62 protein-coding genes and 1 pseudogene (2 of these 63 only partly in view) are annotated in these 55,292 nt (G+C 66.0%); 29 read left to right on the plus strand and 34 right to left on the minus strand.

Annotation, left to right across the window (positions count from 1 at the left end):
• From LH407_RS11295 to LH407_RS11305, 4 genes and pseudogenes are all read left to right on the plus strand, one after another.
• Nucleotides 1-784, plus strand: the 3' portion of a protein-coding gene (locus LH407_RS11295) for a hypothetical protein (RefSeq protein ID WP_322133887.1). 290 nt of this gene lie to the left of the window's left edge; 784 of the gene's 1,074 nt are visible here — the last part of the coding sequence; its start codon lies off the left edge, out of view; its stop codon occupies nt 782-784.
• A gap of 86 nt (nt 785-870) precedes the next feature.
• On the plus strand, nt 871-1,047 hold the full coding sequence (locus LH407_RS11300) for a hypothetical protein (protein WP_322135018.1): 177 nt from the start codon (nt 871-873) through the stop codon (nt 1,045-1,047).
• Between the two features lie 210 nt (nt 1,048-1,257).
• Nucleotides 1,258-1,599: pseudogene (locus LH407_RS14220) on the plus strand (cell wall-binding repeat-containing protein); the annotation flags it as partial.
• 42 nt (nt 1,600-1,641) lie between these two features.
• Entirely contained in the window at nt 1,642-4,152 is a 2,511-nt protein-coding gene (locus tag LH407_RS11305; RefSeq protein WP_322135019.1) for a cell wall-binding repeat-containing protein, read from the plus strand.
• A gap of 4 nt (nt 4,153-4,156) precedes the next feature.
• On the opposite strand, the gene LH407_RS11310 is transcribed toward LH407_RS11305, so the two are convergent.
• Complete coding sequence (locus tag LH407_RS11310; protein ID WP_322133885.1) at nt 4,157-4,642, minus strand: nucleoside deaminase; 486 nt, start codon at nt 4,640-4,642, stop codon at nt 4,157-4,159.
• Complete coding sequence (pucL, locus tag LH407_RS11315; protein WP_322133884.1) at nt 4,639-5,532, minus strand: factor-independent urate hydroxylase; 894 nt, start codon at nt 5,530-5,532, stop codon at nt 4,639-4,641. Before pucL ends, LH407_RS11310 begins: the two co-directional genes overlap by 4 nt.
• Before the next feature lie 161 nt (nt 5,533-5,693).
• On the opposite strand from pucL, the gene LH407_RS11320 reads away from it, so the two are divergent.
• The gene (locus LH407_RS11320; RefSeq protein ID WP_322133883.1) at nt 5,694-6,404 is read left to right on the plus strand and encodes a hypothetical protein; all 711 of its coding nucleotides are present in this window, start codon (nt 5,694-5,696) and stop codon (nt 6,402-6,404) included.
• Here LH407_RS11320 and LH407_RS14235 read toward each other — a convergent pair.
• A complete protein-coding gene (locus tag LH407_RS14235) occupies nt 6,325-6,876 on the minus strand; it encodes a hypothetical protein (protein WP_456061976.1) in 552 nt (183 codons plus the stop codon). The genes LH407_RS11320 and LH407_RS14235 overlap by 80 nt on opposite strands.
• A gap of 14 nt (nt 6,877-6,890) precedes the next feature.
• Here LH407_RS14235 and LH407_RS14240 point away from each other — a divergent pair, with 14 nt between their 5' ends.
• The 7 genes from LH407_RS14240 to LH407_RS11355 all read left to right on the plus strand — a co-directional run bounded on the left by LH407_RS14240 (nt 6,891) and on the right by LH407_RS11355 (nt 12,111).
• On the plus strand, nt 6,891-7,280 hold the full coding sequence (locus LH407_RS14240) for a polymorphic toxin type 37 domain-containing protein (protein WP_456061977.1): 390 nt from the start codon (nt 6,891-6,893) through the stop codon (nt 7,278-7,280).
• A gap of 158 nt (nt 7,281-7,438) precedes the next feature.
• Complete coding sequence (locus LH407_RS11330; RefSeq protein WP_322133881.1) at nt 7,439-7,813, plus strand: hypothetical protein; 375 nt, start codon at nt 7,439-7,441, stop codon at nt 7,811-7,813.
• 399 nt (nt 7,814-8,212) lie between these two features.
• Nucleotides 8,213-8,731, plus strand: coding sequence for a hypothetical protein (locus LH407_RS11335; RefSeq protein WP_322133880.1), 519 nt, complete (start codon nt 8,213-8,215; stop codon nt 8,729-8,731).
• Between the two features lie 97 nt (nt 8,732-8,828).
• Nucleotides 8,829-8,990 (plus strand): hypothetical protein, encoded by a 162-nt coding sequence (locus LH407_RS11340; RefSeq protein WP_322133879.1) that lies wholly within the window; start codon nt 8,829-8,831, stop codon nt 8,988-8,990.
• A gap of 307 nt (nt 8,991-9,297) precedes the next feature.
• The gene (locus tag LH407_RS11345) at nt 9,298-9,837 is read left to right on the plus strand and encodes a hypothetical protein (RefSeq protein WP_322133878.1); all 540 of its coding nucleotides are present in this window, start codon (nt 9,298-9,300) and stop codon (nt 9,835-9,837) included.
• Between the two features lie 432 nt (nt 9,838-10,269).
• On the plus strand, nt 10,270-11,307 hold the full coding sequence (locus LH407_RS11350) for an isopenicillin N synthase family dioxygenase (RefSeq protein ID WP_322133877.1): 1,038 nt from the start codon (nt 10,270-10,272) through the stop codon (nt 11,305-11,307).
• Between the two features lie 72 nt (nt 11,308-11,379).
• Nucleotides 11,380-12,111 (plus strand): hypothetical protein, encoded by a 732-nt coding sequence (locus tag LH407_RS11355; RefSeq protein WP_322133876.1) that lies wholly within the window; start codon nt 11,380-11,382, stop codon nt 12,109-12,111.
• 81 nt (nt 12,112-12,192) lie between these two features.
• Here LH407_RS11355 and allB read toward each other — a convergent pair whose 3' ends face one another.
• Nucleotides 12,193-13,515 (minus strand): allantoinase AllB, encoded by a 1,323-nt coding sequence (gene allB / locus LH407_RS11360; RefSeq protein WP_322133875.1) that lies wholly within the window; start codon nt 13,513-13,515, stop codon nt 12,193-12,195.
• Between the two features lie 71 nt (nt 13,516-13,586).
• On the opposite strand from allB, the gene LH407_RS11365 reads away from it, so the two are divergent.
• A complete protein-coding gene (locus tag LH407_RS11365) occupies nt 13,587-14,657 on the plus strand; it encodes a methylenetetrahydrofolate reductase C-terminal domain-containing protein (RefSeq protein WP_322133874.1) in 1,071 nt (356 codons plus the stop codon).
• Nucleotide 14,658: 1 nt separating this feature from the next.
• Here LH407_RS11365 and LH407_RS11370 read toward each other — a convergent pair whose 3' ends face one another.
• The 10 genes from LH407_RS11370 to LH407_RS11415 form a co-directional block, all read right to left on the minus strand.
• Nucleotides 14,659-15,834 carry a substrate-binding domain-containing protein gene (locus tag LH407_RS11370; RefSeq protein WP_322133873.1) on the minus strand — a complete coding sequence of 392 codons (1,176 nt, stop codon included), beginning with the start codon at nt 15,832-15,834 and terminating at the stop codon, nt 14,659-14,661.
• 84 nt (nt 15,835-15,918) lie between these two features.
• A complete protein-coding gene (locus LH407_RS11375; protein WP_322133872.1) occupies nt 15,919-17,511 on the minus strand; it encodes an ABC-F family ATP-binding cassette domain-containing protein in 1,593 nt (530 codons plus the stop codon).
• Between the two features lie 213 nt (nt 17,512-17,724).
• Nucleotides 17,725-18,273: a pyridoxamine 5'-phosphate oxidase family protein gene (locus tag LH407_RS11380; RefSeq protein WP_322133871.1), complete on the minus strand. Its 549-nt coding sequence runs from the start codon at nt 18,271-18,273 to the stop codon at nt 17,725-17,727.
• A complete protein-coding gene (locus LH407_RS11385) occupies nt 18,270-19,031 on the minus strand; it encodes a creatininase family protein (RefSeq protein ID WP_322133870.1) in 762 nt (253 codons plus the stop codon). The genes LH407_RS11380 and LH407_RS11385 overlap by 4 nt, the downstream gene beginning before the upstream one ends.
• Nucleotides 19,028-20,338, minus strand: a complete 1,311-nt coding sequence (locus LH407_RS11390; RefSeq protein WP_322133869.1) for an FAD-binding oxidoreductase — start codon at nt 20,336-20,338, stop codon at nt 19,028-19,030. Before LH407_RS11390 ends, LH407_RS11385 begins: the two co-directional genes overlap by 4 nt.
• Before the next feature lie 22 nt (nt 20,339-20,360).
• A complete protein-coding gene (locus LH407_RS11395; protein ID WP_322133868.1) occupies nt 20,361-21,119 on the minus strand; it encodes an SDR family NAD(P)-dependent oxidoreductase in 759 nt (252 codons plus the stop codon).
• Between the two features lie 27 nt (nt 21,120-21,146).
• A complete protein-coding gene (locus LH407_RS11400) occupies nt 21,147-22,319 on the minus strand; it encodes an ABC transporter substrate-binding protein (RefSeq protein ID WP_322133867.1) in 1,173 nt (390 codons plus the stop codon).
• A 62-nt stretch (nt 22,320-22,381) separates the two neighbouring features.
• Nucleotides 22,382-23,242 (minus strand): ABC transporter permease, encoded by an 861-nt coding sequence (locus LH407_RS11405; RefSeq protein WP_322133866.1) that lies wholly within the window; start codon nt 23,240-23,242, stop codon nt 22,382-22,384.
• The gene (locus tag LH407_RS11410) at nt 23,242-23,994 is read right to left on the minus strand and encodes an ABC transporter ATP-binding protein (protein ID WP_322133865.1); all 753 of its coding nucleotides are present in this window, start codon (nt 23,992-23,994) and stop codon (nt 23,242-23,244) included. The genes LH407_RS11405 and LH407_RS11410 overlap by 1 nt, the downstream gene beginning before the upstream one ends.
• An 8-nt stretch (nt 23,995-24,002) precedes the next feature.
• A complete protein-coding gene (locus tag LH407_RS11415) occupies nt 24,003-25,247 on the minus strand; it encodes an amidohydrolase family protein (RefSeq protein ID WP_322133864.1) in 1,245 nt (414 codons plus the stop codon).
• A gap of 259 nt (nt 25,248-25,506) precedes the next feature.
• Here LH407_RS11415 and LH407_RS11420 point away from each other — a divergent pair, with 259 nt between their 5' ends.
• Both LH407_RS11420 and LH407_RS11425 read left to right on the plus strand, forming a co-directional pair.
• Nucleotides 25,507-26,052 (plus strand): helix-turn-helix domain-containing protein, encoded by a 546-nt coding sequence (locus tag LH407_RS11420; RefSeq protein WP_322135042.1) that lies wholly within the window; start codon nt 25,507-25,509, stop codon nt 26,050-26,052.
• Nucleotides 26,049-26,999 (plus strand): PDR/VanB family oxidoreductase, encoded by a 951-nt coding sequence (locus tag LH407_RS11425; RefSeq protein ID WP_322133863.1) that lies wholly within the window; start codon nt 26,049-26,051, stop codon nt 26,997-26,999. The genes LH407_RS11420 and LH407_RS11425 overlap by 4 nt, the downstream gene beginning before the upstream one ends.
• Nucleotides 27,000-27,107: 108 nt before the next feature.
• On the opposite strand, the gene LH407_RS11430 is transcribed toward LH407_RS11425, so the two are convergent.
• Genes LH407_RS11430 through LH407_RS11440 form a run of 3 tightly spaced genes read right to left on the minus strand, consistent with a single transcriptional unit; the run spans nt 27,108 to nt 28,930 of the window.
• Nucleotides 27,108-28,379 carry an amidohydrolase family protein gene (locus tag LH407_RS11430; protein WP_322133862.1) on the minus strand — a complete coding sequence of 424 codons (1,272 nt, stop codon included), beginning with the start codon at nt 28,377-28,379 and terminating at the stop codon, nt 27,108-27,110.
• Between the two features lie 42 nt (nt 28,380-28,421).
• Nucleotides 28,422-28,682: a Txe/YoeB family addiction module toxin gene (locus tag LH407_RS11435; RefSeq protein WP_322133861.1), complete on the minus strand. Its 261-nt coding sequence runs from the start codon at nt 28,680-28,682 to the stop codon at nt 28,422-28,424.
• Entirely contained in the window at nt 28,679-28,930 is a 252-nt protein-coding gene (locus tag LH407_RS11440) for a type II toxin-antitoxin system Phd/YefM family antitoxin (RefSeq protein ID WP_322133860.1), read from the minus strand. Before LH407_RS11440 ends, LH407_RS11435 begins: the two co-directional genes overlap by 4 nt.
• A gap of 68 nt (nt 28,931-28,998) precedes the next feature.
• On the opposite strand from LH407_RS11440, the gene LH407_RS11445 reads away from it, so the two are divergent.
• Nucleotides 28,999-29,916, plus strand: a complete 918-nt coding sequence (locus LH407_RS11445) for an XdhC family protein (protein ID WP_322133859.1) — start codon at nt 28,999-29,001, stop codon at nt 29,914-29,916.
• A gap of 65 nt (nt 29,917-29,981) precedes the next feature.
• Here the strand turns inward: LH407_RS11445 and LH407_RS11450 are convergent, their stop codons facing one another.
• Together LH407_RS11450 and LH407_RS11455 are read right to left on the minus strand one after the other, a co-directional pair.
• A complete protein-coding gene (locus LH407_RS11450; protein ID WP_322133858.1) occupies nt 29,982-32,591 on the minus strand; it encodes a molybdopterin-dependent oxidoreductase in 2,610 nt (869 codons plus the stop codon).
• Nucleotides 32,588-33,334: an FAD binding domain-containing protein gene (locus LH407_RS11455; RefSeq protein WP_322133857.1), complete on the minus strand. Its 747-nt coding sequence runs from the start codon at nt 33,332-33,334 to the stop codon at nt 32,588-32,590. Before LH407_RS11455 ends, LH407_RS11450 begins: the two co-directional genes overlap by 4 nt.
• A 115-nt stretch (nt 33,335-33,449) precedes the next feature.
• Between LH407_RS11455 and LH407_RS11460 the strand changes: the two genes are divergently transcribed.
• Complete coding sequence (locus tag LH407_RS11460; RefSeq protein WP_322133856.1) at nt 33,450-33,959, plus strand: hypothetical protein; 510 nt, start codon at nt 33,450-33,452, stop codon at nt 33,957-33,959.
• Here LH407_RS11460 and LH407_RS11465 read toward each other — a convergent pair.
• Genes LH407_RS11465 through LH407_RS11475 form a run of 3 tightly spaced genes read right to left on the minus strand, consistent with a single transcriptional unit; the run spans nt 33,937 to nt 35,476 of the window.
• Nucleotides 33,937-34,188 (minus strand): DUF6510 family protein, encoded by a 252-nt coding sequence (locus LH407_RS11465; RefSeq protein ID WP_322133855.1) that lies wholly within the window; start codon nt 34,186-34,188, stop codon nt 33,937-33,939. The two genes, LH407_RS11460 and LH407_RS11465, sit on opposite strands and share 23 nt — an antisense overlap.
• The gene (locus LH407_RS11470) at nt 34,185-34,874 is read right to left on the minus strand and encodes a ferredoxin reductase (RefSeq protein WP_322133854.1); all 690 of its coding nucleotides are present in this window, start codon (nt 34,872-34,874) and stop codon (nt 34,185-34,187) included. The genes LH407_RS11465 and LH407_RS11470 overlap by 4 nt, the downstream gene beginning before the upstream one ends.
• A gap of 11 nt (nt 34,875-34,885) precedes the next feature.
• Nucleotides 34,886-35,476 (minus strand): sulfite oxidase-like oxidoreductase, encoded by a 591-nt coding sequence (locus tag LH407_RS11475; protein WP_322133853.1) that lies wholly within the window; start codon nt 35,474-35,476, stop codon nt 34,886-34,888.
• Between the two features lie 37 nt (nt 35,477-35,513).
• On the opposite strand from LH407_RS11475, the gene moaA reads away from it, so the two are divergent.
• Together moaA and LH407_RS11485 are read left to right on the plus strand one after the other, a co-directional pair.
• The gene (moaA, locus tag LH407_RS11480) at nt 35,514-36,581 is read left to right on the plus strand and encodes a GTP 3',8-cyclase MoaA (protein ID WP_322133852.1); all 1,068 of its coding nucleotides are present in this window, start codon (nt 35,514-35,516) and stop codon (nt 36,579-36,581) included.
• Nucleotides 36,574-36,810, plus strand: coding sequence for a MoaD/ThiS family protein (locus LH407_RS11485; RefSeq protein WP_322133851.1), 237 nt, complete (start codon nt 36,574-36,576; stop codon nt 36,808-36,810). The genes moaA and LH407_RS11485 overlap by 8 nt, the downstream gene beginning before the upstream one ends.
• 6 nt (nt 36,811-36,816) lie before the next feature.
• Here LH407_RS11485 and LH407_RS11490 read toward each other — a convergent pair whose 3' ends face one another.
• The 5 genes from LH407_RS11490 to LH407_RS11510 form a co-directional block, all read right to left on the minus strand.
• On the minus strand, nt 36,817-37,230 hold the full coding sequence (locus LH407_RS11490) for a molybdenum cofactor biosynthesis protein MoaE (RefSeq protein WP_322133850.1): 414 nt from the start codon (nt 37,228-37,230) through the stop codon (nt 36,817-36,819).
• Nucleotides 37,223-38,158: a bifunctional molybdenum cofactor biosynthesis protein MoaC/MoaB gene (gene moaCB, locus LH407_RS11495; protein WP_322133849.1), complete on the minus strand. Its 936-nt coding sequence runs from the start codon at nt 38,156-38,158 to the stop codon at nt 37,223-37,225. The genes LH407_RS11490 and moaCB overlap by 8 nt, the downstream gene beginning before the upstream one ends.
• Nucleotides 38,155-39,336, minus strand: coding sequence for a molybdopterin molybdotransferase MoeA (locus tag LH407_RS11500; protein WP_322133848.1), 1,182 nt, complete (start codon nt 39,334-39,336; stop codon nt 38,155-38,157). The genes moaCB and LH407_RS11500 overlap by 4 nt, the downstream gene beginning before the upstream one ends.
• Nucleotides 39,336-40,394, minus strand: coding sequence for a ThiF family adenylyltransferase (locus LH407_RS11505; protein WP_322133847.1), 1,059 nt, complete (start codon nt 40,392-40,394; stop codon nt 39,336-39,338). The genes LH407_RS11500 and LH407_RS11505 overlap by 1 nt, the downstream gene beginning before the upstream one ends.
• Before the next feature lie 283 nt (nt 40,395-40,677).
• On the minus strand, nt 40,678-41,295 hold the full coding sequence (locus tag LH407_RS11510; RefSeq protein WP_322133846.1) for a hypothetical protein: 618 nt from the start codon (nt 41,293-41,295) through the stop codon (nt 40,678-40,680).
• Nucleotides 41,296-41,390: 95 nt separating this feature from the next.
• Between LH407_RS11510 and LH407_RS11515 the strand changes: the two genes are divergently transcribed.
• The 4 genes from LH407_RS11515 (at nt 41,391) to LH407_RS11530 (ending at nt 44,740) form a co-directional block, all read left to right on the plus strand.
• Nucleotides 41,391-42,413 (plus strand): type 1 periplasmic-binding domain-containing protein, encoded by a 1,023-nt coding sequence (locus tag LH407_RS11515; RefSeq protein ID WP_322133845.1) that lies wholly within the window; start codon nt 41,391-41,393, stop codon nt 42,411-42,413.
• A 97-nt stretch (nt 42,414-42,510) separates the two neighbouring features.
• Entirely contained in the window at nt 42,511-42,846 is a 336-nt protein-coding gene (locus tag LH407_RS11520; RefSeq protein ID WP_322134936.1) for a PadR family transcriptional regulator, read from the plus strand.
• Nucleotides 42,843-43,796: a permease prefix domain 1-containing protein gene (locus tag LH407_RS11525; RefSeq protein ID WP_322133844.1), complete on the plus strand. Its 954-nt coding sequence runs from the start codon at nt 42,843-42,845 to the stop codon at nt 43,794-43,796. The genes LH407_RS11520 and LH407_RS11525 overlap by 4 nt, the downstream gene beginning before the upstream one ends.
• Nucleotides 43,793-44,740, plus strand: a complete 948-nt coding sequence (locus tag LH407_RS11530) for an NAD(P)-dependent alcohol dehydrogenase (protein ID WP_322133843.1) — start codon at nt 43,793-43,795, stop codon at nt 44,738-44,740. The genes LH407_RS11525 and LH407_RS11530 overlap by 4 nt, the downstream gene beginning before the upstream one ends.
• Here LH407_RS11530 and LH407_RS11535 read toward each other — a convergent pair.
• The gene (locus tag LH407_RS11535) at nt 44,737-45,114 is read right to left on the minus strand and encodes a DoxX family protein (protein ID WP_322133842.1); all 378 of its coding nucleotides are present in this window, start codon (nt 45,112-45,114) and stop codon (nt 44,737-44,739) included. The genes LH407_RS11530 and LH407_RS11535 overlap by 4 nt on opposite strands.
• Before the next feature lie 139 nt (nt 45,115-45,253).
• On the opposite strand from LH407_RS11535, the gene serA reads away from it, so the two are divergent.
• Complete coding sequence (serA, locus tag LH407_RS11540) at nt 45,254-46,846, plus strand: phosphoglycerate dehydrogenase (RefSeq protein ID WP_322133841.1); 1,593 nt, start codon at nt 45,254-45,256, stop codon at nt 46,844-46,846.
• Between the two features lie 103 nt (nt 46,847-46,949).
• Here the strand turns inward: serA and LH407_RS11545 are convergent, their stop codons facing one another.
• Nucleotides 46,950-47,213 (minus strand): DUF6458 family protein, encoded by a 264-nt coding sequence (locus LH407_RS11545; RefSeq protein ID WP_322133840.1) that lies wholly within the window; start codon nt 47,211-47,213, stop codon nt 46,950-46,952.
• A gap of 86 nt (nt 47,214-47,299) precedes the next feature.
• On the opposite strand from LH407_RS11545, the gene LH407_RS11550 reads away from it, so the two are divergent.
• Complete coding sequence (locus tag LH407_RS11550; protein WP_322133839.1) at nt 47,300-48,346, plus strand: 3-isopropylmalate dehydrogenase; 1,047 nt, start codon at nt 47,300-47,302, stop codon at nt 48,344-48,346.
• 59 nt (nt 48,347-48,405) lie between these two features.
• Nucleotides 48,406-49,512 (plus strand): branched-chain amino acid aminotransferase, encoded by a 1,107-nt coding sequence (locus LH407_RS11555; protein WP_322133838.1) that lies wholly within the window; start codon nt 48,406-48,408, stop codon nt 49,510-49,512.
• A gap of 11 nt (nt 49,513-49,523) precedes the next feature.
• On the opposite strand, the gene LH407_RS11560 is transcribed toward LH407_RS11555, so the two are convergent.
• Nucleotides 49,524-50,159 (minus strand): alpha/beta hydrolase family protein, encoded by a 636-nt coding sequence (locus LH407_RS11560; RefSeq protein WP_322133837.1) that lies wholly within the window; start codon nt 50,157-50,159, stop codon nt 49,524-49,526.
• A gap of 146 nt (nt 50,160-50,305) precedes the next feature.
• Between LH407_RS11560 and LH407_RS11565 the strand changes: the two genes are divergently transcribed.
• On the plus strand, nt 50,306-51,064 hold the full coding sequence (locus tag LH407_RS11565; protein WP_322133836.1) for a fumarylacetoacetate hydrolase family protein: 759 nt from the start codon (nt 50,306-50,308) through the stop codon (nt 51,062-51,064).
• On the opposite strand, the gene LH407_RS11570 is transcribed toward LH407_RS11565, so the two are convergent.
• The 4 genes from LH407_RS11570 to LH407_RS11585 form a co-directional block, all read right to left on the minus strand.
• Nucleotides 51,061-51,915 (minus strand): hypothetical protein, encoded by an 855-nt coding sequence (locus tag LH407_RS11570; RefSeq protein WP_322133835.1) that lies wholly within the window; start codon nt 51,913-51,915, stop codon nt 51,061-51,063. The genes LH407_RS11565 and LH407_RS11570 overlap by 4 nt on opposite strands.
• Entirely contained in the window at nt 51,915-52,835 is a 921-nt protein-coding gene (locus tag LH407_RS11575; RefSeq protein ID WP_322135020.1) for an META domain-containing protein, read from the minus strand. The genes LH407_RS11570 and LH407_RS11575 overlap by 1 nt, the downstream gene beginning before the upstream one ends.
• A 214-nt stretch (nt 52,836-53,049) precedes the next feature.
• Entirely contained in the window at nt 53,050-53,934 is an 885-nt protein-coding gene (locus LH407_RS11580) for a hypothetical protein (protein WP_322133833.1), read from the minus strand.
• Nucleotides 53,931-54,527: an RNA polymerase sigma factor gene (locus LH407_RS11585; RefSeq protein ID WP_322133832.1), complete on the minus strand. Its 597-nt coding sequence runs from the start codon at nt 54,525-54,527 to the stop codon at nt 53,931-53,933. The genes LH407_RS11580 and LH407_RS11585 overlap by 4 nt, the downstream gene beginning before the upstream one ends.
• A gap of 149 nt (nt 54,528-54,676) precedes the next feature.
• Between LH407_RS11585 and LH407_RS11590 the strand changes: the two genes are divergently transcribed.
• Together LH407_RS11590 and LH407_RS11595 are read left to right on the plus strand one after the other, a co-directional pair.
• Nucleotides 54,677-54,898, plus strand: coding sequence for a ribbon-helix-helix domain-containing protein (locus LH407_RS11590; RefSeq protein WP_322133831.1), 222 nt, complete (start codon nt 54,677-54,679; stop codon nt 54,896-54,898).
• Nucleotides 54,895-55,292 carry the 5' portion of a PIN domain-containing protein gene (locus LH407_RS11595; protein WP_322133830.1) on the plus strand. It continues 13 nt past the right edge of the window, so the window shows 398 of its 411 coding nt (coding positions 1-398); its start codon is at nt 54,895-54,897; its stop codon lies off the right edge, out of view. Before LH407_RS11590 ends, LH407_RS11595 begins: the two co-directional genes overlap by 4 nt.

Genomic DNA, 55,292 nt, shown 5'->3' on the forward strand with positions numbered 1-55,292 from the left:
GCCTGAGGACTCCGCAGTTGTGCACGACTCCGGGGACGGTTCCGAGATCATCCCGCTCGTGCGGGAAGACGGAACTCTGCAGATTCTCTCAGTGCTCGACGACGAGCGTTCTCCGACCGCATTCAGCTACCCGATCTCGGCCACCGCCGCAGTTGCTCTTGTCGAGATTCCTGGTGGCGGTGTGGCGGCAATCGACGATGCTGGCGACGCCGTGATTGAGATCGAAGCTCCGTGGGCGCTGGATTCGCGCGGCCGTGACGTCCCTACCAGATTCGCCATCGACGGAATGACCTTGACGCAGACGATCGACACCTCGTCGCTCACGCCGGACGACTTCCCTGTGGTCGCCGATCCCGCAATTACAGTGACCACGTACCAGTACTCGTACATCAACGTGAGCCGCACCTACAACTGGGCGAACAAGTCCAAGCAATTGGGAATCTGTAAAGTCCTCTCCGGTGCTGGCGGCGGAACGTGCAAGATCTCCACGAGCTACAGCGTGACGGGCAGCGCGAATGTCGACTTCGGCCTCACGGCATCGGCAGTGTCGGCAGGCATCGGGATCAGCGCGTCTCGTACTGTGACGGGAACGGTCAGCTGGACTTCGCCCAAGGCACCAGTCGGAAGCGCCTTCAAAGCCTGGTCCGTAGGCACGAGAGTTACGTACCAGATTCAGAAATGGAAGGTGACGAAGGCCGGTGGAATCACGACTCGCAAGCTCGTAGCCACGTCCTCCACTCTGAGCGCGTTCGAACCGGTGAAGGGCTTCGCGGTGGGGCAATGATGTGCGATAGCGTTCGAAGACTAACCGCCAAAGTCGCTGCCTGGACGCTCGCAATCGGCACATTGGGATCCGGTATCCGGTTTGTTGTGAGTCCGATCGTGGGTGTCTGGGTGCCGGACGATTTCGGCGAGTGGGGGGTAGTCGATCGCGACGTCACGAGCCTTGGTGTGGCCCTACTCATCACTGGCTTAGCCTTGCTTGCTGGCCTTCTGGTGTTGGAGGCATATTTCGGCATCCGCTCGACGCCACCAGACGACAGCTGAGGCCGTCGCCCAAGTGCATACCTTCCAAATGAGCAGGGGGGAGCTATGTGTGGACAGGCGGCCGATGTGACCGGACGTGATTGGTCATCGCATAGTGCGGTAGCGTGTCTCACGTGAGGGTCGCTCGTTCTTTCGGCACTCGTTGATCGTGATGTCGAGGGAGTCGCCGTGACCTTAGCCGTGATGCACGTATCTGCTCGCGTCATTTGGATGGTTGCCGCCATTTCACTCGCGCTTGGCGTAGCGGTTCCTGCCGCGTCGGCAGCGGCGGTGCCGGATGTCACACCCGGGGTGACCCGAATCTCAGGAGCCGACCGCTACGAAGTATCCGCCCGCGTCGCCCAGGAGACCTATGACCCAGGGGTTCCTGTGGTCTTCATTGCTACGGGCGTCACCTTCCCCGATGCCCTCTCGGGTGCTGCCGCGGCCGGCGCCGAAGGCGGGCCGGTCCTCCTCGTGAAGCAGAGCGCAATTCCGGCGTCGATCGCTACAGAACTCAACCGTCTAGACCCGGAGCGCATCGTCGTTCTGGGCGGCACCAACTCGGTCTCCGCGAGCGTTCAGGCCCAGCTCGCCGCCTACACCGACGGCGACGTGACGAGAATCGGCGGTGCGAACCGCTACGACGTCTCCGCAGCGATCTCCGCGACGACGTTCCCGGCGGGAGTGGCCACAGCGTACGTGGCCACAGGGTCGAGCTTTCCCGACGCCCTCTCCGGTGCGGCGCCGGCAGGTTCGTCAGGTGCCCCGGTTCTTCTCGTGAAAACCACGAGCATCCCGGCGAGCGTCGCAGCCGAACTCGAGCGGCTCGCGCCGAGCGACATCGTGGTGCTCGGCGGCACGGCATCCGTCTCGACAGGCGTTGAGACTCAGCTGGCCTCCTACACGGATGGCTCGGTCGAGCGTGTAGCCGGGGCTAATCGCTACGAGGTCTCCGCGGCTCTCTCGGCCGAGTCGTACGCGCCCGGAGTTCCGGTCGCCTATATTGCGACGGGCAAGAACTTCCCGGATGCTCTCTCGGGGGCGCCCGCGGCGGCCGCGCAGGACGGACCCGTATTACTTGTGAATCAGGACACGATCCCGGCGGGAGTGGCTCAGGAGCTGTTACGGCTGCGTCCCGCCACCATCGTTATCCTCGGGGGTTCGGCGTCGGTGCCGTCGAAGGTTGAGTCGGATCTTGTTCGGTATCTCCGCAATGCCCCGTCCGACGTGTGTGGACCTACCGAGTCAGATGTCATGTGGAGTGGCACTGTCACGGTGAGTTGCTTCACGTTTATCGGGCAGCAGACGAAGCTCACCATTCTGAGCGGCACCACAATCCTCATTGAGGAAGACGCAAGGCTGACAATCGGAGGTGAGCTCGTCATACCAGACGGCTCAAGCGGCATTCGAGTCATCGGCCCCGGTGCGGATGGCCTGCCACAATATCATTATCATTTCGACGTGTGGGGTCGGGCCGAAAACATCCAGGGTGTGGCCTTTACGGGCGTCACTGTTCAGTTCAACTCCGGCGTCCAGTCACTCAGTGAGAGTACGTTCGAAGACTCCGCCGTGAACTACGCCGGAGATGGACCGATGTACAGCAACCGATTCGTGGGAACGCCCCTTCGATTGCGGCATTGGGACTTGGCGAATGCCCCATTCGACGGACCCGAAGCGAACTCATTCGCGGGTACCGAGGCAGAACGTACAGTAATGCTCTACGCGACGGTACTCACGGAGGCAACGCTGTCGCCGGCATCCGGTGCGCTATTCAGCGGCCACGTTGACGTTTTCGGCGGAACTCTCAATGTGTCTCCGGGTACTCAATTCGTCGATGTTTCGATCAAAGCTTGGGGCACCCTTTCCATCCTCGGCACTGAGGACGATCCCGTCGTATTCGAGGGCACATCCAGCAACTCATCGTCCTTGCCCGGTCAGATCGAGCTCGGTGGCGATGTCACCATTCGCCATGCCCGGTTCGGTCAGTCAACCCTGCCAGCGGTTTACAACTCTTCGATGTCTCCAGCATCGCTCACGATCTCCGATTCGTATTTCGAGGCACCTCTCGTGCTGAGGGGCTTTGCAGGTCGGCCGGTCATCGAGCGGAACACATTTGCGAGCGTTCTCGCTCCAGATCCTCAGGGCGGGCCGAACGATACCAAGCCGTTGCCGATGCAGCTCCAGGTCGACGACCTATCTGGGGTCGTGCTTGATGGAGGGGAAAATTCCAACGTGTTCGAGGAGAGCCCGTTCACGCAGGTCGTCAACTTCAACGGCGAAATTGCGGCTGAAAGCTCGATGACCCTCTCGCCTGATACTGGCGCGGTATACGCCGGCCTTATCCAAGTTGCGGGAACCTTGCATGCTCAACCTGGGACTGTGTTCAAAGGCGCGCGCATTCGCGTGGTCGAACTGGGCAGCATCGACCTTGCGGGGTCGAGTTCTAAGCCAGTCGTCTTTACCGACTACGCTGATGACTCCATTGGAGAGGACTCCAGCAGGTGGGATGAGTTCCCAGTCTGGGAAGACAACGTTCTCAACGAAAGAGCATGGGTGGATTTCGACGGTCTGCGATCGTGGTCACCGCACCTTTTTACCGTTCCTTCACGAATCAGCTTCACTGAGTTTCGAAATGCGGCCTACGCGATCGAGCTGGGGCAGCGATCACAAGTCGATATTCGCGATTCCCGATTCACCAACGTCCAGACTGTTGTTGAAGCTCCGTTGCGCGAGTGGCAGCCCGAGTCGATGCCCGAATCGCCCTGGCAGCATCTCCCCTGCCTTCCCCCATTCTCGTCGGTGGCGACGATTGAACGGACTTGGTTCGGGGATTCTGGCAAGGCAGCAATCGATGGCGATCCGGAAGCACTCGTTCTAGCCCTAGGCACGGGCCCGTTGCCCCAGGCTTACCCAGATGGCGCACTCAGCTCTGTACAGCGAGCAGCGCTAGAAGAACAGTGGAACGCAATCATGTCCAGCACCGCGGCGCTGGAATCGGGGTCGTCCGGGCAGTCTTCCTATCTAGTTCCGTGGGATACGTACACGTGCCACACGCCCAGCGGTACCATCCAGTTCCCCTGGCTCCCGGTGCGCATCACCGAAACCCTCGCGCCGTCTTTCTGATAGCTCAGTAGTCCGTGCGCTCCGCGTTCGCGAGCCAGGCGTCGAAGGGTGCTGCCGCGTTCGCGGGGCGCACGGCGTCGATCGTGACGTCCCACTCGGAGCGGGGGCGTGCGAAGAGTTCGTAGAACTCGCGGTCGTCGAAGCCACCTCGGGCCGCGTCATCCCGATCCGCTGCGAACACGACGCGATCGACCCGCGCCCAGAGCGCTGCCGACAAGCAGAGCGGGCACGGCTCGCACGACGTGTAGAGGGTGGCGCCAGCGAGCGAGAAGTCACCGATGGCCTGGCAGGCGGCCCGGATGGCGGTGACCTCCGCGTGAGCGGTGGGGTCGAGGTTCGCGGTCACGCGGTTCTGGCCTTCGGCCAACAGTTCGCCGTCGCGGACGATGAGCGCGCCGAATGGGCCGCCGCCAGCAGCAACGTTCGCAACTGCGAGCTCGATGGTGCGCGCAATCCACTCGGCGTCGGTGCTTGCCGATGCCGTGCTCACGCGAGCCCCGCAGACGGCAGCCAGGCGTCGCCGGCGGGGGGAGCGTCATCCGTCGTCACGGTCGCTTCGATGAGACCGTACGGGCGGTCATCCGCGTGGAAGACCTCGCCGTTGTTCTCGATGCCGAAGCGCTCGAGATCGTAGAGGAAGTGGTGCTTGTTGGGTGCTTTCAAGCGCACCTCAACGAGCTCCGGCACGGCTTCGATCGCTGCTTTGCCCATGTGCCAGAGGGTCTGCTGAAGCGCCAGCGACTGCACGATCGCGAACTGCTCGACCATCGCCTGCTTGATGGTGTCGTAGGCAGTGTTCCAGTCGGCGGGCACCGCACCGAAGCGCCATTCCGCGACGAGGGATGTCGCCATCACCCGGTCGTGCGTCGGTTCAAGTGTCGTGAACTCATCCACGAGAAAGTCGGCGAACTCGGAGCCGGTGGATTTCAGGATGACGAGATCCTTGAAGCCGCCGATGACGTGCTCGCCCGTTGCATCCACTGTGATCGCAGCGGTGCGCACCTCCTGACCTTTGCGGACCCATGTGTGGTCGTGCTCAACCCCGCCGACCGAGACGCGGTCCCAGTCGTACTGCTCGATCTCGATGCGTGCCCCCTCGACGGGCTCGACGTCGCGGACGAAGTGGCGTGCGAGCGCCAGGCCGTACGCCTCGATCGACTCGACGCCCTCCGTCTTCGCGTAGGCGTACGCGGTGTTCTTCTGCGTGTCCGTCGGCAGCACGTTCGACTGATCGCCGACGAGGTAGGCGGGTTCGAAGGGCCCGCGCAGCGCCGTGGTCACATTGATGTCGCGAATCTCGTGCCGAGGGGTGTCGCGCACGAACCGCACGATGCGGTTCTCCGCCTTGCCGTATTGATTGCCGCCGAGGATGATTCCCATCCCCGGATTCTCTCAGCCCGATGTGACGGCGGTGTTACCCGGTCCCCCTTAAGGCGGACAAGCGAGCGGATTTCAGCGATTTCGCGTCATGAGAGCTCCGAAGCCCCCTCTCATCTGCGTTGCCGGGAACCGCATCCCTGCGCCCTGACGAAAGGTGTGGGATGCGAATCCTCTCGACGCTCGTGCTCGTTGTCGCCGCTCTGGCGCTCCCAGTAACGGCGCCCGCAACGGCGGCCGAACCGGTCTGTTCCGAGCTTGTCTCCTCTGCCCCGTGCGATTCCGACCGCGATGGGTTCAGCGACAGTCTTGAGAAGAAGGTCTGCGGCACGGCGACGTGTGCGACGGGTCGGGAAGACGAGGACTCGGACGGAATTCCCGACACGAGCGAGTTCATCGTGTGCGGTGAGGCGACGTGTGCTGAACCGGAGATCGACACCGACAAGGACGGCATACCGGACTTCGCCGAGATCTACGTGTGCGGTGAGGCATCCTGTTCGACCGGCCGGGAGGACAGCGACGGCGAAGGCATCGGCGACTGGGTCGAGTTTGTCATCTGCGGCAATCGAGCGTGCGCTAATGGCACTGAAGACTTCGACGCGGACGGAGTCTCGGATGCCTGGCAACTCGCGGCGTGTGTCGTGAAGTACGACATCACGACCGCCGGGAGAATCGTCGTCGACGAAGACTCCGACGGCGAGGTCATCACCGTTCGCGAGGTCACCGAGCGCGATGTCCTGCAGTGGTGGCCCCTGATCCCGGCGATCGGACTCTTCGCGATCGGCCTCGGATTCTTCATTGCCGCGATGCGCCGCCGCCAGGCTGAGGACGAGCCCATCGAGGATTCCACCGAGCTGCTGGGCCTGAACCAGTGAGGCTCGGGCGTGCGGCCGTTGCGGCTACCACGATAGCCGCGATCGTTGTCGGCCTGGGAGCTACTCCGGCCTGGGCATCCGACGCGGAGCGATTGGCCTGGATGCTGCGCGATCGCACCATCGCGCAGGCCAGGGCGGCCGCCGAGTGGGAGACGGTGGATGCCGAGAACGCCCCCGCACCGGAGGAGCCGGTCGCCGAGGCGACCCTCAACCCGGGCACTCCCGTCACGGTGGAGGCGCCCGAGTTGGGTGCCACCGTCGAGTTCTCGGGCTTCGAGGTCGACGAGCAGCTGACGATCGAGGCGAGCCCGCTGCCCGAGGAGGTCGCGGCATCCGCCGAGTCGGAGCTGGCCGCGCAGGTTGTGGCCGCGCCGTTCGAGGTCACGGCGACGACGGCGGCGGGCGACGAGGTCACGGAGTTCCCGGCCGAGCCGACCTTCGATGACCCGGATGCAGCGCAGCCCGTCGTCACCGAGGTGACAGTGGATGCAGGACTTCTACAACGTCTGGCGACCCCTCTCCGACCGGCTCGAAGCAACCGCTCCACTCATCGGAGCACTCAGCGGCGCCGGAGTGCGAGCGCAACCCGGTGGCTCAATCGGTCGAGTCACCGTCGTGCCACCGGGCGCCGTTGCGCCGCCCAGAATTGGCAACTTCTCGAACCCGACGATCTCCCCCGGACCGGCCTGGGAGTGGCGGGGAGCGCCAGGAAGCTCGCCGGGCGGAGCCAACGGTGCATGGTTCAATCCCACGACGCGCGAGTCACTGCATCCGGACTTATCGCACCCTGCGCCGATCGGGCCGCACTGGGATTGGAAGTCTCCGGATGGTGTGCAATATAGGGTCTACGAAGATGGGAGGATCGTTCCGAAATGAACCTCGATGTGAGTGCTTCTGAGTGGCTCCTCGATTCCTTGGGGAGGGGGTCGGGATTCTCGGTCGGCCTTCGGGATCTGCGACCAGTCGTCCGCTCTTGGACGTTCATCGGGGCAGGGTCTTTGCCTACATCTGGGTTCAGTGATGTAGGGCGGGGGGTGTCCCCAGCGCTCAACGTCACTTTGCTCGCGAACTATCTGGCGACGATCCCCGGTGCAGTTCTCCTGGTCGAGGACATGCTCCTGCGAAAAGATGATGGCCCCGAAGGTCAAGTTCACTTTTCGGGAGAGATTGGTCTCAGGGAGGTCCCGATCTCGGAGGGCGCTCAAGCGATCGTCGCAGCGACGTCCTGGATGAGCAACTCAGTTGTCCTCTCGTCTCCGACAGAGGTTTCGGGTGGCGCTGTGTTGGATGAGCAAACCAGTCTGCGTATCTATGACGAGATCAATGTCGTCATCACGAGCGTCTTCGATGCGGAAGCGTATATTGCCTTCGAAATCACTCTGCTCTCCAGGAACAGTCGACGATTTTGAGTTTGTGCTGAGCATGGCCTCTCGTAGAGCGCTGGGAGCTACCAGATCTCGCATCGCGGGAGAACATGGGTTGTCTAGACCTGATCGGCAGACATCTCGGAGGGACGGCTCCAATGTGTTGGTTTTGTGGACTGAGCATGACCTCCCGTGTCGATTAGAGTGTGCGACTGGGCATCCGGTATGGCGCGGCCGACCAGCGATAAGTCATGGGCTATCCCCACGTGTGGGATCCGTTCGAGTCATGGACCCCACGGATTCGAAGCAAAACGGCTACGTGATGTACCAGAACTCCAACCCGACGAACCCTCAAGTAGTCAATCCGGTGACAGGACAGACTATGAAGAAGTCCGATCCGTACTGGCACATTGAGTTTGGCCCAAACGACTAGAGGACACGAAAATGACGACCACAGTTGAGCAACTGATTGAGCCGGTTGCCCTGAACAAGCTCGCATCGGAAGCGTTTCCTACCGTTGATCTTAAGGGCGGCATCTTGGACTATGCCGAACCGTTCGACGTTAGATGGCAACCATGGCGAGGTAGCGTAGCGTCGATCCTCAGGCTGGGTGACGATAACCTCAGCATCGGCGACTTTGCACTTCTCGTTTGCCGACGAGTGTCGCAGTTTTCGTACCGCACGGAGGGTCGATTTGTTACTCCAAGTTTCCGGGCGATCGGAAAGCACTCCCTCGCGGTCGGCGACGGGATCATCGCGACTTTCGACCTAGCGCGAGGCGAGTCTGTCTCGTTTGAGTGCGAGGGTGTCGTTCTCGTTACGGGCCAGGTATCGAAGCCTGGACATCCGGATGCCTATCCGGACTATAGCGAGATGGACGAGGCATACCTGTCGACGCTCCAGCAGTCCTGGGACTACGCCATCAATCCGGTTACCTTCACTTCGCTGGGGAAATGGAGTTAGGACCACGCGAGAGTTTTGGGAGGAACGTTGTTTCAGTGGCGAAAGTGAGCGCCTGGGTCAGCGCGTCTCGAGCGCAACCGCTGCCAAAGGAGTAGTTATGTATGGCCTCGATAAACACGCTGACCTCAGCTTCCTGCCAGCATCCGTCTTCATCCAGCTCCGAGTGGGCCAGAACGAACTAGTCCTCGCCTTTGATTCAGACGCGCTCGTCACTGTTGAGGAATCTATAGAGATCGGGATGCCCGGCAAGGAATCTTGACATGAAGACCTGCTCGGTGCAGTCCCTGCGTTGCTTGGGCTCCTCGGCAAATCAGTGATCTCGTATGAAGTCCGATCTGCTCATAGCATTCGAGCCAGATTTGCGTATGGTGATTCTCGACAGCTCAACTCAATATGAGAGCTACCAGATCTCGCGTCGCGGCAGAACTTGGGTTGTCCAGCCCTGATCGGCAGACACTGGTTCAGACTCAAGGTCGTTTTGTTGGAGAACCAACGGTGTATGCACGGGAGTTAGAGATGCTCGGAGAAGCGGGGTATCGTCGCGTCGGTGATTACATGGTGCCGAATTGATTAGCGTTCTCGGCCTTCTGGACAATGCTCCCCTCGAAGACGGATTCGATTTGACGGTGTGGTTTGCTCGTATCGAGCAGTCCCTCTCCGGCGATTATCAGGCATGGAGATCGGCCGTCGTCAGTCCCAACACCCTCAGTAAGGGCCAGGGTTGGGCCCTGTTGGGCTGGATCGAGGTTGCGGCTAGTGAGGTCGTTCGCAATCGCTCGCGTGAGATTCTTGTCAGTGCGGTGTTCGCAATGGCGTTGGTGTTGCGCAGCCCCCTGGATACTCGCGATTGTGCTGTCGTAGCGGCGCTGCTGCGACGCGCGAGCGCGCTCGCGGGGCTGGATTACCGGTCCGCTGTAGCTGAGGGATGCGCCCGTGCTGGCGAGCCGGATGGAGATGCTCGACGACTCTTCGAAACCGCGTCGGAAGACGTGCCCTCAACGCACATCGAGTCGGGAGAAGGTAAATCATTCAAGTCCGTTCGGCTGCCGTCGGATATCGACATTGAGCGCCTTGAGCAGTGGCTTGAGAGCGGCAATCCGTGGTGAGCACCCGTGCTGTCCTCGCTGTGGTCGCTGAGGACGAGCAGTGATGGGCCGGTCTGACGCTGATTCGAGCTCACGCTTACCAAGCGAGATTCTGAGTTGAACAGATCTGACCTCGCCTCCTACCTTCAGCAGAAGGGGGTCCCAGAGGACTTCTACTCCCTAGAAGGTGGAAACCCCTCAGAGGCCATGGTGCTCGATTATTCGCGATCGAATCTCTGGTACGTGTACTACTCGGAGCGCGGGAACGGTGTTTTGGAGCGAGTTTTCGCTCGCGAGGAAGACGCCTGTGATTATTTTCTCGAGCCCCTGCGGCGCGGATATGGATTTGTTCTGCCCGATCTGTAGCCAGAGTGGAGTGCCGAATCGGCCGCGTTACACCCCGGTCACACGAGGGGCGTAGGGTCGCGGCATCCGTTGCCGAAGGGAGCCGACATGGCCTTCGAAGTGCCCACCGTCGACATCACGCCGTACGTGAAGGGCGGCTCGCCCGAGGAGAAGGCGGCGGTCGCCAGAGCGTGGGATGACGCGTGCCGCACGGTCGGGTTTGTGCAGGTGATCGGACACGGAGTGCCCGACGAGACCATCGACGGGCTCAAGCAGGCGATCGACGACTTCTTCGCCCAGAACATGGACACGAAGATGCTCATGCGCACCCCGCGCGGCGTCAACCGCGGCTACTCGCCGCCGAAGTCGGAGAGCCTCAGTCTGTCGCTCGGTGTGGTCAATGCATCCCTCATGAACGACTTCTTCGAGGCGTTCAACGTGGGGCTCACGCGCGCCGACTACCCGGGCGTCGACCTGCCGGAGAGCGAGTACCAGGAGAACGTCTGGCCGGATGTTCCGCTGTTCCGGGATCGGGTGATGGCGTACTTCGCCGAGGCGCGGCGGGTGGCGGAGACGCTCGTCACGATCTTCCCCGACGCGCTCGAACTCCCCGCGGACTTCTTTGCGGACGCCACGACCCACAACACCGCGACGATGCGCATCAACAACTACGCGCTGCCGCCGGGCACCGTCGACCTCGATGGGGAGCTCCGCGGCATGGGGGAGCACACCGACTACGACATCGTGACCGTGCTCTGGGCCGACCAGGTGAAGGGGTTGCAGGTTCTCGGCACCGACGGCAGCTGGAACGACGTCAACCCCGCCGACGGCGCGCTGCTCGTGAACCTCGCCGACAACATGGCCGGCTGGACCAACGACCAGTGGATGTCGACCCTCCACCGAGTGAAGCCGCCGGTGATCGACGGGCGCATCGAGCGGCGGCGCAGTGTTGCGTACTTCCATGGCGGTCGCCCGGATGCCGTGATCGCACCGATCCCGGAGCTGCTGGCCCCCGGCGAGGAGCTGCACTACGAGCCGATCACGGTCGCGGAGCACCGCAAGGCGAAGCTGGCGGGCTCCCGCGGTGGGCGGCTGAACACGAAGGCCGAGCGTGAGGCGGCGCGGGTCCGGGCATCCGCGGGGTAGCGGCTCGCTTGCGACGGCGGAGGTTCCTAACCGAACCGCGTCATCACTCGGTCGCCCGCCGCACGCATTACCGTGAGTTCAGACCCTGAGCCGTGGACCTGGACGGAACGGCGACGCTTTCTGCGGCGCGTCATTGCGGTGATCTGGATCCTCTATGGCGTGCCTGCGCTCATCTTTTCCTTGGATTACCTGTATCCGCCGATTATTGCTGTGAAGCTCGTATTGCTCCTGGGCACTCCGGCGGTTCTGCATCTGTTGTGGGTGTACTTCTCCGAGTACTACGAGTTGCCGGGGCCGCGAGTTCGACTCAGTGACCAGATGTTGGCCCAGGTGTCTCGAAACACCAACCACAAGTACGAGTCTGCCGTTGCCCGATTGCCCTCCGACATGTCGGACCTGCCCCTACTCGGCGCCGAGGATCCAGGTCCGCATCCCACTTTGCGGGTATATTCGAGCTTCGACACGTGGCTGCTCAACGGAGCGTTGGCGGCTGGGCTTCTTGCGGCAAGACCCAACAAGGGGATGTCCATCACCCTGCTGGTCGAGCCTTCAGGCATCACCGTCCTAGGCGGATGGTGGCGGCCAGCGATCCTCTTCACTGTTCCGACGACGCAGATATGCGGTCTCTGGGACGGCGACAGCATCTCGACGATCGGAGATCGTGACGTGCTCGTGGTTGTGGTGTGTACGGAGGACGGCCAGGTGCTGCTGCCGTTCGACGTGAAGCACTGGAACGATGGCGGCGCGAAGAAGTTCAGGACTCAGGAGCTCATCGAGCGGATGGGCGGAGTTCTCGCAGTCTGAAGTTACCTCCGACCGTCGGACATGCCTGAGGTAAGCCGATCGGCCCTTCTGGTGGGGGTGAAAGGGGCGGAACGGCTTACCTCAGAGGGAAGGTCGGGAGAGGAGGGCTCCGGCGGTGGGGGGAGCGCCACTCACCCACGTGCGACGCACCGCGCCCCGCAGCTCGCGCCCGTCGTAGGCGGAGACGGGGTTGCGGTGCAGGAGCTGCTCCTTGTGCACGGTCCACGTGGCATCCGGGGCGAAGGCGACGAGGTCGGCGTCGGCTCCGACGGCGATGCGGCCCTTGGCTGGAAGCCCCACGAAGTCGGCCGGGCCCCGCGACATCCACTGCAACACTCGCTCAAGGCCGATGCCGCGTCGGGCGGCCTCCGTCCACACCGCGGGCAGTTCGAGCTGGAGGCCCGCGATGCCGCCCCAGGCCTCCTGGAAGTCGCCGCCTCCCCGGGTCTTGAGGTCTACGGTCGCGGGGGAGTGGTCGCTCACAACGATGTCGATGTCGCCCTCGAGCAGCGCCTGCCAGAGGAGGTCGCGGTTCGCGTCATCCCGAATCGGAGGGCAGCACTTGAACTGGGTCGCGCCGTCGGCGATCTGCTCCTCCGAGAGCGTGAGATAGTGCGGGCACGTCTCGACGGTGATGGGCAGGCCCTCGGCGCGCGCGGCCCGCAGTTCCGGCAGGGCTGCGGCAGACGAGAGATGCAGGATGTGGGCGCGAGCACCCGTGCGCCGCACGCCCTCGATCACGTTGCCGATGGCGGTGATCTCCGCCTCGTCGGGGCGAGACTCGACGAACCGGTGGTAGTCGCGTCCGCCGTGGTTGGCGTGGGCGTCGAGCACGGCCGGGTCCTCGGCGTGGACGATGAGGAGGCCACCGAAGGAGGCGATCTCCTCGAGGGCGGAAAAGAGCTGCGGGGTGTCGAGGTGCCCGAACTCGTCCACGCCCGACGGCGCGAGGAAGGCCTTGAACCCGTAGACACCAGCCTCGTGCAGCTCGCGCAGCGTTCCGAGATTCTCGGGTACCGCCCCGCCCCAGAAGCCGACATCGATCACGGCCTTCTCCGCCGCGACGGCGCGTTTCAGATCCAGCGCCTCGACGGTGGTCGTCGCGGGGATGCTGTTGAGCGGCATGTCGATGATCGTTGTCACACCCCCGGCAGCGGCGGCGCGGGTGGCGGTCGCGAAACCCTCCCACTCGGTGCGGCCAGGCTCGTTCACGTGGACGTGCGTGTCGACGACACCCGGGATGAGCACCTCGTCCGGTGCAAGCGTGACGACCTCGTTGCCTGTCAGCCGTAGCTCCGAGACTGAGGCGATGACGCCGCCCCGAATGCCGATCTCGCGAGGCACGAACACCCCGTCGACGAGCACGGATGGCGCGCGCACGACCAGCTCGAAATGCTCTGTCATCGTGCCGTCCGATCCCGTGGTGCCGTAGTGGCTACCATTGAAACAGACCAACATTTCAGAGGAGTTACCCCGTGCCGACCGAGCTCCTCATCGTGAACGAACCGGCCTTCCGTTGCCCCAAAGACATGGTCTACGGCCCGTGCGGTGGTGTCGAATTCGACGGCACGTGTGAGGTCGCGCCGCACCGGTGTGTGTTCCTCGATGAGCCGACGGTCGCGTGGCACGGGGTGGAGGCCGATGAACGGCCCGGGCACTCCGATCCGGTGCCGCCGACCCCCGTGTCCGCAGGCGCGACCGCGATGCGGGAACTCATGGCGACGGGGCCCGTGGTCGTGGCGGACTTTCCCGCGCGGGCCCTCGACGCGGCATCCATCGCCGAGTGCGCTGGACTGCTCAGGGGCAGCGTGGATGCCGTCCTCGCGGGTGACGCCGGAGCTGCGCGTGTTCAGTTTCCGCCCGCATACCGGGCTTCACTGATTCGTGCGGCAGGGCTAGAAGTATGGACGGGGTTCAACTGCCGCGACCGCAACCGTGTCGCCATGGAGGGGGAGCTCGCCGCCCTCGCCCACGTCGGGGTCGCGGGTGTTCACTGCGTGACGGGCGATCACACGTTCACGGGTCAGCGTCCCGATGCGAAACCCGTGTTCGACCTCGACTCGACGGAGGCGGCATCCCTCGCGAGGGCCAACGGCCATCTCGTTTCGGTCGCGGAGGCCCCGGCCACCCCGCCCGTCGACCGCAGGCCGGATCGCCTGCTCGAGAAGATGCGCGCGGGTGCCGAGGTGTGTTTCGTCAACCACGCGGGTGGCGTGCGGCCCGTCGCGGAGTTCATCGCGAGGGCGCAGGATCTCGGGGCCGACCTCAAATACATCCCGTGCATCCCCATCGTTGTCGATCGCGAGAGCGCGGGGCTCCTGCGTACTTTCACGACGCTCGTGTTGCCGCCCGGCTACCTCGACCGCATCCTTGACGCGCGCGACCCTTTCGAGGAGGGCATTGCCGCCGCCGTCGAGCTCGCGCAGGGATTCCTGGCGATCGAGGGTGTCGCGGGGGTCAACCTGTCCGGCGGTACGGGGCCCGGCCGCGAAGCGTGGTTCGCCGAAGCGCTGGCGCGCATCGGCCGAGAGATCACCGCCGGCTAGATCAGAACCCGAGCGACGGATCGATGAATCGGTCCGTGAAGATGTCCTCCGCGGTGAGTCCGGGGAGGAGGTCGAAGTCGTCGTCATCCTCGTAAAGGTCGTAGGCGATGTCGACGATGCCCTGCAGTCGTTCGGTGTCGACGTTGCCCACGGTCGCGTCATGACCGTTACCCACGATGCCGGTCTCGAGTTGGGTGGTGACCGCGTACTGGGCAAGACCGGGTGTGTACACCCAGTAGGTGTCGTACGTATCGACGACCTCGAGGATGAGGGAGTTTGCTGCTCCGGGGTCGGCGAAATAGTCGAGCTCGGCCTGCTGGAGAACCGGCACGAGGGCGGTGAAGCACTCCTCGTAGCTTTCGAGATTCTCGGGAGTCGTCGAGACGACCGAAGCGTAGTTCGGGTAGCCGGCGTCGTAGAGCAACTCGTAGGTGAGGGGTTTCAACCAGTCGCCGATCTCATGTTCGTACACGTAGGGGTCGACGGTTGCAGCGCCCTCTTGCGCGATCGACCCTCCGGCTTGCACGAATGGCGTGAAAGAACTGTTGAGGGTGCGGTCGAGTTGACTGTCGGTGAGGATGCCCTCATCCAGCAGGTAGTCAATGGCGAAGGTCTCGCCGGGGGAGATCTTGATGGTGGTTCCGTCGCGGCCGAGGTCGGCGATGGATGTCACGTCGCTGAGCGTCTCCGGATCCCACATGATCATGCGCGGGTCTTTCTCCAGCGGCGCGAAGATGCCGATGGTGGGCTGGTCGCCGGAGTGAATGACCGCCTCATCCGACCCCACGAACCCGAGAAGGATCGACGGATCGTCGTACATCATCCGGTCGGGTGGTGTCGCCTCGAAGGTGGCTGCACCGCCGGCGATGATGGTGACGTCCACGCCCGTGTACTCGCCGCTCGCCATCAGCGGGCCCGAGATCGAGTACTCGCTTTCGGTTTCGACGCGGTATCCGGGCCCCACGAGTTGGAAGAGGTGGCCCTGCTCAGCCCCGGGGAACCAGTTGGTTGCGATGCGGATGTCGGCCGGGCATCCGGCGGCGGCTAGATCGACAGCGCCGATCGTGAGGTTGCCAGGATCGGAGGAGCCGGTTGACGGCCCCGTGCAGGCGCCCAACGTCACCGTGACGGTGACGAGGGCGGCCATGGCGAGGGAGCGACTCGGCAGTGATCGCATCGGTGGTCCTTCGGGAATGGAGCTCGGTGGCGAACTCAGTCTTACCACTGCCAACCGTAGACCAGCCCGCAGCGTCGATTGTGCCTAGAGTCGCAGCTCACGTCCGCTCCAACGCCGTCGCAGCCACCGGTCGTGGCTCGCGATCACCACGGCGCCCGGATATGTGCCGAGGGCGTCCTCGAGCTCTGTCGCGAGTGTCAAAGACAGGTGGTTGGTCGGCTCATCGAGGAGGAAGAGATGCGGTGGCCGCGCGATGATGAGCGCGAGGGCGACTCGCCGCTGTTGGCCGATGGAGAGCGCACCAACGGGCCGGTCGAGGTCACTGGTGCGGAGCAGTCCGAGACCGTCGAGCGGCACGGTCCCGGCGCGGTGGGCACCGAGCGCACGATCGTAGAGGTCACGCGGGGTGCGCGAGCCGTCCTGCCACTGCACGTCCTGTTGCAGCAGCGCGACCCGGAGTCCACGTCGCCGCGTCACGGTGCCGGCATCCGGTGCGATGTGTCCCGCGAGAACCCCGAGAAGGGTCGACTTGCCCGCGCCGTTCTGACCCGTCACGAGCAGACGGTCGAGGGCGTCAATGGTGAGGGCCGGGAGGTCGAGTCTGCCGTGCACCGAAACATTCCGGAGGTTCGCGAGTTCACCCTCGAGGGGCTGACTCCCGCGCGGGATGCCCGCAAACGCGAGTACTGGCGGGGGTTCCTCCGCACGACGCTCCAGCAGGTCGGTGATGCGCCCCTCGGCATCCTTCACACGACGGGACACCGCGCGTTGCACATTCGCGCCCTTGAACTTGGTGATGAACTTGTCGTTGTCACGGGGTCCGCGCCCGTGCGCGACCGTGCGGGCCGTGACGGCCGCGGTCTCGGTGAGGTGTGCGAGCTCGCGCTCCTCTGCGACGAAGGTCGCCTCCCATCGGGCGCGTTCTTCGGCCTTCGCCTGCAGGTACTCGGTGTAGGTGCCGCCGAACCGAGTGGCGCCCAATCGCGAAGGGTCGATGTCGAGAAGGTCCGAAGCCACCTCGTCGAGGAACGCGCGATCGTGGCTCGCGAACACGATCGCGCCCCGCCAGTCGCGCAGGCGCGAGACGAGAAACTCGACGGCATCGTCGTCGAGGTGGTTCGTCGGCTCGTCGAGGATGAGCGCGTCGGGCTGACCGAGGAGCAGAGCCGCGAGGGCGACCCTGCTGCGCTGACCGCCCGACACGTCGCCGATCGAGCGATCGAGCGGGATGCCCGCAACCCCGAGACCCGCGAGCACGGTATCGCGGCGAGCGTCGAGGCTCCAGATGTCCGCCGCCTCCGCGGCTTCGAGGGCGGCGGCGTAGCGCGCCTCCGCGTCGGGATCCGTGGTTAGGGATGCCGCGGCATCCGTCAGCTCGAGCTCGATGGCGCGCGTCTCGGCGACGGCCTCCTCGATGATCGCGCTGAGCGGTGCCGACACATCGAACCGCACCTCCTGGGGGAGGTAGCCCGTGCGTGACGGGCGATGGATGACACCGGAATCCGCTACCTCGACACCCGCGAGGAGCCGCAACAGCGTCGATTTGCCCGCGCCGTTCTCGCCGAGCAGGCCGAGGCGCTGACCGGCGGAGGCGGTGAGGGAGAGGTCGGTGATGACGGTGTGGGCGCCATAGGCGTGCGAGACGCCGTCGGCGCGCAAGAGTGATTGCGCTGGCAAAGGGTGAGGTCCTATTCGTGATCGAACGATCCCGCCGGGCTGGGCCGCGGACGCGGGGTGGGTGAGGACCTAAGAAATCACGGAGTCGAGGCTAGGTGCCTTCCTCGCACGTGTCAAGGCGGCGGCCAACCGCGGTAGTTTGCGCATGTCGCGGCCGATCCGTAGCGCCGCACGTTGCGCAAAGTACCGCGCAAGTCGGATGTGGGACCTGAGCTACCCGGGGAGGTAGCCCTTGTGCCAGTCGCCGTCGATGAGCGTGAACTCGGTGCGACGGGATGCGGCGTTCGGATCGCCCTCCCAGAACGTGAGCCGATGCGGGCGCACGAGGAAGCCAACCCAGGTCTCGGGCGGCTGGAGAGACTCCGGGTCATCCGTGAAGGATGCCCACCGCGCACGCCGCTCCTCGGCGGGAAGTTGCGCGTTCTCGGCGTCGTTGAGCCACGCGAGCTGCTTGAGGTACGGCGAGCGTGCGCGGTAGGCGCGAGCCTGCTCGTCGAAGGGCGCGAGTTCGGCTACCCCGAGCACAACGAGCTGGCGCGTGAAGTCGGGCCACAGGAGCGTGAGGGCCACCCGCGGGTCCTCCGCGAGTTGCTCGACCTTGCGCGAGCGCGAGTCGGTGTGGAAGTAGAAGCCGTGCTCGTCGAACTCGCTGAGCAGCAGGGTGCGGGCATCCGGTTCGGCCGTTGAGAGTGTCATTCGTGGCCGGTTCGGGTCGTCGTTGGCGGGCAACCACTCAACGAGCTTCGACCAGTGCTCGCTCACAGTTCGCCTCCGGGCGCGTGGCGGAATCGCGCGATCTCCTCGAGCGCCGCCACTCCTTTGGCGACGGATGCTGCGACCAACGCCGCGCCCTCTGCGGCGTTCGCCGTGGTGGGGTCGCCCACCACTCCAGAGGCACCGAAGTCGTTCGACACCCACCCGAACGAGACGGACCCGCCGTTGAACTTCACCTGATCGAACTCGGCGAGATGGTCTGGCACCCACCGCTCGGCGTCGTCGAGGGAGACGAGTTCCGGGCGCAGAGCCATGATGATCGACGTTTCGCCGTGTCCGCCGTGGATGCCGAACCCCGCCTCGGTGTCACCCGCGGGCACCGAGGCGTTCATGAGGAATGTGCGCAGGCCCGTGCGGCGACGGATCTCACGTAGCGCTACCTGGATGAGCGCGATGTTGCCGCCGTGCCCGTTGAAGAACACAAGGGTGCGCGCGGGGGTTTTCGCAACCGACTCACCGATCTCGATGACCGTGCGCATGAGGGTTTCCCACCCGATCCAGACCGTGCCGACGGCCCAGTCGTGCTCGTCGGACTTGGTGAAGGCGAGCGGGGGGAGGAGCCAGACATCCTGGTCACTGGCGTCGGCGATGCGCCTCGAGAACTCGTCGGCCATGATGAGGTCCGTCGACAGTGGCAGGTGCGGGCCGTGATGTTCGATCGAGCCGACCGGAAGCATGACGATCGACTCCGGGGTGAGTGTCGTGGCGACCGCGGGGCCCGGTAGATCGGTGAGAAGACGAATCACACCTGGCTCCCCGTGGCGACCGCGGGTTTGGCCTGCAGCTTGCCGGGGTTGAGCAGGTTCTCGGGGTCGGTCGTTTTTGCGAGCTCCGCTGTGCGCTCGGGCTCGTAGTCGACGAACCACTGGTGCGGGTTGTGGAAGCCGACGCCGAGGGCGGCGAGCTTCTCGAAGCCCGCCCACACGTCATCCGCCGTCGTATACGTGCCAGCGAGCATGCCGATCGGGCGGCCTTTCTGCGCTTCGATGTGGAGCATGCCGCCAGGGTAGACCGCGTGCACCTCGTCGATGCGATCGACGAGCGCGTCGCCGGCGACCTCCACGTGGAAGTAAGTGTTGGGGTAGGCCTTCTGGAGCCATTCGATGGGGTGGTTGTAGCTCATCATCGAGAGTTTCATGGATTCCTGGGCGCCCTCGCGGACGTCCTCGACGCGGCCACCGGCACCCTCGACGAGAGCCGTCGCGGCCTCGAGGGATTCGGCATCCAGGATCGCCCGCAGGGATGCGCGCCCCGCCGGGATTGCGGGGTTGGCGGGAAGCGCCTCCGCGAGTGTCGGGAGGTCGGCGGAGACCAGTCGCGGTGTGGGCTCGAGGTCGGCGAAGGGGCGGATGACCGACAGCGCTTGCTCGAAGGTGTCGAAGCTCGCGTAGAAGGCCCGCCAGTCCTGCAGCGGCTCGAGGGCGACCGTCACCGTCGCGATGATGCCGGCGGTGCCGTAGTTGTGGATGTAGGGCTCGGTGTCCTTGCCCTCGAGGTGGAGGAGCGTGGCATCCGGAACCGCGTGGACCACGTCGAGGGCGAGCACGAAGTCCTCGTGCAGCATGCCGTGCTTGATCGAGCCCGTTCCCCCCGAACCTCCCGAGACGAAGCCCCCGATGGTCGAGTTCGCCGTCGACGGATACATCAGAACCTGCTGGTTCGCCTTGCCGGCCGCGAGCTCGATCGACACGAGGGTCGCACCGGCCTCGGCCACGAGGTACCCGTCGCCGACCTCGAGGATCTTGCGTGCGCGCGACGTGTCGAGCACGAGACCCCCTTCGAAGGGGATCGCCTGTCCGTAGTTGCCCGTGCCCTTGCCTCGCGGCGTGATCGGTACACCGTGGCGCACCGCCGCCGCGACGGTTGCCGCGATGAGCTCGGACGACGGGGGGTAGGCGACGATGTCGGCAAGGCCGAGCGGAAGCTGCTCGCTGATGACGGGGGACAGTCGCGCCCCGTCGATGGATGCCCGCTCCCGGGCCGCGAGGTCGGTGCTCACCGCAGCCTCCCCGAGCAATGCGCGTAGTTCTTCGGCGAGTGCTTCGACGTTCATGTGGTTCCGTTTCGTGGTGCGGTTAGTGCATGACCATGCCACCGGTGACGTTGATCGCCTGGCCGGTGAGATAGCGGGAGTCCTCGCTCGCGAGGAAGAGGGCGACGGATGCGACATCCTCCGGCTCGCCGAGGCGCCCGAGGGGCGAGTAGCTCGACCACAGGTCGATCTTCTCCTGCGTGCGCGTCGCGGCGCCCATGTCGGTGAGGATGTAGCCGGGGCACAGTGAGTTCGCCCGGATTCCGTGCTCACCCCACTCGAGGGCGGCCGTGCGGGTGAGGGCGACAACGGCAGCTTTCGAGGCCGGGTAGGCGCCTTCGCCCGCTCCGCCCTTTTTGGCCGCCATACTCGCGAGGTTGACGATGGAGCCGCCCGTTCCGGCGGCGATCATCGATCGGGCACACACCTGCATGGTTGTGAGCATCGCGCGAGTGTTGATGGAGAACGTCTCGTTCCACTCCTTCACGGTGAGCTCGAGGAGCGGGGTGAAGCGGAGAATGCCCGCCGAGTTGACGAGCACGTCGACGCCACCGAGGCCGTCGACGGCTGCTCGGGTCGCGCGCTCGGCGTCGACGGGGTCGAGGAGGTCGACCTCGTGGAAGTCTGCGCCGAGGCTCGAGGCGAGCCCCGCCCCCTCCTCGGCGAGGCGGTCGAGGATGCTCACCCGAGCACCCTCGACCGCGAAACGATGCGCGATCGCACCGCCGATACCGCGGGCCCCACCCGTGATCACAACACGCTTGCCGGTGAGCCTTGGCTCGGGCGTGACGGTGTCGATCATGGGTGGGGCCTCTCGGGTTACTGCTGGCTAGAAGCCGATGGACGGGTCGATGAACTTGTCCGTGAAGATGTCCTCGGCCGTGAGCCCCGGCGTGATGTTCTTCTCGGTGTCATCGGCGTAGATGCCGTAGGCGATGTCCACGAGCGACTGAACGCGGTCGTAGTCGACGTTGCCGACGGTGTCGTCCGGTCCGTTACCCACGAGACCGATCTCCTGCTGGGTTGCGACCGAGAAGTCGGCAACACCCTGGCTGTAGACCCAGAACGTGTCGAACGTCTCGACGGCGTCGAGGATCAGGGCGTTGGTGTCGGCCGGGTCGGCGTAGTAGTCGACGCTCGCCTGCTGCAGCACCGGCACGAGCGCCGTGAGGCACTCCTCGTACTCGGTGATGTTCTCGGGGATGACCGAGACGACCGCCGCGTACTTCGGGTAGCCAGCGTCGTTGATCAGCTGGTAGTCGACGGGCTTGCCCCAGTCCGCGATCTCGTTCTCGTAGATGTAGGGCTCGGCCGAAGCGAAGCCCTGCTGGGCGACGGATCCGTTAGCGGCGACGAACCCTGCGGGGGAACCGTCGTAGCTGTAGTCGAGCTGCTCCTCCTTGAGGATGCCCTCCGAGAGGAAGTAGTCGATGTAGAAGCCGCCGGGGAACAGGCGGATCGACGTGCCCGCAGTGCCGAGGTCGGCGATCGACGTGACATCCGGAAGCGTCTCCGGGTCCCACATGATCATCTGGGGGTCCTTCTCGAGCGGCGCGAAGACACCGACCGTGGGGAACTCACCAGAGTGGACAACGGCCTCGTCGGAGCCGACGTAGCCCATGAAGATGGTGTCGTCGGAGTACATCATGGCGTCCGGCTGCAGGAACGCGGAGCTGGCAGCACCACCGGAGATGACGGTCACGTCGACACCCGTGTACTCGCCGCTGGCCATGAGCGGGCCGGTGACGGAGTACTCGGACTCGGTCTCGACGGTGTAGTCGTCGCCGATGAGCTCGTACAGGTGACCGTGTTCTGCCTCAGGGAACCAGTCGGTGGCGATACGGATGTTGGCGGGGCAGCCGGCGGCGGCGAGATCGATCGAGCCGATCGTCAGATCGCCTCCGGTCTCCTCCTCCGCTGCCGGTGCGGCGCAGGCTGCGAGCGCCAGCGTGGCGGCGGTGAGGCCGGCCACGACGATCGCACGAGTGCGGGATGTGCGCATGGGATCTCCTTCTGTGTGTGGTGCGTGGTGTGGTGCAGGGTGGGCAGGAAACGTTCGAGGGGTCAGTTGTCGTACCACTTGCCGACGGCGATCTTCGAGAGAAGGCCAAACAGCAGGAAGACGAGAACACCGAAGAGCACGGCGACGAGCACGGTGGCGAGAAGCTCCGCGTTGTCCACGCGGCTCTGGTATTTGCGCATGAGCGCACCGAGGCCGAGCACACCGCGCTGGAAGAAGAAGTCACCGACGATCGCGCCGACCACCGCAAGGCCGGCGGAGATCCGCAGGCCGGCGAAGATCGCGGGTGTCGCTGCGGGCAGCTCGAGCTTGCGCAGCACCGTGAAACGGGACGCCTTCTGCAGCTTGAACAGTTCACGGTGACCACGATCGACCGACTGCAGACCGAAGAGCGTGTTGGAGACCATGGGGAACAGCGCGATGAGCACACACACGATCGTGCGGGCCCAGAACGCGTCGTTGACCCAGATGGTGATGACCGGGGCGATGGCGAGGATCGGCACCGCCTGCAGGATGACGGCGTAGGGGAACGTCGAACGCTCGACCCACCGCGCCACGTTCATGGTGATCGCCCAGACAATGCCGATCACCGAGGCGATCACAAGACCGATGAGTGCGACCTGAGCCGTGCTGAGGAACGACGTGATGACATCGTTGCGGGTCTTCTCCACGAGCAGGGTGCCGAGCACCTCGTTGGGAGGGGGGAGCAGGAACGAGCGCTCGCCGAGCACAACGAGCGAGATGAAGAACCATCCGCCGATGACGGCCGCGAGGACCAGGAGCGGCGGGCCCCAGACGTAGATCTTGCCAGGGCCGTCCGGAAGCTTGCGGCGGTGCGGGGTGCCGCCCGTTGCCGGTGCGGCGACGATCATGTCGTCGGATGCGGTGAGGGTCGTGTCGGCCATCAGGCGTGCCCTTCTCTCAGTGCGTGCGAAACCTTGCCGACGAGATCCCCGAACTCCGCCGTGAACCGAATCTCTGGGTCACGCGGCATGTCGAACGGGACCTCGAACTCGTCCACGATGTGTCCCGGTCTGCCCGACATGACGATGACCTTCGTCGAGAGGTACACCGCTTCGGACACCGAGTGCGTGATGAACAGTCCGGCGAACTGCTTCTCATGGAACAGGCGCAAGAGTTCGTCGTTGAGTCGCTCTCGCGTGATCTCGTCGAGCGCGCCGAACGGCTCATCGAAGAGGAAGATCTCCGGTTCGAGAGTGAGCGAGCGAGCGAGCGACGTGCGCATGCGCATACCGCCCGACAACGCCTTGGGGAGATGCTTTTCGAACCCGGAGAGGCCAACAAGCTGGATGGCTTCCTCGGCCTTGGCCGCGCGTTCCGCTTTCGGGATCTTGTTGAGCTCGGCGAGGAGTTCGACGTTCGAGCGCACGTCCCGCCACGGGAGGAGCGTCGCATCCTGGAACACGTAGCCGATGCGGTCGGTGTTGACCTGGGCGGTGCCGTGGGATGCCGTCTCCAAACCCGACGCGATGCGCAGGAGAGTCGACTTGCCACAACCGGACGGGCCGACGACGGTCACGAATTCGCCGCGCTTGACGGTGAGATCGACACCGGAGAGGGCGACCGTGCCGTCGGGGAAGGTCATTGCGACGTCCTCGAAATCGAGGAGCGTATCGGTGAGAGTTGCTGTCGGCATCGTGGTCATCACCTCGTTTCGAGTAGGGGTGTGCGGGAGGGGAGAGCCATGTCGGTGACAACGTGGCTGCGGGAGACGAGTCGGCCCGCGTGAATGACAAATCGGTCGGCGGGAGCGTTTGCCACGACGTCGGAGAGACTCGAGCCGCGCACCGCCACCAGCTCGGCCCGCGATCCGACGGAGACCCCGGCGGGCGGCAGGGACATGACCGAACGTGCTCCCGTGCTCACGGCAGCCCATGCTTCCTCGAGCGAAAGATGTCCGGCGGTCACGAGCAGGGATGCCGTCTCGAAGGCGTCGCTACGGCCAACCGGGTTGAACGGGTCACGCACGTTGTCGGCTCCTGCGCCCACTCGCACACCCGCGTCGAGCAGCGCACGGAGAGCTGTCAGGCCGCGCGGAGTGGACACCGGGTGGTTCCAGCCCTGCAGGTAAAGGTTCGTGATAGGCAGCGAGATGATGCCGATGTTGCTCGCGAGCACCTCGGTGATGACGTCGTCGAGTTCGTGCTGCTCGAGAGTTCCGAGGCGTACGCAGTGGCCAGCGGACACGGGCCGCGACCACCCGCGCACAAGCCGGGCGTACTCCATGATCGTCACGTCATTGGTGAGGCTCTCATCGGTGTGGAGGTCGATACCGACACCTCGCCGGTCCGCGATCGCCACGAGTCGGCGCAGATCGGCGAGAGGGTCGGGCGCGAGGTGGGGGGCGCCGCCCACGAGGTCGACACCCAGGTCGAGAGCGGCCTCGACCGTGGCATCCGGCGCCTGCCAACCGGCGAGGGCGACAAGTTCGATGTCGATGAGCTCGGAGAGTTCGTCCCGGACGCGCACGAGTGCTTCGACTCCACGCAGGGGAGCGGGGCCGAGAAGAAGGTCGATATGGGTTCGGATGGCCGTGGTGCCGTTGCGGAGCATGGCAAGTGCCTGGGTGCGGGCACGGTCGGCGATCGAGTCGACCGACATCTCGACGGAATAAGCCTGCCACGACGCGATCGCCTGCTCGAGGTCACCGGCCGGCGGGTTGATGATGTCCCACGTGAGCGCCTTGTCGAGGTGAGCGTGAGGCTCCGCGGCAGCGGGAAGAAGCACAAAGCCGGTGAGGTCTAACTCGCTCGAGCCGACCTCACCGGGGCGGCCCTCAGAGGGTCGCACCCCGCGGACAACGTCATCGATCAGTTCGACATCGCACACGGAGCCGTCTGAGAGCGTGACATTCCTCAGCTGCGAGAGAGGCAGGGGAAGTAGTGTCACGCGTTCGGCCTTCGGGAGTCGGGGTGGAATGCCTCCACCACGTCATTGGGCTGGGTGCACGCAAATGTTGATGGACTCAACACTGACGAATCTATGCAGCGCGCATTTCTGGCACGTAACGCGATCGTTTCCACGTGTTAATTCAGCCTAGTTCCGGTCTGCGGCCTCCCCGTCCTGTGGTAGTTCTGGACATCACGACCCACCCCGAGGAGCCATCGTCACCGCCCTGACCGCCGCCATCGACCACCAGGCCGAGCGCATCGGAAGCCGCATTCGCGAGCTTCGTCGAGCGCGCGGTTTGACGCTCGTGCAACTGGCCGCGGACGCCGAACTCTCGCATCCGTTCCTCAGCCAACTCGAGCGGGGCCTCGCGCGACCGAGCATGGTCTCGCTCGAGAGAATCGCTCGAGCGCTCGGGAGCAGTCAGCTGGAACTCATCGCCGCGGCGGAGCAGACCGGCGAGGAGACCGAGGTCGCCGCCACCGTCGTGCGCAGCGGGGAGGGAACGCGGGGGCACTACGCCGAAGGTGAGGCACGGATGCTCGTGCAGGGCATCCGTCGGTTCCATCCCATGGAGTTCACGGGAGCCAACGAGAGTTTCGGGGACTACTTCGTGCACGACGAGGACGAGTTTCTGCACGTCGTCGAGGGTGCCGTCGAAGTCGACCTCGGGCCGCAGGGTGTTGTCACCGTGCTGCCCGGCGATTCGCTCTACTACGGTGGGGGAACCCCCCATCGGTGGCGGTCGGTCGCGCCAGGAGGGTTCCGTCTGTTCGTCGTGAAAGAGAAGCCGAAGCACCTATGACCGCTCACGTCGCCGGAGAATTCGACGTCGTCATCGCGGGGATGACCCGCGCCGCAGACGACGTTGTACTGTTCGACCTCGCCCTTCCCTCCGGAGTGCCGCTGCCTCGGTGGCAGCCCGGATCCCATATCGACGTGCTGCTGCCCGACGGCGATGCCCGCCAATACTCGCTCTGCGGGGTTCCCGGTGAGGCGACGTGGCGTATCGGGGTGCTGCGCGAGGCGGACGGACGCGGCGGATCGCTGTGGCTACACGATCGAGCGGTGGGTGACACGATCACGATCGCGGGCCCCCGCAACCATTTCGAGTTCGTCCCGGAGCGCGGCACGAGCTACCTGTTCATCGCCGGAGGGATCGGCATTACCCCGATCTCCGCGATGGTGGCGTCCGCGGCATCCGCGGGCGTCGACTATCGGCTCGAGTATGCGGGCCGTTCGCGCTCAACGATGGCACTGCTCGACGAGCTGTCGGCCGCCCACCCCGATCGAGTTTCGGCCTACCCGGCCGATGAGGGCCTCCGGCTCGACCTCGAGGCGCTCTTCGCCGACCTCAAGCCCTTCACGACCACCTACTGCTGCGGTCCGGCACGTCTCATCGCCGCGGTCGAGGAGGCCGCCCGCGGGCGTCAGCTGAAGGTTGAGCGTTTCGAGCCGAAGGAGTTCGGCCCTCCCGTGCTCGCTGGCCCGTTCGAGGTCGAGCTCGCCTACTCGGGGCTCGTGCTCGAGGTTCCCCCGGAGAGGTCGGTGCTCGACGTCATCGAAGAGGCCGGCGTGCTGGTGCTCTCCTCATGCCGCGAGGGCACGTGCGGTACGTGTGAGACGCCCGTCATGGAGGGCGAGGTCGACCACCGCGACTCGATCCTCACCCCGGACGAGCAGGCGGCGAACACGGTGATGTACCCGTGTGTCTCCCGCGCGGCCTGCCCCCGCCTTCTGCTTGAGCTGTAGCGTCTTCTGCTTGAGCTGTAGGCGGAGCTAAACCGATGCCCGGGACGGGCATCGGCGCTGCGTCGCGGCGAAGGCCAGAAATGGCCTTCGCTCCTAGCTCCAGCGCGCTCAGCGACGTCCCACTCGACGGGCGAGGGATGCCACGAGCCCGCGTTCGTCGGCGGTGACGAGTTCGTAGTCCCGCACCACGACCTGCCCAGCAACCACGACGTGGCGGGGACGCCGGCCAGGGGCCGCCCACAGCAAACCCGCTACGGGGTCGGCGACCCCGGCATCCGCGGCGCCCGACACGTCCCACACGCACACATCGGCGGCCGATCCGACGCGCAGGTTGCCGAGCTCCGGTCGGCCGAGTCCCGCAGCCGAGCCCGCCATTGCCATCGCGAGCACCTCGCGGGCGGGCACGGGAGGCCCAACCAGCGGTGCGACCTGCATGGCGAGCCGAGCATCCGCGAGCAGGTGTCCTGCGTCGTTGCTGCCGCCGCCGCTCGTGCCGAGACCGACGGTGATTCCGGCGGCTTTCAGTGCGGCGACGGGGGCGATTCCCCAGCCCATCGGAAGGTCGCATCCGGGCGCGTGGGTCGCCGTGACCCCGGCAGCGGCGAGTCGCCCGATCTCCTCGGTCGACACGTCGCACAGATGGGCGAGCGTGACATCGTCGGCGATCCAGCCCCACTCGTCGAGCAGGTCGATCGGTCGCCGTCCGTACTGCTCGAGGGCAATGGCGACATCCACTTGCTCATTGGCTTGGGTGCGCCGCCTCAGCCCGTGCTGCGTCGCGACCTCCGCGAGAAGCTCGAAGGTCTCCCGCGAGTCGCTGTGCACACCAGCCGGACCCACGGCGAGCTGCAGCATGCCGTCGGCCGTGCGGGGGGCGAGTGCCGTCGCAATGGCGTCGGCGGATGCGGCAGCCTCCTGCGGATCATCGCGCGCCGAGCCGCGCACGAACACGAGCCTGGCCCCGAGTGCGCGGGCGGCATCCGCGGTGGCGGTCGCGATGGCGACAGTGTCCGCGCCGCTCGGCCACGTGAGGTGATGGTCCGCGACGGTAGTGACCCCGCACAGCAGCGCCTCGGCGAGGCCAACGGATGCTGCGACCGACGCGAGTTCGGCATCCACCCCCACCTCGGTGTAGGCCGCCGCCATCGTCGGCAGCCACTGCGCCATGGGCACACCGCGCGTGCCGGGGAGGGTGCGGAACGCCGTCTGGAGCAGGTGATGGTGGGCGTTGATGAGGCCGGGGGTGACGATGCATCCTGTCGCGTCGAGGATGTCCCCGCTCGCTGCACCGGCCACGAGGCCGTCAGCGAGGTGGAGGTCGCCCGCCGTTTCGGTGTGTTCGTCGACGACGATGGCGGTGGCGCCGGTGATGGTCAGCATGCTGACGTTTTTACCAGCGCTGTGTGTCGCCGGTGTATCGCGCTAGTCGCCGTAGTGATACCGGCAGCCCGCGATCCGGACCTCGTCGCCTTCGATGCGGTAGACCAGCCGATGCTCGTCGGTTATGCGGCGCGACCAGTAACCGTGGAAGCCGTGCTTGAGTGCTTCCGGCTTACCGATGCCCTCGTTGCCATTGCGGGAGATGTCTCGCAGCAGCAGGTTGATGCGCTTGAGCACCTTTCGATCCTGGGTCTGCCACCACTCGTAGTCCAGCCAGGCACTCTCGTGCCACACGTACTTCACTCGACGAGGTCGTGGGCGACCCCAGAGCCCGACTCGAGTTCATCGATCGCGCGAAGCAGGCGGCGTGCGTTCGCCGGGCTGCGCAAGAGGTACGCGGTCTCCTTGAGTGATTCGTAGTCATCGAGGGACACCATGACGACGGGCTCGTGACCAGCGCGCGTGATGATGATCTCCTCGCGGTTGTCGACAACGGCCGAGAGAACTTCGGCGTAGCGTGCTCGCGACTCGGAGTAGCTGATGCTGCGCATGAATGAATTGTACAGGATTCTGTACGTCGCGTGATGCGCCCGAAATGCCCGTGTGCGACGCTGGGGGAATGCACGAGATCGCGGATCGCCTCCTCGCCGCTGCGGCGGCCGGGCATCCCATCGCGGTCGCCACGGCGATCTCCGTCGAGGGGAGCGCCCCGCGCACCGTCGGCACCTCCATGGCTTACGACGGAATCGCCGTCATCGGCTCTATCGCCGGCGGATGTGTCGAAGGTGCCGTCGTCGACGCGTGCGAAGAGGTGCTCGCCGACGGCCGCCCGCGCACCGTCGAGTACGGGGTCGACGACGAGACGGCGTTCAGCGTCGGGCTTACGTGCGGTGGCCAACTGCGCATCCACGTGCAACTGCTCGACGATCGCCTGCTCGGTGCGCTCCGCGAGTCGCAGCCGCTCGAGGTGTGCCGCGACTACACGGAACCCGCGCCCGTGCAACGGCGCATGATCATCGTCGGTGCGATGGAGTTCTCCGCCGCGCTCTCCGCGGCGGCACGGATGCTCGGCTACGCGGTCACGGTGTGCGACCCAAGGCCGCTCTTCGCGACCCCGGAACGGTTTCCCGGGGCGTCCGTTGTGGTGCAGTGGCCTACCGAGTACCTCCGGTCGGTCGACCTCGACAACAACACTGCGGTGTGCGTTCTGAGCCACGACTGGCGGTTCGACTCCGAAGTGCTCGCCATGGCGCTGTCCTCGGGCGCGGGTTACGTCGGCGCGATGGGGTCGCGTCGCACGCACGAGAGACGTGTCGCGTCGTTGAAGGAACTCGGGGTAGGCGGCGAGGCGATCGCGCGGCTGCACTCGCCGATCGGACTGGATGTTGGGGCATCCACCCCCGAGGAGACGGCCGTGTCGATCCTCGCGGAGGTTCTCGCGGTGCGCACCGGCGCGAGCACCCGCTCCCTCGCGTCAACCCAGGGCCCCATCCACTCCGGGACGTCGCTCAGCGTCGCCCCGCGCGCTGAGGTTTGAGCCTGGCGCGGCCGTTTATACCTGCGCGCGGTCGGTAAACCTGCGCGCGACGATGACGGCGAACGTCAGCCGTTGACGAGGCGCCACAGGCGGTCGCGCGACATCGGCAGTTCGAACGGACGAATGCCGAGCGCATCGCGTACCGCGTTGGCGAGGGCCGGGGCCACCGGGTTGTACGGCGCCTCGCTCATGGACTTCGCGCCGAGCGGGCCCAACTCGTCGAAGGTGTCGGCGAAGTACGTCTCGGTGTACGGCACATCCGCGAACTGGGGGATGTGGTAATTCCGCAAGGCCGCGGTCGTCACGGTACCCGCGCCGTCGAGTCGCACTTCCTCGTAGAGCGATGAACCGATCGCCTGTGCGGTTCCACCCTCGAGTTGGCCGCGGAGTTGCTCCGGGTTGAGCACGGTTCCGGCATCCGCCGCCTGCACAGACTGCAGGATGCGCACCTCGCCGGTCGCGGGATTCACCGCAACCCGGAACCCGTGCACGTTGAACGCGACCGAGCGCGGCGTTCCGTCGTTGCGCCCGCGCCCCATGAGCCCCGGGATCCGCCCCTGCGCGGCGATCTGCTCCCGCAGGTCCACGGCAGCGGCGTACAGCGCCTTGCCCGCGACGACGACCCCAGCGGACCCGAAGGCTCCCGTGTCGTAGGCGACGGCATCCGTGTCGGACTGCACGATCCGCACCTGTTCGGGTGTGAGACCCAGAACGGATGCCACGAGCTGGGCGTGGACGGTGGTTGTGCCGTTGCCGAACTCGGCCGTGCCGACACGAATCTCGACGTCGCCGCCCTCGAGGAGGGTCACCGTTCCTTCCGCGAAGTGACCGCGGGGCGGCAAGGTGGCGATCATCGAGAGCGCCATCCCTCGTCCGACCGGCCACCCGGCCGGAGCGTCGAGGCCGCGACCCGAGCCGAGCGCTTCCTCCACGATGTTGAGGCACTGATCGAGACCGTAGCTGTTGAGGCCGAGATCGGATTCCTCGTCAGGATCGGCGACCACCATGCGGTCGCCGGGCACGATCACGTTCCGTCGGCGCAGCTCGAAGGGGTCGATGCCGAGTTCCCTCGCGAGCTCGTCCATGGCCGATTCGATGGCGAAGATCACCTGACCGAGCCCGTATCCGCGGAACGCTCCCGATGGAAGGTTGTTGGTGTAGACCGACTGAGCGTGGATGCGCTTGTTTGTGCAGCGGTAGACCGAGACGGATTCGTGGATCGAGTGGTACATCACCCCAATGCCGTGGTTGCCGTAGGCACCCGTGTCCATGAGCTGTTCGATGTCCATGGCGGTGAGAATCCCGTCGGCGTCGGCCGCGAGGGTCACGCTCACGCGCATCGGGTGTCGCGGTGAGGTCACGGTGAACTCCTGTTCGCGCGTGAGTTCGAGTTGCACGGCGCGACCCGTCTTGAGTACCGCGAGGGTGACGAGGTCTTCGGTGTAGAGCTCCTGCTTACCGCCGAAGCCGCCGCCCACACGACCCGTGAAGACCCTCACCCGTTCCTGCTCGAGGCCGAAGATGTGGCAGAGCTCATCGCGCACCAGGTACGGCACCTGGCTGGAGGTGCGCAGCACCAGTCGTCCGTCGGAGTCGAGCCAGCCGCGTGTTGCGTGTGTCTCGAGGGCGGCGTGGTTGACACGAGAGGTCTGCCACGTTCCGGTGACGGATGCCGCGGCATCCGCTATCGCGCGTTCGACGTCTCCCGTCTCACCCGAGAACTCGGCGAGGGTATTGCGCCCGGCATCGAGGATGCGCTGGTCTGCACCCTTGTCGCCGTGCACGAGCGGCGCGCCCGGTTCTCGGGCGACGACGGGGTCGAACACGGCCGGGAGTTCTTCGTAGTCGACAACGATCGCGGCGAGGGCGAGTTCCGCTTCGGCCAGGGATTCGGCGACGACGGCGGCCACACGCTGGCCGCGGTAGCGCACGACGGTGTCGAAGACGAGGGTGTCGTCCGGGTCGTCGGTTCGGTGCTCGTGGCGGCCGGTGGAGAACAGCGTCGTGGGGGAGTCCCGGTAGTCGAGGACCGCGATCACACCCGGCATGGCGAGGGCGGCCGTCGAGTTGATCGATCGTATGCGCGCATGGGCATATGGGCTCGCGAGCACCGCGAGGTGCGCAAGCGAGGTGGTGGTGAAGTCGAGTGTGTAGGGCTCACGGCCGGCAACGACGCGGCGTGCGGCCGGCGCTGCGACCGATCGGCCAGCTGCCTCGCCCTCGGCGACGGTCTCGGTATTGGCGACACCGCAGATGGCGTCGCGGATGCTGCGATACCCCGTGCACCGGCACAGGTTGCCCTTGAGCAGCCGGGGCAGCTCCTCCTCGTCGACGGCACCCTCGGCCGTGATCGCCGCCGCGGTGACGACCATCCCGGCCGTGCAGAACCCGCACTGGAATCCGCCTGCCTTGACGAAACTCTCCTGTACGGGGTGCAGGTGTTCCGGGTCTCCGAGTCCCGCCACCGTTGTCACATCCGCACCCTCGAGGCGTTGTGCCGGGTAGATACAGGAATGGATGGCGCTGCCGTCGAGCAGCACGGTGCACGCGCCGCAGTCGCCGGCGTCGCAGCCTTTCTTGACCTCGTAATGCTCGAGTTCGCGCAGGAGGGTGCGCAGCACTTGACCCGGTCGTGGTTCGGTTTCGACGGGTTCGCCGTTGACGGTGAATCTCACGACAACTCCTCCCGAAGCTCCTCAGCGAAGCGCAGACTCATCGCGCGCCGCCAGTCGGGGGCCCCGTGGGCGTCGTCGTACCAGTCGTCGATGCCGTCGACCGCGTCGGCGAGTGTGCGACTGTCGGGCGAGCTTGCGAAACGGAGCACGTACGGCCTGGGTGTTCCCCCGGTCACCCCAAAGACCGTTTCTCCGGAGGTTTCGCGTCGCGCGGTCACGAGCGTGCCCGTTCTCCCCAGCGGGGATAAGGCAATTCGCCGGAAGCCCTGACGCGACGAGAGCGAATGCTCCGGAAAAATGATCGAGCGGAGCACTTCGCCCGGCACGAGCGCTGTGTGCTGCACGCCGAGCACGAACTCGGATGCGGGCATCCGTCGTTCCCCGTCGGCCGACCAGATCACGACCTCGGCGTCGAGGGCGACGGCGAGCGACGTCATGGGGCCGGCGGGCAACGCGGTTGCGATATTGCCGCCCACCGTGGCGATGTGCTGAATCTTCCACGATGCGAGGAGCGAGTCGGCACACAGCGGGAACAGGGGTGAGTCTGGCAAGGCCCGCAGCGTTGCGATGGTGCACGTGGCGGCGATCTCGAGGGATCCGTCGTCGTGTCGCACGACCGGGTCCCAGCCGAAGCCCAAGAGGTCGAGTACTTCGGTCACTCCGGGCTGAGGCTCCGAGAACAACCACGTGCCGCCACCGATGACGCGGGCACCCAAGGCGAGGTCACTCCGGGTGGTAGCCACCCTGTACTCGCGAACGCCGACCAGATCCATTGTTCATGCAGTCAACATCATTTCTGTGTCGGCGGCGTTACATGACGTGCCGGTCCGACGCTCGGCGAAGGAGGATACTGAAGGGGTGACCGTCCTGACGCAGATTCGTATCTGGTTGGCGATCTTCATCGCCGCACTCGTGGTCAGCGGGGTGACGGCGTTCCCCCTCGAGACGGAGCTGCGCATCGGTTCCGACATCCTGCAGGCTTCCCCGGCACCTCAGTGGCTGCCGGGTCTCGTGCAGTGGATCGAGCAGGTTCGCGACGGCCTCATCGCAACAAACGACGCGTACCCGTTCCTCGCCTACGGCACCGACTGGCTCGCGTTCGCGCACCTCGTCATCGCGATCCTCTTCATCGGTCCATGGCGCGACCCGGTGCGCAACGTGTGGGTGATCCACTGGGGGATGATCGCCTGCATCGCCGTCATTCCGCTTGCCATCATCGCGGGGCCGATCCGCGGCATCCCGTGGGGATGGACGCTCATCGACATCTCGTTCGGGGTGTTCGGCATCATCCCGCTGCTCATCGTGCTGCGGCTCATTCGCCGGCTGGAACGGGAGCAGTCAGCGGTCAGCCCACTTCCAGCGCAGTAACCCCGCGTAGGTCCACCCGCAGGCGCTCTCCCGCCTGCACGAGGGTCATGAGCACGTCGTCGCACACGTGGCAGCGCACACACCATCCGGGCGCGGCGTCGTAGACGACCGCTTCGGCGAGCACAGAGACGTCTCCGCAGTGTGCGCACCGCCCCGTGGCGGTGGTCATATCGGCGCGGAAGAGCTCCGAGAGGGGACCGGCCAGCACGTTGCCATCGAGGTGTGTCATCCGCCGAACCTCTCCGTTTTGATCGTCTCGGCCGGGTAGCCGAGTTCCACGAGCCACGTCGCGACGGCCTCAACGAAGGCGGTTGGCCCGCACACGAAAAACGCCGGGGTCTCCGACACGGGGAACACGGATGCCGCGAGCCGATCTTTCGTCAGTCGCCCTGGCCCCGTCGGCCATCCCGCGGGGACGGCTCTCGTGTAGACGTAGTCGACCTGCACGCCGGAACCCGCGAGTTCCTCGCGGTAGAACACGTCATCCGGCGTGCGAACCGAGTACAGCATTCGGAAGGGGGCATCCGACCCGGATGCCGTGTGTGACCGCACCATCGACACGAGGGGTACCACACCAGAACCGCCGGCGATGAGTTGCACGGGGCCGGTCTGCTCGGGTTTCCAGACGAACCATCCGCCGAGCGGACCGCGAAGCTCGAGCATGTCGCCGGGTTGCACGTCATCGACGAGGTACGGGGAGACCTCACCGGTCGGCAGCTTGTCGACGGCGAGTTCCACGAGTTCGGCCGGCCCAACCGAGGCGATCGAGTACGAGCGCACTGCCTGGTAACCGTCGGGTGCCGTAAGCCTCACGTCGACGTGCTGACCGGCGATGTTGCCCGGCCACCCGGGCAGGGACACGGTGATGCTGCGACCGCTGGGGGTCAGCGTCGACGTCGACTCAACCGTGCCCACAAGCCAGCGCCCTACCAATACCGCTCTTCCTGCCAGGGGTCGCCGTACATGTGGTAGCCGTTCTGTTCCCAGAACCCGGGCTCGTCTTGCGGCAGCATCTCGAGGCCGCGCACCCATTTTGCGCTCTTCCAGAAGTACAGGTGCGGCACGAGGAGGCGAGCGGGGCCGCCGTGCTCGGGGTGGAGGGGCTCGCCGTCGAACTCGAACGCGATCCAGGCTTTGCCGTCGAGCAGGTCCTCGAGTGGCACGTTGGTGGTGTATCCGCCGTACGAGTGGGCCATCGTGAACTCGTAACTCGTGTCCACATCGGCGAAGAGAGTGTCGAGCGAGACCCCGCGCCAGCTGGTGCCGAGTTTCGACCAGCGGGTGACGCAGTGGATGTCCGTTCCCACCTCCTCGATGGGCAACGCCATAAATTGTTCCCACGTCCACGAGTAGCGCTTGGTCTCGGTGGAGATGGTGAATTGCCAGTCCTCGGTGGCGATCTCCGGGGTGGGTCCCGCGGAGAGCACCGGGAAGTCCTCGGTGAGGTACTGACCGGGCGGAAGATCGGGGTTATTGTCCCGGCCCCGGCCGGAGAATCCTCGCGTGAAGATGGTCATGGTTCAGAGTATCCAGTTCGCGACTTAGGGTGAAGAGATGGCGCGCCTCGGCTTGGGTCTTCCCGCGATTCGTCGCGCGCCGGGCATCCGGCCCGATACGACGGGACGACCGGATGACGCCGGCCTCATCGATCGCTTCGGCAGACGTGCCCACGACCTTCGTATTTCCCTCACCGAGAAGTGCTCGCTGCGCTGCACCTACTGCATGCCTGCCGAGGGGCTGCCCGCGATCGCGCGCGAGGACCTCCTCACACCCACCGAGATCGCGCGGCTCGTGCGTATCGCGGTGCGGGATCTGGGTGTGCGCGATATTCGGTTCACCGGGGGTGAGCCGCTGCTGCGGGCGGACCTCGAGCAGATCATCCGCCTGTCGAGGGAGTTCGCCGACGGCGCGAGCATGTCGCTCACGACCAACGGCATCGGGCTGGACAAGCGGATCGACGGGCTGCTTGCGGCCGGGCTCGATCGGCTCAACATCTCCCTCGACACGGTTGACCGCGACCACTTCGCGCGGCTGACCCGCCGCGACCGCCTGCCAGCGGTGCTTGCGGGTATCGAGGCAGCGAAGCGTGCGGGAATCGCCCCGCTCAAGATCAACGCCGTGCTCATGCGCGACACCCTCCACGGGGCTGTCGACCTGCTCGAGTGGGCGCTCGAGAACGGTGCGCGACTGCGGTTCATCGAACAGATGCCCCTCGACGCCGACGAGGCCTGGGCACGGGACAACATGGTGGATGCCGCTGAGCTCCTCGACGTGCTCGGCACACGTTTCACCCTCACCCAGCCGCATCGCGACGACCCGTCGGCGCCGGCGGAGGAGTGGTTCGTCGATGGCGGACCCGCCACGGTCGGGATCATCGCGAGTGTGACCCGGAGCTTCTGCGCGGCATGCGACCGCACCCGCATCACGGCGGAGGGCACCGTGCGCTCGTGCCTCTTCGGTGACGACGAGACCGACCTGCGCGCGCTGCTGCGCGGGGGAGCAGACGACGACGAGCTCGCGGACCGCTGGCGTGCCGCTCAGTGGGGCAAGCAGGCGGGGCACGGCATGGAGAGGGCCGACTTCGTGCGGCCGGTGCGCAGCATGGGGGCGATCGGTGGTTGAGGTCCGGTACTTTGCGGCGGCGCGTGATGCGGCGGGCCTTGCGTCCGAGCAGGTCGCCGGGGTGTCCACCGTGGGGGAGCTCAAGGAGCTGATCGTGGGGCGCTACGGCGACGCGATGCGGCGGGTTGTGGCATCCGGTTCGTTCCTCGTCGACGGTGTGGTCAGCCGCGACGATGCGCGCGAACTCGGCGCGAGGGTGGATGTGTTGCCGCCCTTTGCCGGGGGCTGATGAGAGCTAGAGACCGACCCATTCCGTAAGCCCGTCGGTGAGGTGCTGGCGCTTCCAGATGGGTACACGCTGCTTGATGAGTTCCACGAGCTGCTCGCACGCCGCGAAGGCCTCAGCGCGGTGCGGTGCGGCGACGGATGCCACGAGCGCAACGTCTCCGATCTGCAGCGATCCCGTCCTGTGCCCAGCGGCGACCCGCAGCCCGCTCGCGTCACTCACCTCGGCGCAGCACGCGGCGAGGAACCCTTCGGCCTCGGGGTGGGCCTCGTACTCGAGCAGCGATACCGCGTGCCCGTGATCGTGGTTGCGGACGACCCCGCGGAAGGTGACGACGGCCCCGTCGGCGTCGCTCACGACGAACGCCTCGAAGACCTCGTCGTCGAGCGGCTGGTCACTGACGACGGCGAGCGAGTTACTCATGGGCGCCGCCCCCCGCAATTTGGGCGACGACGTGGTCGAGAAGTTCGTCGAGCACGGCGAGTCCATCGGTCACACCGCCGCGCGATCCCGGCAGGTTGACGATGACGCTCCGGCCGGAGACGCCGGCGAGCCCCCGACTGAGTGCGGCGGTGGGCACGTGCTCCAGTCCGCGGGCGCGGATTGCCTCGGCGATGCCGGGGAGTTCGCGGTCGAGCACGGCGCGAGTGGCCTCGGGGGTGGCATCCGTCGGCGAAACACCGGTGCCTCCCGTGGTGATGACCACGGCGGGGCCGGCGGCGAGCACGGCGTCCAGTTCGGTGGCGATGTCGGCGTCGGCGACAACACTGTGCTGCACCGAGTAGCCGCGCTCGGCGAGCCATGCCGCGATTACCGGTCCCGTGGTGTCCTCGCGTGTTCCCGCAGCTGCGCCCGTTGACGCGACGATGACGGCGGCGGTCCCGTCGACGATCGCCGGTCGTGTTCGACCGCCGGCCTTCGACAGCAGTCGGATGTCGCCGATCACCGAGTAGGGGTCGACCGCCTTTGTCATGTCGTGCAACGTCAGGGCGGCGATCGAGACGGCGGTGAGTGCTTCCATCTCGACACCGGTCTTGCCCGTGGTTTTGGCGGTGGCGACGATGTCGATCCACGACTCGCCGAACTCGAAGTCCACACTCACCGACGTGAGCGCCAACTGGTGACACAGGGGAATGAGCTCGCTCGTGCGTTTGGCACCGCCGATGCCAGCGAGTCGCGCCGTGGCGAGCACGTCAGCCTTCGGAAGGTCGTCGGATGCCACGAGCGCAATGACCTCGGGGGTCGACGTGAACCTCCCGCCCGCCGTGGCGGTGCGCTTGGTCACGGCCTTGTCGCCGACATCGACCATGCGCGCGCGTCCGTCGGAGTCGAGGTGGGTGAGCCTGCTCATAGTGCCCATGTTTCCACGGTCTCGCCCCCGGCGAGCTCGGTGACATCCTCCGGCACGATGACGAGCAGATCGGATGCCGCGAGCCCGGCAACGAGGTGGGAGCCCGGGCCGGCCACGATCTCGACGCCGTCGGCGCCCACGCCGCGCCCGCGCAGGAACTGCCGCTTGCCCGCCACCGAGCGGACCGGCCCGGCGAGGCGCCGCGGTCGGCGGTCGGCGGCCGGCAGCCCTGCTGCCGCGCGGAGGAGGGGCGCGAGGAACACCTCGAACGACACCTGGGTGCTCACGGGGTTGCCGGGGAAGGAGATCACGGGCACACCCTCGAACACGGCGGTGGCCTGAGGGCCGCCGGGTTGCATAGCCACGTGACCGACCCGCGCGCCGCGCGGCTCGAGCAACTCGCGCACCACCTCGAAGTCGCCGTGCGAAATCCCGCCGGAGGTGACGATCACGTCGGCACCGGTCGCCTCGTCGAGCACGGCCAGCAACTGCGCGGGGTCGTCGACGACCCGGCGGACTAGGGTCACCTCGCCTCCGGCCGCGGTGACGGCGGCCACGAGCGCGACAGAGTTCGAGTCGAAGACCTGACCGGGTTGGGGCTCCGCTCCCGGGTCGAGCAGTTCGGCGCCCGTCGTCACGATGGCAACCGTGGGGCGGCCGAGTACCGAGACACGGGTGATGCCTGCCGCGGCCAGTGCGGCCAGATGCCGTGACGCGAGCATCGTTCCCGCGGTGAGAAGAAGTTCACCAGCACGGATGTCGGAGCCACGCTCGCGCACGAACTCGCCCGCCGCGCGGCCCCGGTGGATGACGACGGAGTCGCCATCAACCGTCGTGTCCTCGACGGGGATGATCGTGTCGGCGCCATCCGGAACGGGGGCGCCCGTCATGATGCGCAGCGCCGTACGGGGTGCGAGGGCGGGCGGTGAGCCCACGGCGGCCGCGATGACACCCTCCACGGGGAGAGTGGTGGTGGGGGTGGCATCCGTCGCACGAACGGCGAAGCCGTCCATCTGCGAGTTGCGGAACAGTGGCAGGTCGACGGGGGACAACACATCCGAACTCAGGACTCTGCCGAGAGCTTGGAGAAGCGGAACCGTCTCCGGCTCGATCTGCGCGAGGCGCGGTTCGACGAGACTCGCGACGAGCGCGGCGTGTTCTTCGACACTCGTGGCCATCAGTAACGCTCCATCTCGGGGTCGATGCGTCGCGCCCACAAGTCGATGCCGCCTGCCAGGTGGGTGGCGCGGTAACCCTGTTCGACGAGGAACTGCCGTGCGCTCGCCGACCGCACCCCGTGGTGGCAGTACACAACGACCGGTCGCGATCGATCGAGCTCCTCGAACCTGGTCGACAGTTCGCCGAGCGGGATAAGAACGGATCCGCGGATGCTCGCAATCTCGGCCTCCCACGGTTCCCGCACATCGAGCAGCACCGAGTCATCGGCGAGGGCGCTGACCTCGTCCGCGGTCACGGTGTCGATGCCGCAGAACGCCTCGTAGTCGATCAGACGCGTAACGGGTGTTGCACTCGGATCGGGGAGGTAGTCGAGCGAGGAGAACTCTCCCGTGAGCGCGTCGAAGAGTGTGACCCGACCGCGAAGGGGGGAGCCGACACCGGAGAGGATCTTGAGCGCCTCCGTCGCCATGAGCCCGCCGATCACGGTCACCGCCGTCGGGAACACCCCGCCCGCCTCGCACGACAGCACCGATCCGGGGGGAGGGGGCGACGGAAAGAGGTCGCGGTAACCCGGTCCGTCCGGCCAGGACACACTCGCCTGACCGCCGAACTGCGACACCGATCCCCAGACGAGCGGGATGCCCGTGAGGGAGGCCGCGTCGGCGGCGAGGTAGCGCGTGGCGAAGTTGTCGGACCCGTCGATCACGAGGTCGTACTCAGAAAGGATCGGGAGTGCGTTGGCCGACGTGAGTCGGTCGGTGCGGGTGATGACGAGTGTGCCGGGGTTGAGCGCGGCGATACTCTCCGCAGCTGACTCCGTCTTCGAGCGCCCAATGTCGTCAGTGCCGTGGATGTGCTGGCGATGCAGGTTGGTGGCGTCGACGGTGTCGTCGTCAACGATGCCGATCGTGCCGACACCCGCCCCGGCGAGTGTCGGCAACACCGCGCTCCCGAGTCCACCGGCGCCGATCACGAGGACACGTGCGGCGGAAAGCCGCCCCTGGGCGGCGGTGCCGAACCCGGGCAGGGCCACCTGGCGGGAGTAGCGGGCATCCATGGTCTGATTCTTCCACCGCTGGTGACGACGTCGGCGGGGTTTCGAGACGCGCGCTTCGCGCGCTCCTCAACCGGCAGGTTGACAAGGGGCGCTCGAATTACTCCGGCGGTTGAGTAGCCGCGGCGCAGCCCGGCGTCATCGAAACCCCGGCCCACGACCACTGTTCACCTGACACGCACCTCGAGGTGGTTCGGAAGACGACGAGTTCATCGCGCGTGTTCGGTTTCAGCATCCGAAGCTCGTCAACACCGGGGCGGTGCTTGTCGCTCCGTAGTTGTCCAGTTCAGTCCTGCGGGTTCGGGTCCATGGACGGCATCTGGTCTGTGAGGGCCGTGATGCGTTGGGGATACCGCAGCGCCGCCGCGAACAACTGGCCCAGGTCGGTGCGCCGGCCGTCGCCGTGAAGTGCCCCGGACCAGCCCTTGGCCTGGTGGAACGCGTCGGCGGCGAAAAGCAGAGCCGAAGCGACAAACCAACGGCGCCACTCGGGTTTAACGAAAATCTGGTGCACGAGGCCGCCGTCGGGGTACCACCGCACCGCCCCCACCTGGTCGTCGTTGCTCACACCCGCGGTCGCGAATGTGAAGTGGGAGACGATCGTTCCCGGCACGAATCGCTCGTGCGAGAACGCCACGAGATTGGTCGCGGCCGGGGAGGCTCGAGGTTCGTCCACCCATACGAACCACAGCGGCGGATGCTCGGGCAGAGCATCGGGTGCGATTTCCACCCGCGCAAGCCCGGGAGAGGCCTCCACCACCGACCACAGTGCGGCCCCGTCGATGCCCTCTGCTTCAGCAATGGTGCCGTCGGCGATCGAGTCATCTTCGTATGCCCGAACTCGCCAGAGGTCGGAGGGCAGGCGGCCCTTTCTCACATAGTGCACGTGGCGTTTTGATGCCATGGCAGTGAACTCCTCCGATCGGGACTCGCGGGCGCGCTCCGCATTACGTGACAACTGCTAACGTTTGGTCAAACGACTTTACGGGGACCATCACAATGAAGCGACTTGTAGCCATTCTCGGCGCATCCACTCTCGGAATTTTCTCCTTCGCGGCGGCTGCGCCCGCCCAGGCGGCCGACGTTCCGCCGGATTGCGAGAACCTCGATTTCGAGAACCTCGACGACCTGCCCTTGCTCTCGGACTGCGTGCCCCAGTACGGCCTCGGCAAGGCTGAGTTCACGATCGTCCCGGACAAGGACAACCCGAGCGCGACCTTCCCCGAGGGCTTCACGCCGCTCAACGAACTCACTCAGGCTGACGTCACGTCCACGACCTCGCCAGAGGACATCGCCGACTACTTCGGCGACCTCGAGCCCGAGGAAGGCGGATACCTCGCCAACATCATCCCGCTCGAATCCGGTAGCACCGTGTCGGCACCCTACGAGGGTGAGGCATTCGCGGATGCCCTCGCCGACCTCGGAGCACCGGCCTTCAGCGACGCGATCATCACCCCGACCTCCCACACCTATGACGCGGCCGTCATCACGCCCGTCGCCTCGGTCTCGGAGATCCCCAGCCCGGACGACGTGCCGGAGGGAATCTTCGAGGCGTGTGCGACTGACGCCGGCGAGTGGTTCGGCGGGATCCTCGTGAACTACGACCCCATCTGGACGACGTTCAGCCAGACGGTCGGCGGCGAGAACTGGAACTACACGATCACGGCGAACGCGAAGCCGACCTACATCCTGATCGGTGACATAGAGGGCGAGAACCCCGTGTGGTGCGCATCCGACGGCACCAACACGGTGGGCACGGGAACAGGCGCTGGCCTCGAGGAGTTCATCGTTGTGCTCGGTCTCCTCTGGACCCCGCTGCCCGACGGCGAGATCGACTACCCGTTCCCGAGCCTCGGCGTTTTCTCGCGTGACGTCCCTGTCGCGCCCGTGACACCGTCGAAGCCCGTGCTCGCCGCGACCGGTAACGACGTCTCCGGCGCGATTGCGCTCGCGGGTGGCCTCGGACTCCTCGGAGCGAGCGCTCTCGCCTTCGGCGCCCTGCGTCGTCGTCGCAGCGCCTAACGCCTCCTTCGAACGCCCGGCAGCTCAGGCTGCCGGGCGTTCGTCGTTAAATCGTTGTCTGTTGCAATAGTGTGTGACGCACAGTATTGTGATCGACATGGAACCCGACGATCTCCTTGCCGCCCACCAGCAAGAGCTGCGACGCGGCACCGTGGTGCTCGCGTGCCTCCTCCGGCTGACGACACCCGACTACGGGTACGCGCTGCTCGAAGAACTTGATCGAGGCGGTTTCGCGGTCGATGCAAACACGCTGTACCCGCTGCTCCGACGACTCGAGAAACAGGGACTCCTCACGAGCGAGTGGAACACCGACGAGGCACGACCGCGCAAGTTCTACTCAACGACACCCGATGGTCGCGCCCTCGCGCGGGACCTCCTCGACGACTGGTCGCGACTGGACGACGCGATCCGTTCCCTGAAAGGCACCTCATGATCGCGACACTCACCGACCGGTACGTGGCGGAGCTCTCCCGGCTTCTGCCCGCGCGGCAGCGGAAAGACATCGAACGGGAGCTCCGGGCATCCATCGCCGACACAGTTGACGAGCGTGTGGAGCGAGGGATGACCCCGGCGCAGGCCGAACGCGACGCACTCGCCGAACTCGGTGACCCCGTGCTCCTCGCGGCCGACTACACCGACCGTCCAACATCGCTCATCGGACCGCACCACTTCGGTTCCTACCGCCGGATGCTCGGCATCGTGGTTACCGCGGGCCCGGGCGTCGCGATCGTCGTCGCCGTCGCGCAAGTGCTCTACGCCGTGCCGCTGTGGCAGGCACTTGTTTCCGGAGTCACGGCGGGGCTGATCGTTTCGGCTGTGGTCGTTGCTGCACTCACGCTTGTTTTCGCCATCATCGAGCGATTGCCGCGACGAGCGGCAGCGTGGGAACCGACGGCCCTGCCCGATCGCCAGGAAACAGTAGGGGGAACACTCGGGGGACTGGCATTTCTTCTCGGTGTGATCGCACTGCTCGTGCTCTCGCCCACCTTCACCGCCGTCACCGATGCCGAGGGGAACGCCATTCCGGTCATCGCCCCCGCCCTCTGGGCGAATTGGGCGCCGGTCATTGTGGGGATCGTCGTGCTCGCGATCGTGTTCAGCATTGTGATCGAGTACGCGGGGTGGAGCATCCCCATCGCTATCGTCAACGCGGCCGTCGTACTCGCGGGGTCCGCGCTCTTCGTGTGGTGGGCGACACACGACCTCTTTCTCAACCGCGAATTTTTTGCGGCCATCGGGTGGGACCCGGCGGTACCGGGTGTGATCACGGTGGTAGCTCTCGTCCTTCTCGGTATCAACGCGATCGTCGAGATCTCGGGGGGTTTCCTTCGGGCGGTGCGTTCCAATCGGGCCCGTCGTGACGCGAACGCGGTGCGGGCATGAAAGCGGTCGTTCGTGAGCGCTACGGTGCAGCGGGAGATGTGGTCGAGATTGTGGATGTCGACCGCCCGGCCCCGGGGCCAGGCGAGGTGCTCCTTCGTGTGTGCGCCGCCGGTCTGAACTCCGCAGACTGGCGTCTCACCGCGGCCGTCCCCGCGCTCGCTCGGCTCGGGGAAGGTCTGCGCGCGCCACGCAACCGCCGGCTCGGCATGGACGTCTCGGGCATCATCGACGCGGTGGGCGAAGGCGTCACGGCCTTCGCCGTCGGGGATGCGGTGTTCGGTGAAGCGCGCGGCTCCTTCGCGGAGTACGTCGTCGCACCGGTGGGCACGATTGCGTTCGCTCCGTCGAGCATCCCGCTCCGAGACGCGGCCGTGCTGGCGATCGCCGGGTCGACCGCGCTCCAAGCCCTCCGCCGCGGCGGCGACCTCACGGGCAAACGGGTGCTCGTCATCGGAGCGGGCGGCGGCGTCGGAAGTTTTGTCGTGGGCCTGGCGGCATCCCGCGGTGCGGTCGTGACGGCCGTCTGCAGCACCGACAAGGTCGAGCCCGTGAGAGCCCTCGGCGCGTCCCGCGTCATCGACTACACGCGTGAGACCATCAGCGGCAGCTACGACCTCATCGTCGAACTCGCCGTCGCGGCGTCACTGCGCGTGACCCGGTCCTGGCTCGCCGACGGCGGGAGCCTCGTGCTCTCCTCGGGCGACGGTGGGCGAATCGTCGGCCCGTTGGCCCGGATGCTCGGCTCGGTGGTCTTCGCGAATACCTCTGTGCTGTCATCCAGGGTCAGTGCTGACGACCTGCGCGAACTCGCGGCCGCGGTGGATGCGGGGGAGCTGCGACCAGTGATCAGCGCGAGCTACCCCCTGGCGGAGGCGGCCGCGGCCATCGAGCAACTCGGGCGCGAGAAAACCAGGGGCAAAGTTGTGCTCGACGTGGCCGCCTAGAGGGCGACGAACACGAGAAGTGCGATGAGGCCGAGCTGGGCTGCCAGCCTCGGCCAGAACGGGATAGCAGCGCGGCCGAAACGCTCGGGGTGCTGTGCCGCGTACGCGTTCGCGGGGAAAACCGCGATGAGGAACACGATGAGCGCGACGGCAGCGAGGGTGCGAACTCCCGGGACGAGGAGTCCGATGCCTCCCGCGATCTCGCACACCCCCGTGAATCTCACGATGAGCTTGCCGCTCACCCGCTTCCGGATCGCTGGCGGCACGATGGCTGCCATCCCGCGAGCGACGGTAGGCACGAAGTGCAGGATGCCCATGACAACGAACATCGTGGCGAGAGCGATCGCGGCCACCAGTCGCAGGGTTTCGAGCATCCCCCCATCGTCGCACCGTCACCTGGCATCGAGCGGTGGCTCTTCGCAGTAAAGTGGCATTCGTTGTGCGCTGGCGGAATGCCCGTGCCACACCGTTCCAGCGCTCTCGCGCATCCCGCTACCTGAAGGATCCGATCCCGTGGCCAAGCCGATCGTGCTGATCGCCGAAGAACTTTCCCCCGCGACCGTCGAGGCCCTCGGCCCCGACTTCGACATCCGCACCGTCGACGGCACCGACCGCCCGGCGTTGCTCGCCGCGCTCGCCGAGGCGAACGCAATCCTCATTCGTTCCGCGACCCAGGTCGACGCCGAAGCGATCGCCGCCGCGCCCAAGCTCAAAGTTGTCGCACGCGCGGGCGTCGGTCTCGACAACGTCGACATCAAGGCCTCCACCGAGGCTGGAGTTATGGTCGTCAACGCGCCGACCTCCAACATCATCTCGGCAGCCGAGCTCACCGTCGGACACATCCTGAGCCTCGCCCGCCACATCCCGGCAGCGCACGCGAGCCTCGCTGCCGGAACGTGGAAGCGCTCCAAGTACACCGGTGTCGAACTCTTCGAGAAGACCGTCGGCATCATCGGCCTCGGTCGCATCGGTGCGCTCATCACCGAACGGCTCCAGGCCTTCGGCGTCAACGTCATCGCGTACGACCCCTACGTCACCTCCGCGCGCGCACAGCAGCTCGGTGTGACACTCGTGACGCTCGACGAACTACTCGCGCAGGCCGACTTCATCACGATCCACATGCCGAAAACGCCGGAGACGACCGGCATGATCTCCACCGAGCAGCTCGCGCTCATGAAGCCGACCGCCTTCATCGTCAACGTCGCCCGAGGTGGACTCATCGACGAGGACGCACTGTTCGCAGCCCTCAAGTCGAACCGCATCGCCGGGGCCGGCCTCGACGTCTTCGTGAGCGAGCCGCCCACCGATTCGCCGCTCCTCGAGCTGGAGAACGTCGTCCTCACGCCGCACCTGGGCGCATCGACGGATGAGGCGCAGGAGAAGGCCGGGGTGTCCGTGGCACGTTCCGTCCGTCTGGCGCTCGACGGAGAGCTTGTGCCCGACGCGGTGAATGTCGCGGGCGGTGTGATCGACCCGACCGTTCGGCCGGGCATCCCGCTCATGGAGAAGCTCGGGCAGGTCTTCGCGGGTCTCGCGGATTCGCCCATCACGAGCATTGATGTCGAGGTGCGCGGCGAGATCGTCGAGTTCGACGTGAACGTGCTGAAGCTTGCTGCCCTCAAGGGCATCTTCTCGAACATCGTGAGTGAGTCGGTGAGCTACGTGAATGCCCCGCTCCTCGCCGAGGCGCGCGGTGTCGATATCCGCCTCATCACGGATGCCGCGAGCGACGAGTACCGCAACCTGCTCAGCATCCGCGGCGCTCTGTCGGATGGCTCGCAGATCTCCGTCTCGGGAACCCTCACGGGCACCAAGCAGACCCAGAAGATCGTCGAGATCAACGGCTACGACGTCGAGGTGCCGATGGCCGAGCATCTCATCGTCATGATGTACACCGATCGCCCGGGCATCGTCGCCGTCTACGGCAAGGAGTTCGGCGAGGCGAAGATCAACATCGCCGGCATGCAGATTGCCCGCCACAGCGCCGGGGGAGAGGCTCTCTCCGTGCTCACGGTGGACTCGCCGGTTCCGGACGAACTCCTCGAGACGGTGCGCACGGCGATCGACGCGTCCCTCCTCCGAGAGATCGACATCACCGAGGCTTAGAAGGACGTCGCTCAGCGACGCATGCCGCGCAGAGGTTTGGTGCCAGCGCTGCGGTATGACCCTCAGCGCCCACACCAAACCTCAGCGCGGCGTCCCGATGCTCTTAGACGACGTCGGCGGGCGGGGTCGACGCGGTGCGACGCTCGGTCACACCGGCACCCGTGGACGGGTCGACACCCGACTGCACCGTCGTCACCGTCTGGCGCTTGCGCACCAGCAGGATGATTCCGATAAGGAAGACGATGGTTCCGGCACCCATCAAGAGGTAACCGACCATGTCGAGATCAACCACCGAGTTCTCGAGGTTGACGGCGAACGCAAGGATCGCGCCGATAACAAAGAGTGCAATTCCGGTTCCGATACTCATGGAGGTGACGGTACTCGCCCCCTATCCGGGGCACGTAGGGGTTGTGGTCGACGCCGCTCGTGCGCTAGGAGCGATAGCCTGAACAGATGCCCAGTTCGTTGAATCTCGCCGTCATCCCGGGTGACGGAATCGGTCCGGAAGTTATCGCTGAAGCCGTCAAGGTGCTGAAAGCCACGGGGGTGGATGCCACGGTCACCGAGTACCCCTTCGGTGCAACGCATTACCTGGCGACGGGCAGCATCCTCGACCAGAGTGAACTCGACGCGCTCGCTCAACACGACGCCATCCTCCTCGGCGCGGTGGGCGGCGACCCGCAGGATCCGCGACTCAAGGGCGGCATCATCGAGCGCGGGCTCCTGCTCAAGCTGCGCTTCGCGTTCGACCACTACGTGAACCTGCGCCCGACGCGCATCTACCCGAGTGTTACCTCACCCCTCTCGAACCCGGGCGAGGTCGACTTCGTTGTCGTGCGCGAGGGCACCGAGGGTCCCTACGTGGGCAACGGTGGCAGCATCCGCACGGGCACACCCCACGAGATCGCCAACGAGGTGAGTGTCAACACGGCGTTCGGTGTTGAGCGGGTCGTGAAGTTCGCGTTCGAGCAGGCCGAGCAGCGTCGCGGCAAGGTCACGTTTGTGCACAAGACCAATGTGCTCACGTACGCCGGTGGGCTGTGGCAGCGCATCGTGCAGGCGGAGGCGGCCAATCATCCGTCGGTGGACTGGGATTACCTCCACGTGGACGCCGCGACCATCTTCTTGGTCACCAACCCTGCTAGGTTCGATGTCATCGTCACGGATAACCTCTTCGGCGATATCCTCACCGATCTCGCGGCCGCAATCAGCGGCGGCATCGGACTGGCGGCCTCGGGCAACATCAACCCCGACGGCACGTTCCCCTCGATGTTCGAGCCGGTGCACGGTTCCGCTCCCGACATCGCGGGCAAGCAGCTCGCCGACCCCACCGCGGCGATCCTGTCCGTTGCACTCATGTTGGCCCAGCAGGGCCATCCGGATGCCGCGGCTCGGGTTTCTGCGGCGGTCGAAGCCGACCTCGCCTCCCGTGGCGACGCGAAACGCAGCACCGCGGAGGTGGGCGACGCGATCGCGGCGGCTGTGGCATCCGCTGGCTGAGTTTTCCGAACCTCACCGGCGTAACATCGACATACTTCACTTCCTTCGAAGGACCGATCATGAAGAACCTCCTGGCCCCTCAGACCCTCGAGTTCGCCGTGACGCGCAACGAGTCAGCGCGCGACGCAGCAGAGCACGCCGACATCATTGCCGAGCCCGGCTTCGGCAAGCACTTCACCGACCACATGGTCGACATCTGCTGGTCGGAGTGGGGTGGGTGGCACCGCCCGCGTGTGCAGCCTTACGGTCCCATTCAGCTCGACCCGGCCGCCGCCGTACTGCACTACGCGCAGGAGATCTTTGAGGGTCTCAAGGCGTACCGGTGGGCGGATGGCTCGATCTGGTCGTTCCGCCCGGAGGCCAACGCCGCGCGGCTGCAGCGCTCTGCTGTGCGTATGGCGCTGCCGGAGCTGCCGACCGAGTACTTCATCGAGTCGCTCAAGCAGCTCATCGCTGTTGATGGCCGCTGGGTGCCGAGCGCGCCGGAGACGAGCCTGTACCTCCGCCCCTTCATGTTCGCGAAGGAGGCGTTCCTCGGTGTGCGCCCCGCGAAGAAGGTCAATTACTACGTGATCGCGAGTCCCGCCGGGCCATACTTCTCCGGCGGTGTGGCGCCGCTGTCGATCTGGCTCTCCGAGGACTACTCCCGCGCAGGCAAGGGCGGCACGGGTGCGGCGAAGACGGGCGGCAACTACGCGTCGAGTCTCGTCGCCCAGCAGGAGGCCTACGACAACGGGTGCGCCCAGGTGCTCTTCCTCGACTCGCAGGAGGGCAAGTGGATCGAGGAACTCGGCGGTATGAACGTGGTGCTCGTGAAGAAGGACGGCACGCTCGTGACGCCTGACTCCGACAGCATCCTCGAGGGCATCACGCGAGACTCGGTGCTGCAGCTCGCCGAGGACCGTGGCCACAAGGTGGAGCGCCGCAAGGTGAGCATCGAGGAGTGGCGTGAGGGTGTCGCTAACGGCGACGTGACCGAGGTGTTCGCGTGCGGCACCGCCGCCGTCATCACCCCGATCGGGTTGCTGAAGGCTCGCGATTTCACGGTGGGCGATGCGGATGCCCAGGCGGGCGAACTAACAATGTCGCTGCGCGAGGAGCTCACCGACATCCAGTACGGCCGTCGCCCCGACCCGCACGGCTGGATGACACGTCTCGACGCGTAACGCGGGCCGACCTACGGTCTTGTGACCCTCGTCGCGAAGGACGCAACTACCTCGGCTGCTTCTGCGAGGTTCTGCGCGTAGGTGCGTCCGCTGATCGCCTTGCGCGGCCGCAGGCTGTGGTCGCCGTCGCCGAGCCAGTGCACGTCGATCGCCGGCGGGAGGTCGTAGCTGGCCACCTCATCCGGGGTGCCGAACTCGTCTCGTGTGCCCTGGCAGATCTGCGTGGGAGCGGTCAGGTCGATGAGGTGCGCCGTACGGAGCTGCTCCGGTTTTGCCGGGGGATGGAACGGGTAGGAGAAGCACACGAGTCCCGCGATCGTTCCCGCGTCGTAGAGGCCCTGGGCAACCATGCTCGCGACCCGGCCACCCATCGAGTGCCCGCCGATGAGCAGGGGGCGATCCGTGACGTCGGCGACGGCATCCAGATACTCACCCTGCAGGCTGTCTCCGCGCGGGGGCGGCTTGCGCACACCCTGCCTGCGGCCTGCCATATACGCGAACTCGAATCGTGCGACACGGATGCCCTGCTCGACGAGCGCGGACGTGATGGCGTTCATCCCCGCACTGTCCATGGCTGCACCCGCGCCGTGCGCGAGCAGCAAGGTCACGGATGCATCGTCGGGCCCGTCCCACAGCAGCTCCACCATGCAGCCGAGCCTAGCCAGCCCTCAACCACTTCTCCGGAGCTTTCGAGTCCCAGTCACACTGGTTACAGGATGCCGCGGCGTGTCACCCGAACCCTCCGGAGAAGAGTCACATGAACCGCGGCGGGAGGGTCACGTAGGCTCGTCGGGTGAAGATTGCGCGGTTCAGCCACGAGGGCGACATCAGGTTCGGCATCATCGACGACGACGAGGTGGTGGTGCTGGCCAACGACCCCATGTTCGCCGGATACGAGACCCTCGACGAGCGTCTGCCCCTGTCCGAGGTGAAGCTCATCGCGCCCGTCATCCCGCGATCGAAGGTGATCGCGTTCGGTCGTAACTACCGGGACCACGCGACCGAGCTCGGCAACGAGGTGCCGGCCGAGCCGCTCATGTTTTTGAAGCCCAACACGTCGGTGATCGGCCCGGGTGACACCATCGTGCTGCCGCCGCAGAGCGAGAACGTCGCCTTCGAGGGCGAACTCGCCGTGGTGATCGGCGCCATCGCCAAAAACGTCTCGGCCGAAAAGGCGGAGAGCGTGATCTTCGGCTTCACCATCGCCAATGACGTCACCGCTCGTGACCTCCAGACCCGCGACGGTCAGTGGTCGCGCGCGAAGGGCTTCGACACGTTCTGCCCGATCGGCCCGGTGATCGAGACCGAGTTCGCGGTCATCCGTCAGCACATCGTGACACGTGTCAACGGTGACGTGAAGCAGGACGGCCCGGTCTCCGACATGCTCCACGGTGTCGCGGAGTTGATCGAGTACGCGTCATCCGTCTTCACGCTGCTGCCCGGGGATCTACTCCTGACCGGAACGCCCGCCGGTGTCGGACCGCTCGTGAGCGGGGACACGGTGGATGTCACGATCGAGGGTATCGGAACGCTCTCGAACCCGGTGCGCTAGCCGCTCGTGCTGGAGTGAGGCTCGAGACGGAGCAACTCCCGGCCTCTCGAATCGAAGAGGTGGAGGATCGCGCCATCGGCTCCCACCACTCTCACGGCGGTCACTAAAGAGCCGACCTGGAGGCCAGGGCAGCCGATCGAGGCGACCATGCCCGGGGTGTTGGTCACCACGTACCCATGATCTAGCTCCGCGTAGCGTCCGCTCGAGCCACACGCGCCTGGAGTATCGACGAACGACTTCCAGTCGCCGTCGCGAAACTCGAGGAAGGTGTCGTCATCGCCGAAGATCGGCGCTCCCGTGTCCTCCGCGAGCGGCATGGCTTCGGACACGGCCCACGTGATGTGCCAGGTTCCCGTGAGCGAGGCAGGTGACAGGTTCGCGTCGAGGGGCCGGATGGCCTCCATCGTCGGCTCCGCAGGAACGCCTCGAGTGAGGCGGCCGTTCAGCGCGCCTGTCGTAGTGCCGCCGGAATCCGTGAACAACCACCCCGAGTCATGAGCTTCGAGCCGCTCTGTGGTCGTGAGCCACGGCACATCGAGTTGGCCGTCGCGCACGCATCCGGGGTCGATCAGTCCAGGGCTCCCGAGCCAGGCATCACCGAGAGTGATCCAGGTTCCCGACACCTCGCCGCACGCGGCGCCGTACGTGAATCCGTCCTCCAGCATCGTCAGCTCGCCGACGTGCCCGCTGGGCTCGCTGAGGGTCCAGGTCCCGATGAGATCGGCCGCGACGCTTTCGGGCGCGGGCGGATGCGGAGTGGGCGTGGCCGTCGGGGCGGGGGCGGGCGCCGAGCACCCGGCGAGAAGAGTGATCGCAGCGGCGAGGCACGAGAGCACGCGGGGAGTGGACATCAGTTCTCCGAATGGTTCGAGACGGGTACGAGTCGATCGAGTTCGGCGCCTGTATTGTCCAGCATCACGAGTGTCTCACCGTCGAATCCTGCGAGGCGGACCCGCCAGTCCCACTCTTCGATCGGACGCTCACCGCAGTACATCAAGGTCATGACGCTCTGGACGACCACCAGTACTCGCCCATCCTGTAGAGGCGCCCATCTCCCGAGCTGATCGTTACAGTCGTCCGTTCCGCGGAGAGTGCCGTCAGGATCGAAATGGACGCTCGACGCTCGCTCGCTCGTGAGCGAAGTCCACTCGCCGGCAATTGATCCGGGACTGAGCGACGCGGGAAGCGCCACTGGGTCAGCTAGCTCGGCTGCGACCTCCTCAGCAGAGAAAGCTGGCCAGCCTCCGGATGCCGAGTCCGGATCCCGTTCAAGCCGCGCTAGGACTGATCCGTCCTCGTCCCTGAGGCTCAGCGTTCCGTCGTCGAGATCGGCCTCCCGTGCGCCGACGAGCCAAGGGATCTCGTCGTCCGCGAGGCGGCAACCTCCGCTGCCCCACACCATCGCGAGGAAGACGCCGTCGAGGGAGCCCCAGTCGCCCATGAGTTCACCGCATGGCATCGTGAGGATGTACATGCGAGGAGCGAATTCGAGGGTGGACCCGGCGATATTTTCCGGGTCGGTGACCGTCCAGGCGCCGACGAGGTCGCGAGAGTGCCAGTCGACCCCGGATTCGGGGACAGGCGAGAGTCGCCCGACTTCCTCCGCCTCGGCATCGAGAAGCACGACCACTCCTTTCTCGATGCCAGCGAGACTCGTCCGATCGAGCCACGACACGAGCACCGATCCTGGACAGTGTGCCGGGATGGGTGCGGTGCGCCGCGAGATCGAGACGCGGCCATCCTCGTGAGTCTGCCAGGTGCCGCGGGCCACGCAACGAGCCTCCTGTGTCGCCTCGCCGAACCCCTCGACCCGCCAGTTGTTTCCCTCGATCACCAGGGTCGCTGTGCCCGGCGACGTCCCCGCTGCCGCCCACCGCCCGTCCACCGGGGCGGGAACGAGCCCTTCCGGCAGTCGCGGAACTGAACTCCCGAGCGGCACGCAGCCCGAGAGAGCGGCCACGAGTAGGGTGCCGACGGCGACGTGCCTAGCCCACATAGAACTCCCCGATCACGGTTGTGCCGTCCGGCGCGTAGAGCGGGATAACCCTGTCGGGATCGCGTGACGCGGGGGTTGCGTGCATGTCGAGTGGCCCCTGTGTGAGGTCGTCCGTGGAGCGCGACTGCCCGGACACACCGGGGAGGAGAGCATCGCCGGACGGCCCTCCCGAGTTGAACTCGACAATGCCGTCGTCGTACGGGGGAACGAGGTCGCGAACAGCCGCGCTTTCGACGTATCCCAGGGTTCCGTCGACTCCGACAGCCGCCAGCAGGTCGGGCGTCCCGAGACGAGGCGAGGCGACTCCGTAGGTCTGACCCTGGGCGTTGACCCCCCACTCGGTCTCTGTCTTCACGAGGTACTGCAGCGAGACCACGACCTCGGCTCCCGGTTCGGGCGACGCGAAGAGGGAAGAATTGTCATCGGAGAGGGCCAGGTCGCTCCACGTCTCGGTGCGGTCGTCTCCCGTGCACGTCGATGTCAACGCGACAGTGGTGGGGGAGAAGCCAACCTTCGTCACCCCGGAAGTGAGACACGTGATTCGCACCCGCACGTCTGTCGCACCGACAGGGGGCTGAAGAGGGACAAGCGCGGGCCCGCTCACTCGCGTGCTTCCTGCGTCTTCGACGATCGTGACGACGGATGCCCCGGGCCAAACACCATCGGGAAGCGCGGGCCCGCTCGCCACCGTCACAGGTTCCTCAGAGAGGGTCGACGCGACGGCGGCCGTGAGACCGACACCGACGAGCGCGCCCGCGAGCACGGCAGCCGCCAGCAGGCTGGCGTGGGGGCTCCGGTGCCCCGATTCGACGTTCGTCGCCAGTCCCGCCCGAATGGCGGCGGATCGCTCGGGGTCGAACTGTGGCGTGGTCATGATGGGTGCCTTTCACTCTCGAAGAGCACGGTGGGGAGGGTCGGATGGATGCCGCGGGCTCGCCGTCGAGCACGCGAGAGTCTCTGGCGCGCGGCATCCGTGGTGATGCCGAGCACGTCGGCGGTGTGGGCGAGGCTGAGCTCCTCCACGAGTACGAGCGCGATGATCTCGGCGTCAGCAGGGGGAAGAGCATCCAGGATCGCGGCAAGGTGCTGGGAACGATCGTGATGCTCGCTGCGCTCCTGCGCGATCGTCTCGGCCGAGGGCTCGGTGCCCGGCGGTGGGAGACGCTCGAGAAAGGCGCGGTGTCGCCGCTGGTATCGCGCGAGGTTGCGCACGACGTTGTGGGTCGTGGTCAGCAGCCAGGGGAGCACAGAGCCGTCGACCAGTCGCACGGAGCGCCGCTTGCGCCACAACTCGAGAAAGGCGGCGGCGACGGCATCCTCGGCGTCCGTCGGTGAGGCCGTTCGTGCGAGTGCGCTCCGGAATAGTCGATCACGATGGGTGTCAAAGAGTCGAGCGAAAGCGTCACCGTCGCCGGAGAGGGCACGCCGCCACCATAGGGCTTCTGAGGAGGGCGTTTCGCGGCTCACAATGGGGACTGTCCGCTCAGGCCACAGTGTGACAGCACCCGCTCAGGGTAGCGATTGCTCATTCACCCATGATGCTGTCCTCGGACGCTATCCCCAGCAGTCGTGGCTTGAAACGTATGGCACCCTGCCATACGTTTAGTGTCATGGGAATGGTAAAGACGACCCTCTATCTCCCGGAGTCGCTCAAGCGCGACATCGAGCGAATCGCGCGTGAACGCGGAGTGAGCGAGGCGGACGTGATTCGGGAGTCTCTGGCCGTGTCGGTCAGTGAGCGCCGTCCGCGACCCCGCGCTGGGGTCGTGGCGATCACGGGTCAGCCGCCCATCGACTGGAACTCGCGCGACCATCTCCAAGGCTTCGGGGACCCGTGATCCTCGACACGAGCGTGCTCCTCTCGTATCTGGATCGCAACGAACCCGCTCACGACAGGGCGACCGCTCTCATCGACACCTATCGTGGATCTCTTGTCGTCTCGCCCCTGGTCCTCGCCGAGGTTGACTACCTTCTTTTGACGCGCGGCGGACTCGACGCGGAGATCGCTGGGATGCGCGAACTTGCCAGTGGCGCGTGGGAGATTGCGTCGTTCACTAGCGAGGATCTCTTGGATGCGCTCGGAGTTGTGGAGCGCTATCCGGCGCTCGCCGTGGGAGCCACTGACGCTTCCCTCGTGGTGCTCGCCCACCGATACGGCACTCGCACGATCGCAACACTCGACCGGCGACACTTTGAGGTGTTGCGTTCCCTCGACGGAAAGCCGTTCGACGT

The organism is Antiquaquibacter oligotrophicus (assembly GCF_020535405.1).
GTDB lineage: Bacteria > Actinomycetota > Actinomycetes > Actinomycetales > Microbacteriaceae > Rhodoglobus > Rhodoglobus oligotrophicus.

Excerpts from the sequence above, each read along its gene's own strand:
- pucL (WP_322133884.1), bottom strand. The coding sequence starts at position 5,532 with ATGGGAATCATCCTCGGCGGCAATCAATACGGCAAGGCGGAGAACCGC.
- LH407_RS11320 (WP_322133883.1), top strand. The coding sequence starts at position 5,694 with ATGCGAATCCTCTCGACGCTCGTGCTCGTTGTCGCCGCTCTGGCGCTC.
- LH407_RS14240 (WP_456061977.1), top strand. The coding sequence starts at position 6,891 with ATGCAGGACTTCTACAACGTCTGGCGACCCCTCTCCGACCGGCTCGAA.
- LH407_RS11335 (WP_322133880.1), top strand. The coding sequence starts at position 8,213 with ATGACGACCACAGTTGAGCAACTGATTGAGCCGGTTGCCCTGAACAAG.
- LH407_RS11340 (WP_322133879.1), top strand. The coding sequence starts at position 8,829 with ATGTATGGCCTCGATAAACACGCTGACCTCAGCTTCCTGCCAGCATCC.
- LH407_RS11350 (WP_322133877.1), top strand. The coding sequence starts at position 10,270 with ATGGCCTTCGAAGTGCCCACCGTCGACATCACGCCGTACGTGAAGGGC.
- allB (WP_322133875.1), bottom strand. The coding sequence starts at position 13,515 with ATGACAGAGCATTTCGAGCTGGTCGTGCGCGCGCCATCCGTGCTCGTC.
- LH407_RS11370 (WP_322133873.1), bottom strand. The coding sequence starts at position 15,834 with ATGCGATCACTGCCGAGTCGCTCCCTCGCCATGGCCGCCCTCGTCACC.
- LH407_RS11390 (WP_322133869.1), bottom strand. The coding sequence starts at position 20,338 with ATGAACGTCGAAGCACTCGCCGAAGAACTACGCGCATTGCTCGGGGAG.
- LH407_RS11395 (WP_322133868.1), bottom strand. The coding sequence starts at position 21,119 with ATGATCGACACCGTCACGCCCGAGCCAAGGCTCACCGGCAAGCGTGTT.
- LH407_RS11400 (WP_322133867.1), bottom strand. The coding sequence starts at position 22,319 with ATGCGCACATCCCGCACTCGTGCGATCGTCGTGGCCGGCCTCACCGCC.
- LH407_RS11405 (WP_322133866.1), bottom strand. The coding sequence starts at position 23,242 with ATGGCCGACACGACCCTCACCGCATCCGACGACATGATCGTCGCCGCA.
- LH407_RS11410 (WP_322133865.1), bottom strand. The coding sequence starts at position 23,994 with ATGCCGACAGCAACTCTCACCGATACGCTCCTCGATTTCGAGGACGTC.
- LH407_RS11425 (WP_322133863.1), top strand. The coding sequence starts at position 26,049 with ATGACCGCTCACGTCGCCGGAGAATTCGACGTCGTCATCGCGGGGATG.
- LH407_RS11430 (WP_322133862.1), bottom strand. The coding sequence starts at position 28,379 with ATGCTGACCATCACCGGCGCCACCGCCATCGTCGTCGACGAACACACC.
- LH407_RS11440 (WP_322133860.1), bottom strand. The coding sequence starts at position 28,930 with ATGCGCAGCATCAGCTACTCCGAGTCGCGAGCACGCTACGCCGAAGTT.
- LH407_RS11445 (WP_322133859.1), top strand. The coding sequence starts at position 28,999 with ATGCACGAGATCGCGGATCGCCTCCTCGCCGCTGCGGCGGCCGGGCAT.
- LH407_RS11465 (WP_322133855.1), bottom strand. The coding sequence starts at position 34,188 with ATGACACACCTCGATGGCAACGTGCTGGCCGGTCCCCTCTCGGAGCTC.
- LH407_RS11475 (WP_322133853.1), bottom strand. The coding sequence starts at position 35,476 with ATGACCATCTTCACGCGAGGATTCTCCGGCCGGGGCCGGGACAATAAC.
- moaA (WP_322133852.1), top strand. The coding sequence starts at position 35,514 with ATGGCGCGCCTCGGCTTGGGTCTTCCCGCGATTCGTCGCGCGCCGGGC.
- LH407_RS11490 (WP_322133850.1), bottom strand. The coding sequence starts at position 37,230 with ATGAGTAACTCGCTCGCCGTCGTCAGTGACCAGCCGCTCGACGACGAG.
- moaCB (WP_322133849.1), bottom strand. The coding sequence starts at position 38,158 with ATGAGCAGGCTCACCCACCTCGACTCCGACGGACGCGCGCGCATGGTC.
- LH407_RS11500 (WP_322133848.1), bottom strand. The coding sequence starts at position 39,336 with ATGGCCACGAGTGTCGAAGAACACGCCGCGCTCGTCGCGAGTCTCGTC.
- LH407_RS11505 (WP_322133847.1), bottom strand. The coding sequence starts at position 40,394 with ATGGATGCCCGCTACTCCCGCCAGGTGGCCCTGCCCGGGTTCGGCACC.
- LH407_RS11510 (WP_322133846.1), bottom strand. The coding sequence starts at position 41,295 with ATGGCATCAAAACGCCACGTGCACTATGTGAGAAAGGGCCGCCTGCCC.
- LH407_RS11515 (WP_322133845.1), top strand. The coding sequence starts at position 41,391 with ATGAAGCGACTTGTAGCCATTCTCGGCGCATCCACTCTCGGAATTTTC.
- LH407_RS11520 (WP_322134936.1), top strand. The coding sequence starts at position 42,511 with ATGGAACCCGACGATCTCCTTGCCGCCCACCAGCAAGAGCTGCGACGC.
- LH407_RS11525 (WP_322133844.1), top strand. The coding sequence starts at position 42,843 with ATGATCGCGACACTCACCGACCGGTACGTGGCGGAGCTCTCCCGGCTT.
- LH407_RS11530 (WP_322133843.1), top strand. The coding sequence starts at position 43,793 with ATGAAAGCGGTCGTTCGTGAGCGCTACGGTGCAGCGGGAGATGTGGTC.
- LH407_RS11535 (WP_322133842.1), bottom strand. The coding sequence starts at position 45,114 with ATGCTCGAAACCCTGCGACTGGTGGCCGCGATCGCTCTCGCCACGATG.
- LH407_RS11545 (WP_322133840.1), bottom strand. The coding sequence starts at position 47,213 with ATGAGTATCGGAACCGGAATTGCACTCTTTGTTATCGGCGCGATCCTT.
- LH407_RS11550 (WP_322133839.1), top strand. The coding sequence starts at position 47,300 with ATGCCCAGTTCGTTGAATCTCGCCGTCATCCCGGGTGACGGAATCGGT.
- LH407_RS11555 (WP_322133838.1), top strand. The coding sequence starts at position 48,406 with ATGAAGAACCTCCTGGCCCCTCAGACCCTCGAGTTCGCCGTGACGCGC.
- LH407_RS11560 (WP_322133837.1), bottom strand. The coding sequence starts at position 50,159 with ATGGTGGAGCTGCTGTGGGACGGGCCCGACGATGCATCCGTGACCTTG.
- LH407_RS11570 (WP_322133835.1), bottom strand. The coding sequence starts at position 51,915 with ATGTCCACTCCCCGCGTGCTCTCGTGCCTCGCCGCTGCGATCACTCTT.
- LH407_RS11580 (WP_322133833.1), bottom strand. The coding sequence starts at position 53,934 with ATGACCACGCCACAGTTCGACCCCGAGCGATCCGCCGCCATTCGGGCG.
- LH407_RS11590 (WP_322133831.1), top strand. The coding sequence starts at position 54,677 with ATGGTAAAGACGACCCTCTATCTCCCGGAGTCGCTCAAGCGCGACATC.